General features: G+C 42.8%; 40 protein-coding genes (1 of these 40 running past the window's edge). 17 read left to right on the top strand and 23 right to left on the bottom strand.

From position 1 onward, the window contains the following. From ACZW67_RS06705 to ACZW67_RS06715, 3 genes are all read right to left on the bottom strand, one after another. On the bottom strand, positions 1-529 hold a 529-nt coding region (locus ACZW67_RS06705), incomplete at its 3' end, for a hypothetical protein (protein ID WP_465182638.1). Then, positions 526-1869, bottom strand: coding sequence for a restriction endonuclease subunit S (locus ACZW67_RS06710; RefSeq protein WP_465182639.1), 1344 nt, complete (start codon positions 1867-1869; stop codon positions 526-528). The genes ACZW67_RS06710 and ACZW67_RS06705, both read right to left, overlap by 4 nt. Continuing rightward, on the bottom strand, positions 1869-4259 hold the full coding sequence (locus tag ACZW67_RS06715) for a type I restriction-modification system subunit M (protein WP_465182640.1): 2391 nt from the start codon (positions 4257-4259) through the stop codon (positions 1869-1871). Before ACZW67_RS06715 ends, ACZW67_RS06710 begins: the two co-directional genes overlap by 1 nt. A gap of 425 nt (positions 4260-4684) precedes the next feature. Here ACZW67_RS06715 and ACZW67_RS06720 point away from each other — a divergent pair, with 425 nt between their 5' ends. After that, positions 4685-5857 (top strand): Fic family protein, encoded by a 1173-nt coding sequence (locus tag ACZW67_RS06720; protein ID WP_465182641.1) that lies wholly within the window; start codon positions 4685-4687, stop codon positions 5855-5857. 519 nt (positions 5858-6376) lie between these two features. On the opposite strand, the gene ACZW67_RS06725 is transcribed toward ACZW67_RS06720, so the two are convergent. Then, on the bottom strand, positions 6377-6757 hold the full coding sequence (locus ACZW67_RS06725; protein ID WP_465182642.1) for a hypothetical protein: 381 nt from the start codon (positions 6755-6757) through the stop codon (positions 6377-6379). Positions 6758-6792: 35 nt separating this feature from the next. On the opposite strand from ACZW67_RS06725, the gene ACZW67_RS06730 reads away from it, so the two are divergent. Beyond that, positions 6793-7593 carry an NAD-dependent deacylase gene (locus tag ACZW67_RS06730; protein WP_465182643.1) on the top strand — a complete coding sequence of 267 codons (801 nt, stop codon included), beginning with the start codon at positions 6793-6795 and terminating at the stop codon, positions 7591-7593. A 164-nt stretch (positions 7594-7757) separates the two neighbouring features. On the opposite strand, the gene ACZW67_RS06735 is transcribed toward ACZW67_RS06730, so the two are convergent. From ACZW67_RS06735 to ACZW67_RS06750, 4 genes are all read right to left on the bottom strand, one after another. Further along, entirely contained in the window at positions 7758-8756 is a 999-nt protein-coding gene (locus tag ACZW67_RS06735) for an adenosine deaminase (RefSeq protein WP_465182644.1), read from the bottom strand. A 192-nt stretch (positions 8757-8948) separates the two neighbouring features. After that, a complete protein-coding gene (locus ACZW67_RS06740) occupies positions 8949-9473 on the bottom strand; it encodes a TPM domain-containing protein (RefSeq protein WP_197217931.1) in 525 nt (174 codons plus the stop codon). 92 nt (positions 9474-9565) lie between these two features. Beyond that, positions 9566-10738, bottom strand: coding sequence for a TPM domain-containing protein (locus ACZW67_RS06745; RefSeq protein ID WP_465182645.1), 1173 nt, complete (start codon positions 10736-10738; stop codon positions 9566-9568). Positions 10739-10987: 249 nt separating this feature from the next. Then, entirely contained in the window at positions 10988-11620 is a 633-nt protein-coding gene (locus ACZW67_RS06750) for a LemA family protein (protein WP_197102369.1), read from the bottom strand. Positions 11621-12709: 1089 nt separating this feature from the next. Here ACZW67_RS06750 and ACZW67_RS06755 point away from each other — a divergent pair. After that, positions 12710-14269, top strand: coding sequence for an alanine/glycine:cation symporter family protein (locus ACZW67_RS06755; protein WP_465182646.1), 1560 nt, complete (start codon positions 12710-12712; stop codon positions 14267-14269). 554 nt (positions 14270-14823) lie between these two features. On the opposite strand, the gene ACZW67_RS06760 is transcribed toward ACZW67_RS06755, so the two are convergent. The 3 genes from ACZW67_RS06760 to ACZW67_RS06770 all read right to left on the bottom strand — a co-directional run bounded on the left by ACZW67_RS06760 (position 14824) and on the right by ACZW67_RS06770 (position 16442). After that, positions 14824-15447, bottom strand: coding sequence for a fasciclin domain-containing protein (locus tag ACZW67_RS06760; RefSeq protein WP_110923896.1), 624 nt, complete (start codon positions 15445-15447; stop codon positions 14824-14826). A 183-nt stretch (positions 15448-15630) separates the two neighbouring features. Beyond that, complete coding sequence (locus ACZW67_RS06765; RefSeq protein WP_110923990.1) at positions 15631-15762, bottom strand: fasciclin domain-containing protein; 132 nt, start codon at positions 15760-15762, stop codon at positions 15631-15633. A gap of 119 nt (positions 15763-15881) precedes the next feature. Continuing rightward, positions 15882-16442, bottom strand: coding sequence for a fasciclin domain-containing protein (locus ACZW67_RS06770; protein ID WP_197135124.1), 561 nt, complete (start codon positions 16440-16442; stop codon positions 15882-15884). 760 nt (positions 16443-17202) lie between these two features. Between ACZW67_RS06770 and metH the strand changes: the two genes are divergently transcribed. The 3 genes from metH to ACZW67_RS06785 all read left to right on the top strand — a co-directional run bounded on the left by metH (position 17203) and on the right by ACZW67_RS06785 (position 24227). Further along, on the top strand, positions 17203-20997 hold the full coding sequence (gene metH / locus ACZW67_RS06775) for a methionine synthase (protein WP_465182647.1): 3795 nt from the start codon (positions 17203-17205) through the stop codon (positions 20995-20997). Positions 20998-21204: 207 nt separating this feature from the next. Further along, positions 21205-22134, top strand: coding sequence for a bile acid:sodium symporter family protein (locus ACZW67_RS06780; RefSeq protein WP_465182648.1), 930 nt, complete (start codon positions 21205-21207; stop codon positions 22132-22134). A gap of 80 nt (positions 22135-22214) precedes the next feature. After that, positions 22215-24227, top strand: a complete 2013-nt coding sequence (locus tag ACZW67_RS06785) for an AAA family ATPase (protein WP_465182649.1) — start codon at positions 22215-22217, stop codon at positions 24225-24227. Positions 24228-24229: 2 nt separating this feature from the next. Here ACZW67_RS06785 and ACZW67_RS06790 read toward each other — a convergent pair whose 3' ends face one another. The 8 genes from ACZW67_RS06790 to ACZW67_RS06825 form a co-directional block, all read right to left on the bottom strand. Continuing rightward, the gene (locus ACZW67_RS06790) at positions 24230-24730 is read right to left on the bottom strand and encodes a hypothetical protein (protein WP_465182650.1); all 501 of its coding nucleotides are present in this window, start codon (positions 24728-24730) and stop codon (positions 24230-24232) included. Positions 24731-24756: 26 nt separating this feature from the next. Further along, the gene (locus tag ACZW67_RS06795) at positions 24757-24903 is read right to left on the bottom strand and encodes a DUF2256 domain-containing protein (protein ID WP_465182651.1); all 147 of its coding nucleotides are present in this window, start codon (positions 24901-24903) and stop codon (positions 24757-24759) included. Positions 24904-24954: 51 nt separating this feature from the next. Then, positions 24955-25125, bottom strand: a complete 171-nt coding sequence (locus tag ACZW67_RS06800; RefSeq protein WP_010196547.1) for a DUF2256 domain-containing protein — start codon at positions 25123-25125, stop codon at positions 24955-24957. 296 nt (positions 25126-25421) lie between these two features. Beyond that, a complete protein-coding gene (locus ACZW67_RS06805; RefSeq protein WP_465182652.1) occupies positions 25422-31565 on the bottom strand; it encodes a DNA repair ATPase in 6144 nt (2047 codons plus the stop codon). A 564-nt stretch (positions 31566-32129) separates the two neighbouring features. Next, positions 32130-34208, bottom strand: coding sequence for a flotillin family protein (locus ACZW67_RS06810; RefSeq protein ID WP_465182653.1), 2079 nt, complete (start codon positions 34206-34208; stop codon positions 32130-32132). Between the two features lie 460 nt (positions 34209-34668). Next, complete coding sequence (locus tag ACZW67_RS06815) at positions 34669-35319, bottom strand: hypothetical protein (protein ID WP_465182654.1); 651 nt, start codon at positions 35317-35319, stop codon at positions 34669-34671. A 199-nt stretch (positions 35320-35518) separates the two neighbouring features. Continuing rightward, complete coding sequence (locus ACZW67_RS06820; protein WP_465182655.1) at positions 35519-36520, bottom strand: Xaa-Pro aminopeptidase; 1002 nt, start codon at positions 36518-36520, stop codon at positions 35519-35521. A 257-nt stretch (positions 36521-36777) separates the two neighbouring features. Next, complete coding sequence (locus tag ACZW67_RS06825; RefSeq protein ID WP_465182656.1) at positions 36778-37263, bottom strand: META domain-containing protein; 486 nt, start codon at positions 37261-37263, stop codon at positions 36778-36780. Between the two features lie 458 nt (positions 37264-37721). On the opposite strand from ACZW67_RS06825, the gene map reads away from it, so the two are divergent. Together map and glnD are read left to right on the top strand one after the other, a co-directional pair. Next, on the top strand, positions 37722-38513 hold the full coding sequence (gene map / locus ACZW67_RS06830) for a type I methionyl aminopeptidase (RefSeq protein ID WP_465182671.1): 792 nt from the start codon (positions 37722-37724) through the stop codon (positions 38511-38513). Between the two features lie 313 nt (positions 38514-38826). Continuing rightward, positions 38827-41571 (top strand): [protein-PII] uridylyltransferase, encoded by a 2745-nt coding sequence (glnD, locus tag ACZW67_RS06835; RefSeq protein WP_465182657.1) that lies wholly within the window; start codon positions 38827-38829, stop codon positions 41569-41571. 162 nt (positions 41572-41733) lie between these two features. On the opposite strand, the gene ACZW67_RS06840 is transcribed toward glnD, so the two are convergent. Beyond that, on the bottom strand, positions 41734-42405 hold the full coding sequence (locus ACZW67_RS06840; protein WP_465182658.1) for a hypothetical protein: 672 nt from the start codon (positions 42403-42405) through the stop codon (positions 41734-41736). A 258-nt stretch (positions 42406-42663) separates the two neighbouring features. Here ACZW67_RS06840 and dapC point away from each other — a divergent pair, with 258 nt between their 5' ends. From dapC to ACZW67_RS06880, 8 genes are all read left to right on the top strand, one after another. Continuing rightward, positions 42664-43896, top strand: coding sequence for a succinyldiaminopimelate transaminase (dapC, locus tag ACZW67_RS06845; protein ID WP_465182659.1), 1233 nt, complete (start codon positions 42664-42666; stop codon positions 43894-43896). A 329-nt stretch (positions 43897-44225) separates the two neighbouring features. Next, complete coding sequence (locus ACZW67_RS06850; protein WP_465182660.1) at positions 44226-46166, top strand: DUF294 nucleotidyltransferase-like domain-containing protein; 1941 nt, start codon at positions 44226-44228, stop codon at positions 46164-46166. 16 nt (positions 46167-46182) lie between these two features. After that, the gene (locus ACZW67_RS06855; protein WP_465182661.1) at positions 46183-46788 is read left to right on the top strand and encodes a 3'-5' exonuclease; all 606 of its coding nucleotides are present in this window, start codon (positions 46183-46185) and stop codon (positions 46786-46788) included. A gap of 108 nt (positions 46789-46896) precedes the next feature. Further along, positions 46897-48894 carry a D-alanyl-D-alanine carboxypeptidase/D-alanyl-D-alanine-endopeptidase gene (locus ACZW67_RS06860; RefSeq protein ID WP_465182662.1) on the top strand — a complete coding sequence of 666 codons (1998 nt, stop codon included), beginning with the start codon at positions 46897-46899 and terminating at the stop codon, positions 48892-48894. 83 nt (positions 48895-48977) lie between these two features. Further along, positions 48978-49493 (top strand): ABZJ_00895 family protein, encoded by a 516-nt coding sequence (locus ACZW67_RS06865; RefSeq protein WP_197217955.1) that lies wholly within the window; start codon positions 48978-48980, stop codon positions 49491-49493. Between the two features lie 155 nt (positions 49494-49648). Further along, positions 49649-50197, top strand: a complete 549-nt coding sequence (locus ACZW67_RS06870; RefSeq protein ID WP_465182663.1) for a DUF421 domain-containing protein — start codon at positions 49649-49651, stop codon at positions 50195-50197. 159 nt (positions 50198-50356) lie between these two features. Continuing rightward, positions 50357-50845 (top strand): 23S rRNA (pseudouridine(1915)-N(3))-methyltransferase RlmH, encoded by a 489-nt coding sequence (rlmH, locus tag ACZW67_RS06875; RefSeq protein WP_465182664.1) that lies wholly within the window; start codon positions 50357-50359, stop codon positions 50843-50845. Between the two features lie 105 nt (positions 50846-50950). Beyond that, on the top strand, positions 50951-51853 hold the full coding sequence (locus ACZW67_RS06880) for a DODA-type extradiol aromatic ring-opening family dioxygenase (protein WP_465182665.1): 903 nt from the start codon (positions 50951-50953) through the stop codon (positions 51851-51853). Between the two features lie 30 nt (positions 51854-51883). Here ACZW67_RS06880 and ACZW67_RS06885 read toward each other — a convergent pair whose 3' ends face one another. The 3 genes from ACZW67_RS06885 to ACZW67_RS06895 all read right to left on the bottom strand — a co-directional run bounded on the left by ACZW67_RS06885 (position 51884) and on the right by ACZW67_RS06895 (position 57057). Continuing rightward, positions 51884-52747: an amidase family protein gene (locus ACZW67_RS06885; protein WP_465182666.1), complete on the bottom strand. Its 864-nt coding sequence runs from the start codon at positions 52745-52747 to the stop codon at positions 51884-51886. After that, a complete protein-coding gene (locus ACZW67_RS06890) occupies positions 52744-53379 on the bottom strand; it encodes an amidase family protein (RefSeq protein ID WP_465182667.1) in 636 nt (211 codons plus the stop codon). Before ACZW67_RS06890 ends, ACZW67_RS06885 begins: the two co-directional genes overlap by 4 nt. A 315-nt stretch (positions 53380-53694) precedes the next feature. Next, positions 53695-57057, bottom strand: a complete 3363-nt coding sequence (locus tag ACZW67_RS06895; protein WP_465182668.1) for a DNA translocase FtsK — start codon at positions 57055-57057, stop codon at positions 53695-53697. Positions 57058-57625: 568 nt separating this feature from the next. On the opposite strand from ACZW67_RS06895, the gene trxB reads away from it, so the two are divergent. Continuing rightward, positions 57626-57671 carry the beginning of a thioredoxin-disulfide reductase gene (gene trxB, locus ACZW67_RS06900; RefSeq protein ID WP_465182669.1) on the top strand. Its footprint extends 977 nt past the window's final position, so 46 of the gene's 1023 nt are visible here — the first part of the coding sequence; the start codon lies at positions 57626-57628; its stop codon lies off the right edge, out of view.

Raw genomic sequence — 57671 nt, forward strand, 5'->3', positions numbered from 1 at the left:
CATCAAAGTTATAGATAGCTAAAACTTCAGAAACTAATGTATATATTAAAGCACCAAAAAACAGCAGATAATTGAATGGAGATGAGTTCAATACAACAAAAAGGGCGAATGCACTGCATAAGAAATTGATAATTAAAAAATAGCTTACTGGATTTTTAAGATGCTTAACAATAACATAAGAGCTTTCTGGCAAGATGATATTGTCATCGTCTAGAGCCATAAACTGCCGCTTACTAAGCACCCTTAAATTTTTAAGTGTCACAATTCCTATGTCTTTTTTGAGGATTGATTCTATTTCTAACCAGTTAAAGCCTTTCAGATATCTAACGTTACTAACTTCTAAGTCTTGATGAAACCTATTGTATTTTCTGATATCACCACGTCTATCTATCAGACTCTTGAACTCTTCGAGTCTGTTTTTTCTTGATGTATGACCCTCTTTAATCGCTTTGTAAGCTGTACCTAAAATACCTAGTATGGATAATAATACTGGGAAAATAATTTCTTTTAAATCGATTAGCCAACTCACTGATCTTTCTCCCAGCCCCGCACATCAATCTTACCCGTGACAGCGGCAGAAATTAAAGCCGTGCGGCGTTCTTGCATGAGTTGAATGCCTTTTTTAGCATTTAGCTCAATATCGTCAAAGCTTAATTTCAACTTCTCTATATGATTATGAATTTGCGCAATCTCATCTAAGGGAGGAACTAGCACAGGAATATTTTGAACTTGTTCAACTCTCAAATGGCTTACAGTACTTCCATGTGAGACGCTGTTAATATACCTATCAAGACAATCTGAAATTAAATAATCGAAAAGGTAGTTTGTATAGCTTTCATCATGAGCAATGAAGTTCATCATTCTCTGACCCATACAAAACTTCAAATCTTCTGGTACTAGACAAACTTCACCCGTAGGCGCTTCACGAGTGAAAAGGATAGAGCCAGCTGGCGGTACTCCTCTTTGTGTCCATATATCAAAATTCTTTTTATCTGTGTACAAAGCGCCATTAAAGTTTAACTTTTGATGCCTCACATTAGTTGTTCTAACTACAAAGTACTCACCATTTTCAAAATACTCAGGAGTCTTATTACGGCAGTCAATAATCTCACTTTCAAATTTAAGCTTTGAAACTTCCCAATGCTCAGGCACACTCCCCAACCACTCAACGCCCGAATCTTTCATTGGCGCGTCAGAATTTAAGCCTTTGGTCACCGCATGACTGATGACCGCTTGGCGCTTTTCTTTTAACAGTTGGATAAGGGTTTGCTGCTTTTCGATTAGCGTATCGATTTGGGCGGTTTCGTGGTCGAGGAAGTTGGCGATTTTGGCTTGTTCAGCTTTTGAAGGAAGTGGTACTTCAAAACTATTTAAATTTGAAGAAGTTAATTGGTTAATAGTAGCTGTAAGAAACGTCCCAGACTGATATTCAAATATTGCTGAATTAAAAACATAGGATAGATATCTATTATGTTCGCTACGAAAAATCATCATAAATGCACCAAAGGTGAGTCCTACTGCTGACTCATCAATTTCTGCATTTTTACCAATCAAAGCTCTACTACCGTTTCGTGCACAAATTAAGATATCTCCTAACTGATTCCGAAGCTTTTCAGGTATTTCTTTTTTAACATACACATTATCATCAAATGCTAGTTTCTTATTCTGAACGTTTGATGAACGAAGAACTAGAGTCCCTTTATCTTCAAATTGCACCACATCGTCAGGTGAATAAGTGAGACCAATTATCGAATCGCCTAAGTATTTTAGTTTTTTGACCTGCCAATGTGAAGGCAGACTATCAAGCCACCCCAAAGTTACCTTTTTATACTCATCATATTGCTGATACTTCGCTACTGATTCAGCCATTACGAATGCACCTCACCCAATAACTGCATAATCTCAGTGCTAACCGCATCCAAGTCCGCATCAATCTCAGCTAGCGGACGCGGTGGCTCATACACATAGAAATGACGGTTAAACGGTATCTCAAAGCCGACGATGCCAATCTCTTCATCAATGGCATCTGTCTTGTCGCTATTGATCCATGCATCAGGCACATGCGGCTGTACTTCACGGGCGAAGTAACTTTCAATCAGCTCAGTCGTCGTCAACTCAGGATTCAGCGGTACGTTTTCATAATCGCGCAAGTCGCTGTCTGTTTGGAACTCTACTATTTTGCTCTTGCTGGCAGGGTCAGTGTAGCTAAACGCTCCATAGAGCGAATTGGCAACCTTGACTGCTTTTTTGATGACGGGTTCTGCTTCAGGGTTTTTCCACGTGATGGCGTCTAGCAGCTGTTTCTTCTCTTTAGTGTCCAAGCTGACATCAGTATCTTTTAACGCCTGTTTAAACACTTTATCAAACTCATTGAAGTCATCAAATTGGCTGTCACCGATCACCGTTTGTAATGCCTTAGCTTTATTCATCAGGGCAAGCTGCGACTGCCATAGCTTAGCCGCCAGTACGTCTTTAATTTGGCTTTCTTTTAGCTCGCTAAAGTCGGCCTTAATCATTGCACGCGCTTCTAAAGTGACTGCTGATAGATCACCATAGCTATTATTATTGCTGTCAGTTGTCCAATTAGTACCAAATGCCTCATACAGTGCTGGCATGACCATATCAAAAGGCTTAGGCGCATAACGCAAGCTATCAATGGCGCTATCAGACAGCTGAGCAGACAGACGAAGTGGACGCTCAATGGTGAGACGGCGATAGCCAAACTCATGAGTGGCAAATATCTTACTGGCAAAGGTTTTGGCAGCCTCAGTCTTAGGGTTTGCCGATTGACGACCACGGTTGGATTTTACTTCCTCTGGCTTATCGAGTACGCGCGCATCGACCACCTCAAAGTTACCGAAGCTTTTGGTAATGGTTTTGATATCGTCTTCACTCATCTCATTACGCTTAGAGCCCAGTGATTTACGCATCTTGCTGTATAGATTACTACCGTCGATTAATTGCACCTTGCCACGGCGCTCATCTGCTTTCTTATTGCTGAGCACCCATACATAGGTGGCAATGCCCGTGTTATAGAACATATCGGTCGGTAGAGCGATAATAGCTTCAAGTAAATCGGCCTCTAGGATGTAGCGGCGAATCTCACTCTCACCACTACCTGCGCCGCCTGTAAATAACGGTGAGCCATTTAAGATAATACCGATACGGCTGCCTTGAGTGCTGTTTGCGCTGCTTTGATTGCTGCTATCAGTCGCTTCATTCTCACCTTGTCCCTGACTGACAATCGGACGCATCTTGCTAATCAGATGCATCAAGAACAATAGCGAACCATCAGACACGCGCGGCAAGCCCGCCCCAAAGCGACCATCAAAGCCTTTTTGTGTATGCTCGTCATTGATCTCACCTGATATCTTTTTCCAATCTACCCCAAACGGTGGGTTCGATAGCATGTAGTCAAACTTCTCAGCGACCAGTTGATCACTAGATAACGTATTGCCCAGCTTAATGTTATTCACCTCTTGCCCTTTGATCAGCATATCGGCTTTACAGATGGCATAAGACTCAGGGTTAAGCTCTTGCCCATAGGTACGCATGACCGCATCAGGGTTCAGCTCTAACACGTATTCCATACCAGAGGATAGAAAACCGCCCGTACCTGCCGTCGGGTCATAAATGGTTCGAATGATGCCGTCTTTGGTCAGCGCGTCATCATCTTCCATAAACACCAGTGAGGTGGTCAGGCGCACGATATCACGCGGAGTAAAATGCTCCCCAGCGGTTTCGTTCGAGCTCTCAGCAAAGCGGCGAATCAGCTCCTCAAACACAAAGCCCATTTCATGGTTAGAGATAGCGTCAGGGCTAAGATCCGTATTGGCGAACTTCTGCACCACTTTATACAGCAAGTTGGCATCGGCCAGTTGCCCGACAAACTCTTCAAACTTAAAATGCTCGAATATCTCACGCGCGTCTTTAGAGAAAGATTGCACGTAGGTATTAAGGTTGTCCTTAATATCGCTCTGACCCATCTTGCTCAAATCCATGGGCGAGGTATTATAAAATGCATGCTTGCTGGCACGAATGATGAACTTCTCTTGTGCTTCCTCTGGCAGACCCTTTTCAGCGATACGCTCACTCTCGGCCACTACAGCAGCTTTGGTGTCTGCTAATACGCACTCTAAGCGGCGCAGTAGTGTGAATGGCAGGATGATGCGGCCGTATTGAGATTGCTTAAAGTCACCACGTAATAGGTCAGCGACAGACCAAATGAAAGCCGCTGTTTGAGAGAAGTTTTTGGTCATGGGTTCGTCTTATTATTTGTTGGGCAGGGATATAGGATATAGATCGTGTGTCAACGATGAGGTACTACCCCATTCTAGACAAAATATAACCATCATAAGGGTATTCGACATTACTCGGCAAGTCTGAATATGAGATTTGTAGCAGTAAGTAAGAAGATCAACTTTTCATTGACCTTTATTCAATTCAATCAATAGACTAGGAGCCACAGTAAAAGCCACTAGCACAATGCAAAAGAGATGTAAAGAAAACGTGCACTATTTGCGCCTATTTTGTATGCCTGTAGGTGCTTTTCATCTTAATGAGTCAAAACGTTTGACATTTTCTTTGACATTTTTAGTATATATTTTACTACATCCCTTGTCATATAATAATCTTAGACAATAATTATTTTGACATTTTCTTTGACAAATTAGGGTTATCTATTATGGCAGAGCAGTCTAAAGAGTGGATTGATGATGGCACACTTAGAGTCATGACTTATCGGTCTGGATCATTTACGTTTACGTTGGGCAGCTTACCCGATGAAGCCCTATTAAATCGTATTGATGATGCCCAACTACGTTTCAATAAAACACCAAAAGCCGCAAAAATTATAGACCAAATTCAAGAAAAGGTTTTGGTGAGTAGTGTTTACAGCACAAATACCATTGAAGGTGGAGAATTTAGCGAAGAAGAAACGGGTGATATTTTACATGCGAACCCGAAAGAGATTCAGAAATCAGCCGAAAAACGATTGTTTAATCTAAAAGATGCTTTGCTATGGGTCAATAAACAACGTAATCCAAAGTTTGAGCCTACACAAGGTAGAGCATTTTCATTAGCAGATATCACACACCTGCATGCTTTAGTATCGCAAGGCTTAGATGAGGGACATAACCCAGTCGGACAATTTAGAGATAATGAAAAATGGCAAAAAACCTATGTCGGTAATGCAGAACATGGAGGGCGTTATCAGCCTCCTAAATGCCTTGAAGATATTGAGTACCTATTACAAGCTTGGATTGAATGGCTAAATAGCCCTGCTATTATTAACCAGCATGTCATTATTCGAGCCAGTCTGGCTCATTACTATTTTGAGCTTATCCATCCCTTTTGGGATGGCAATGGTAGAACGGGTCGATTGATTGAGATGTTGATATACGAGCAATCAGGATATAGGCTGTCATCATCGGCCATATGGCATTACTATCAAAAAAACATTCATGAATACTTCGCTTTATTTAACCATTGTCGTAAGCAAGCCAAAGCTAAAAAAGAGAGGCCAAACCAACCTTTTATTGATTTTGTAATGGCTGGCATGCTACAAACTATTAATGATCTACATGATCAATGTAATCAGCTGATTGGTTTTTTACTGTATCAAGGTAGTTTAAATAATGCCAAGTTTAATAAGAATATCTCTGAAAGACAGTTTAATACTATTATGGTCATGATGGGGCTTAATGATATATATACCCCTGCTGCATTATTGCGTAATCCACAAATCAAAGCGCTGTATAGTAACCGTACAGAAAGAACCTTTTATAGAGACATAGCGTCTTTAATAGACGAAGGCTTTCTGTTTGAGCAAGATGGAAAACTGCTTTTAGCGATTTAAGAGAGCTTTTGAACGTATAGGTGCTTCTAAGCGCAATACAAAGCTTATACTTTCAATTCAAATGATTAAACGCGCAGCTTTCTGTGAATATGCGTGTAAAGTGTGCAATGTTGGCTAATGCTCATTTAACTGGGGTTTTAGCTTGATTGACATTACCATTATCCATTGATATATTTAAGTTGTCTGAGCAAGCCCCTGAATAGTTATCAGGGATTGGTTGCTCAGACATTTTTATGTCTTTAAGTTGTGCCAACCTATACATAAATTCTGATCTTTAGCGATAACGAAATGTTGTTAAATCTGTTGTTAAATTAATTTACAACAATCTCTCAAGCACTGATAACAGAGACTTATAGCTTTATGATTGACTCCCGCCGAGCGCACCAATCATTATGTTCCAGCCTTGCTCCACCCTTCTTTAGTATTACCCCAAATTGCTCATACTTATCAAACATACTTCAATATGTTTGCGGCTTTTCTGTGCCCATATACTTCTCAATCTCTCACCTATATAAAAAATTATTCTGCGTCTTGCAAGTTAGCAGTCAACTGAGCGCGACTAGGCACACGGTGGTAATTAATCACAGGAACATCTCCCAAACGACGTTGACCAACGTCTATTTTTTTATCAATGGTAATCATCGCGATTTTTTTGTCTTGCTTACTGAGCAATAAATGATTCGCTTTACGGTTTACTCGATAATCAGGGAAATACTGCTTCAATAATGCTGAGGTTTTTTGTAGGCTATCATTAATAGGTTTATTCGCCTTTGCATTCATTTTGTGGCTATGTTTGTGGCTATATTTTTCGCCCGCTTTAGCACCACGCGCCTTTGCCAACATCCATAAGACTGCGATAACGGCAAACAGTATGACAAGCCACCAAATTCCATCTATCATAAGAAAAAACATCCATCATTAGCAAGGGTTGGCTCATGTTAGCAGAATTATCACCAGCGTTAATAGTAGAAGTAGAACTTGCTACTAAGTTATTGAAATCGAAACAGCGTATTTGCATTTTGACAGGGGCAGGCATTTCTGCAGAAAGCGGTATCCCAACGTTTCGAGACAAGCAAACAGGATTGTGGGAGAACTATGGCGTAGAAGATTTAGCCACGCCAGATGCGTTCATCCGTGATCCGAAGCTAGTATGGTCATGGTATCAATGGCGCCGGCAAGTGGTCTCCGATAAAACGCCAAATCCAGCACATGATGCCTTAGCACAGTGGCAGTATCATGCTCAGTCCTCCGAGCAGCAAGTGACACTTATCACCCAAAATGTTGATGACTTGCACGAGCAAGCTGGTAGTACCGTGACCCATTTACATGGCAATCTGTGGTGCAATCGTTGTAGTCAATGCGAGATGCCCTATCCAAATCAAGCAAGGAACTCATATAGCGGCGAAAATACGCTTAGCTTTGATGAAACACTGATGACCTGTAGGTATTGCGATGGATATATCAGGCCAGACATCGTATGGTTTGGTGAAGCGTTACCTATAGATGAGTGGCAAACAGCTGAAACTGCTGCGACTAACTGCGAGGTATTTATTAGTATTGGCACATCAAGTCTCGTCTACCCCGCTGCTGGACTATCGCAGTTAGCCAAACAGAATGCCGCCAAAATTATCGAGATAAACCCAGACCCGACGCCGAATACACTCGTTGATATAACGTTAGCAGAAAAAGCGGGCATCATTCTGCCACTATTAATACAAGAGATTACTGCGCTATAGCCGTAACGATATGACTGATACTGACATCCGATATGAAATAGAGCTAAGTATTATGTCGTATGATGATTCCATTGAATAAAAGTGTCCTAGTAGCATAATAAAAAAGGCTTAACGATTTATATAAACCATTAAGCCTTGGATAATAAAAACTAATCATAGTTGATTTACTGTAGTGCCAGATCCACTTTCGCTAGATATGCTGCTTTTAACTCATCATCTATAAATGACGATCTAAACGAATTCTTTACTAAAGTAACGATATCATCTTCTGTTAACGGTAAGTTTTCACAGATATTTATAAAGTTTTGATTGATATAGCCTTTGAAATACGCTGGATCATCAGAATTGACACTGATATTCAGACCATAATCTAGCAGCTCTTTTATATTGTGTTCTTTATAATTCCCGAAGACCTTGAGTTCAATATTAGAGTTCGGGCAAACGGTCAGCGGCATTTGCTCATCTTTAAGTCTTTGCATCAGCTCTGGGCTTTTTATAGACTGCACGCCATGATCTATTCTATTAATGTTCAATAAATCCAATGCTTCGTAGATATAAGAAAAATCGGCCTCTTCGCCAGCATGTGCGACCAATTTAAAGCCCGCTTCTTCTGCCATTTTAAAGACATCTTTGAACTTTGAAGGAGGGTTTCCCAATTCTGAAGAATCAAGACCGACACCGATAATGTCATCTTTAAATGCCATTGCTTCTTCTAGCGTTTTAGAAGCTTCTTCTTGTGATAAATGTCTCAAAAAGCACATGATAATGCAAGAAGTGATGCCGTATTTTTCCTTAGCATCCGCGAGTGCTTCTTTGATACCCGTAATTACCGCTTCAAAAGGCACGCCTCTTTCGGTATGGGTTTGTGGATCAAAGAATATCTCTGTGTGAATGACATTGTCTTCAACACACTTCAGAATGTATTCCCATGTTAAATCATAGAAGTCATCTTTGGTGATAAGGACGTTTGCGCCTGCATAGTAGATATCCAAAAACGTTTGCAGATTAGTGAAGTTATAGGCATTACGCACGTCTTCTATGTCTTTATACGGAATTTCTATCTGGTTTTTTTTTGCCAATCTAAACATCAGCTCAGGCTCTAATGAGCCCTCGATATGTAAGTGCAGTTCAGCTTTCGGTAGTTTCTGTATTAAATCAATCATAGTGTTCCAGTAGTGACTTTTTATATTAGGGTGTTATCAAGAAAGGCTTTTATAAATGCGGTATTTGTATATATGCTTAAGTTATATCTCAATCGCTCTCTTTCTAGAAACGCTATTATATTTCAATTGAGGCTGAAACCATAGAGAAGCGATAAAATCTAAAAAAACGGCTATCAGATACGATGATAAACATTACTTTAAAAACACCACAGTATCAGACAACTCATTACCCGCTGGATCATGCTCAAGATGATAATACTGACGCATTACTTGTCCCACTTCATCCAATAATTCAGCCAAACTTTCTTCTGTTTTTTGATTGGCAATACCTGATACGGCTTTGTCGCACATCGCGCGCCAAACAGTTGGGCTAACGTGAGCACTGATACCACGATCCGCCACGATCTCTAGCTGATGCTCGCAAACATTGACATAGATTAAAACACCTGTATTTTCTTCAGTATCCCAAACGCGATATTCACTAAACAAATCAATCGCACGTGCGCGGCAGCCAACATGGTAAGCGTCCTGAATAGGCAGATGGTTTTCTACAATCAAAAACACCTCACCGCGATGCCCACGCTCTGCTTGTGTTACCTTTTCTGTAAGACGAGCTTTGGCATCTTCTGTTAGCCACTTACTATGCAAGAGAGGGACAAACAAAACTTGACGCCACCAGCGGGCAAAACTGGGATTTGAAGTGTTGTTTTCTGCCATTGTATTATTTCCTCAAGTACGTCATTGCTAATGGGGATTTAGTATCTGTTCTTATCAAGAGCTCTAGTTTTATCAAGAGTTCTAGCCAGCGTCTACCATGATCCGCCAGCACCACCGCCGCCAAATCCACCACCGCCACCGCCAAAGCCGCCGCCACCGAATCCACCACCGCCAAAGCCGCTACTACCACCGCCCATACCAGGCAGGAATATCATGCCACCGCGTTTACGACCACCGCCAGAGCCACCTTTACCGCCACCGCCGCCACGTGAAATCAAAAATAGCCATAAAAATATTGCCATAATCACAGTCATGAAAAAGCCACCACCCAATGCGAGTGAGCCAGCAAAGAAGCCACCTGTCGTCAGGATAGAGCCAAACACACGACCAAAGATATTGGTAATAAAGCTACCGAATATCATCGCCATGATAAATAAGAAAATAGGCGACGGCACTTCGTCAGATCCCTGCTGTGTACTACGTTCGGCTGCTTGCGCATCAGCACGAGCCAATACCTCAGGATCAGCAGTCAAGCGCGCCTTTAACGCTCCAACACCTGCCAGTATCCCAGCACCATAGTCATTTTGCTTAAACAACGGCGTGATATCTTCACGAATAATCCGGCTGACCGCAGCGTCTGGTAACACACCCTCTAATCCGTAACCTGTCAAAACATACATATCACGGTCATTAACAGCGACCACCATCAGTAATCCATCATCGATATCTTCATTACCTAACTGCCACTTTTCAGCCACTTCTAATGCGTAATCAAATATGGGTACACCATTCGTGGTAGGAACAATCACCACTGCGGCTTGGGCAAAACCTTGCTGATAAATACTTCTAAGCTGTGCCTCTAATCGCTGTTTTTCTTGCGGGTTTAAGATATTGGCTTGGTCAACCACGGGCGAGTTCAGTATCAGCTTATCAGCATCGACACTCTCTGCATTTGACTGTATTGGTGCTTGAGCGGTTGGCTGCGAGCTTGATGTCGCTTCATCATTAGCCACATTAGGATTAATCGCCTCGTTGCCAAGGACGGCATCATTGATAGCGTCATTACCCAACACGGCATCGTTGATAGCTTCATTGGACTCACCTGCCTTGGCAAGTGCCACCAAATCCTCGACACTACGATCTTGCAAGCTCGACGTACTATTGGTCGCGGCAACTGTATCGTTAGGCGCAGCGTGTAGCATAGGCGCACCACTGACGCTGAGTGTGAGCAGTAATACTGATAAGATTGCTTTTGAATGATTCATCTAATCTATACCACCTCAAATGACATCTGTACTATAGTCAGTTTCATATAAATTGGTTATGGCATCAGGCGCGCTCAGTCTACCATCTGTAGTACTATTACTCGCCTGCTCTATATCCAAATTACCTTTAACTAACTGTAAATTGATAGGTATTCATACTTATCAATACCTTTAAAATAAATCTGGCCGACTACTCTACACGAATAGAGCCGCTAACACGTTTCTATCGATAGCTTCATTCAATGTGCTTTACTGAGCACTCGCTGCATCGTCATCACCAAAATCAACAGTCGGCGCCGTTGAGATAGCTTCTTCATTCGCCACGCTAAAGTTTGGCTTGGTATCCATACCAAATACTTTGGCCGTAATATTGGTTGGGAACTGGCGCACCGTCGTATTATACGATTGTACTTCTTGAATATAACGGTTACGCGCGACCGTAATACGGTTTTCAGTCCCTTCTAATTGAGCTTGCAAATCTTGGAACAATGCATCTGATTTTAGCTCAGGATATCGCTCAGACACGGCCATTAGACGTGATAGCGCACCAGTCATCTGTTCTTGCGCAGCAGCATAACGCTCCATCGCTTCTGGGTCATTGAGCACTTCTGCCGTTACCGTGATACCACCAGCACGTGAGCGAGCTTCTGCCACCTGAGTGAATACTTCTTGCTCTTGCTCTGCATACTGCTGTACCACTTTGACTAGGTTTGGCACCAAATCAGCACGGCGCTGGTATTGGTTGACCACTTCTGACCACGATGCTGTCACTTGCTCATCTTGCGCCTGCAGGTTGTTATAGCCACAGCCGCTTAGACCAACGGTAGAAGTCGCTAATACGGCTGCCAACATAATGGGTTTTACAATTGATTGACGCTTCATCGTTGTTTCTCCTGATAATGGTAAATAACAAAATACTTAGTAACACGTTTTTTAATAATTTTTGAGTACTTTTTAATAATTTTTGGATACTGACTTTGAATGCTTACACAGCTCTATATTGCTTATATAACCTTACAAAGACTGATAAAGGCATTGCTAGCGTAGTCGTTATCATACCCCTGTTTATGTACCTCTATCTATAAAATGTCATATCGTCTTCTGCAAGGTATTCTAGCAATGATGATGCCATCACGGCATATTTACAATTCATGATTACCAAAACACAACCGCTATATGTTTTCGCTCGTTTGCTTCTATTACTGATTATCGAACGATAACATCCCTCAAACACCCCGTAAACCCCGCCAAAAATATGACATTTCTACGAGTTTACCCTTTGCTTTCCTGTGGATTTTACAGCCAATCACAGAGACTATTTATTTACAATTCGTCAATATGTCTTTATTCCAAAATTCGAAACTTACAGAATGACGAAACATATGATGTTTTATGCTTGTTTATGACCCTATTCAACTCATCAAATATACATACATATAGTTATATAAAAAGAAAATTCTAGTAATTGGTACAAAAATATGGCAAATTGCAGTTACGTAGCCGTACGGTTTGAATACATTTGGTAGTGGACTTATAGTATGATTAGTATTAGTGAACTTCTGATTTCTATATAAATATCAGTTAACTACTAGATAGTTATAGTAAGTAGTTATAGATAGTCACTCGCTAAACTTAATCAGCCATGCCAATAGTGTAGTCAATCGGAACGGCTCATAGCAAATTGAATACTATCACTACGATAAGTATTTAATTATATAACTGCCTGTTTTATCCGTTGATACTAATATTGTCAATAGCAAGCACTATATAAACGGTCAATATTGCTATTAATATACGCGGATAAACACAGAAAACTACAGTCCATTCTTAGTGGCCAAGCACGTATGAGACTCAAGTAATATACATGAGTCGATGTAGCTAATTTAACTGCTTAACTTAAATAAGTAAGTTAACCAGTTAGCTTACTCCTAGCATACAGAGCTACTTTGAGACAGTACTAGGAATATAAATATGGAAAGTTTAGTTAACTTAGTAAACGGAATTATCTGGAGCCCTGCGCTGATCTATCTGTGCTTAGGTGCGGGTCTATTTTATTCCATCTTAACGCGTTTTGTACAAGTCCGCCTATTCGGTGAAATGATTAGATTGCTGTTTAAGGGCAAACCTGATAATGATGGTATCTCATCATTTCAGGCATTAGCCGTTTCTCTAGCCGGTCGTGTAGGTATGGGTAATATCGCTGGTGTTGCTGCTGCCATTGGTTTTGGTGGTCCAGGTGCCGTATTCTGGATGTGGGTTGTGGCCTTCTTAGGTGCTTCAACCGCTTATGTTGAATCTACCTTGGGTCAGATTTATAAAGAGCGTGATGTTGTCACGGGTGAATACCGCGGTGGCCCTGCTTACTACTTCGAGCGTGCGCTTGGTCAAAAGTGGTATGGTATTTTATTCGCCATTGCTTCTATCGTTTCTTGTGGTATCTTCTTACCTGGTGTACAGGCGAACGGTGTTATCAATGCTGTGGCTCAGGTCGCCGGTGAAGGTTCAGTCATGAACTTCATGGGTATCGAAACTGGCACAACTCGTATTATCGCCCTTGGTATTATCTTAGTGGTATTAGGATTCATCATCTTTGGTGGTATCAAACGTATTGCGACCTTTACTGAATACGCTGTACCATTTATGGCAGTAGGTTATATTATCTTAGCCCTACTTATCATGTTCTCTAACTTCAGCATGATCCCTCACGTATTTGGTTCAATCATTGGTGATGCATTTACTGCTCAAGCGGGCTTTGGTGCTGCTATTGGTTGGGGTGTGAAGCGAGGTATTTACTCAAACGAAGCTGGTCAGGGCACAGGTCCTCACGCTGCCGCAGCTGCTGCGGTTGATCATCCAGCACAGCAGGGTTTGGTACAAGCATTCTCAGTTTATGTTGATACCTTACTTGTTTGTTCTGCGACTGCCTTCATGATTTTGTCTACAGGCATGTACAACATTCAAGGCACGTTACCTGATGGCCAGTTCTTGGTTCAAAACGTAGCAGCGACTACTGAAATCAACGCACCTGCATTCACCCAAATGGCGATGGAATCAGTTTACGGTACTTTTGGTAATACGTTCATTGCCATCGCTGTATTCTTCTTTGCCTTTACAACTATCTTGGCGTACTACTACATCGCCGAAGTCAACATCTCGTACCTTACCCGCTCTATGGGCAAAGGCGCTAGTAAAGCGGGTCAGTTCGTTGTTAAGCTTATCATCATGTTTATGGTTGCTTATGGCGCACTAAACAGCTCTGGATATATCTGGGGACTTGGCGACGTTGGTGTTGGCCTGATGGCTTGGTTGAACATCGTTGGTATCATCGTGATCTTCTTTGTCGCACGCCCTGCTATCGATATCCTAAGAGATTACGAAGCACAGCTCAAAGCTGGTGGCGGCACCACTGCCAAACGATTCGTGTTTGATCCTAAGAAATTTGGTATCAAGAATGCGACTTATTGGGAAGAGCGTCATGCAGAAGAGCAACAAAGATTGGCTGCAAATCCACTCAACAAAGAAGCTAAGTAATACGTTTACTAAAACTCTTTAAAGTAGTGGTTCTTTAAGCCTCTAAAAAAAGCCCAAGACAAGTGTCTTGGGCTTTTTTATTTGTGTAGTCTCAATGAATAAATATAAAACAGGCACTGCTAAAATATAGTTAGATGCAATATAGCTATACACAATAGAGCTATACACAATAGAGCTAGTCATAGGATACGTACCTACTCTCTTATGTACTTATACAGATGTGGTGTGCCTCTGTATTTGCCTCTATCTCTATGCACTCATGAGACATCCACTCTACTACGCTAACCGCAAGTCTTAATGAGTAAAGACTATGGTCAAAATAGTGATATCAAAAAGTACTAACGTTGGTCTCGCTGAAAAATTCAATATCTATGCCCTTGTCATCAGCTATCTAGACTCACAGTTGCATTGAATCAGCTGTTGGTTTCACACGGTAGACTTATAGCAGTGCTACGATGAATTAACGACAGATAACCTTTGAGCACAAAAAAGCCCAGCTAAAAGCTAGGCCTTTTCGATATCATTGATAAAGTATAAATAAACAGATTAAAAACTTACTCAGGCATCAATACTGCATCGATAGTGTGTACTACACCATTCGTTGCCATGATATCTGTACCAGTGATATTAGCAGTGTTACCAGTAGCATCAGTGATTACATTGTCTTCGCTGATAGAAATAGTTGCACCGTTCGCTGTTTTGATATCAGTACCATAAGGGATATCAGCAGCCAATACTTCTGACGCTAGCACATGGTAAGGAAGTACTTTTTTGAGCAAATCAGTGTTAGCCAATAGCTCTTCTTTAGTTACGCCTAGCTTCTCTAGTACAGGAGCAAACGCATCATCAGTTGGTGCAAATACTGTATGCTTGGTTTCTTCCATTAGCATAGTATCAAGACCAGCCGCTTGTAGTGCAGCGGTTAGAATCGTTAGGTTTTCGTTGCCTGCTGCGATTTCAGCGATGGTTTGTGTAGCCATCGTGTCTTCCATGCCATCAGTTTCAGCCATAGGATCAGTTTCACCCATTGCGTCAGTTTCAGCCATTGGCTCTGCTACAACTTCTTCAGTAGTCGCTTCTGGTTCTACTGGATCAGTAGTGGCTTCTTTGTCAGCACAAGCAGCGAGTGACATGGCAGCGGTAACAACAGCGATAGATAGTAGGTTCTTCTTCAACATAGGTATTTCCTTATCAATGAATGTTCAATTAAGTTATTTGATGAACAAATAAGTTCTCTCAGTTAATGAATATAACAGTTAACAACTTATTTATTGCAAGCGATACCAATTGGTTGGAGTCGATCACATCAAATCTGCTATACCAATAACTACGATTCTAACTGATTAATTTTGAATTAATGCTTACTTAGGTAGCAACACTGTATCAATCACGTGTACGACACCATTATTAACTTGTATATCGGTCACCGTGATATTAGAGATACGGATGCCTTTAATAAAACGAATGCTTTTAATAAAATGAACGCTTGTAATAAAATAGCCATCTTATGACAGATAAAAGCTGGTATTCATACCAGCTTCATCATATATAGGTATACAATTATAGGTATACAGTCGTCACATCTTAACTAAAGCTATTTTACAGTCGTACTTTATTTAGGTAATAGTACTTTGTCGATTACGTGTACAACACCATTGGTAGCAGCAATATCAGTTTTTAGGATGTTAGCTGTACGGCCGTTTTCATCTTGCAGCTGACCTTTCGCTGTCACCATTAGCGTGTCTTTGCTAAGCATGGCGATGTTTCCTGGCTTCACATCTGCTGCATATACTGGCGCTGCGCCATTAATTACATGGTAGCCCAAGATTTTGGTTAGCAATGGCTTGTTGGCAAACAGTTGCGCTTTTGTCATACCTGTTTCTTGTAATACTTGTGCAAACGCTTCATTGGTTGGTGCAAATATCGTGAAGTTGGCATCAGGATTAGATAATGGTTCAGCGATACCGGCAGCTTGTACGGCTTCAACTAGCAATGAAAAATCAGCGTTGCTCTGTGCAATTTGTACTACATTCATGTCTGACATTGCTTGGCTGCTAGTAGGCGTTTGCGTCGCTGCATTTTCGCCATCACTTGGCATCATATTATTACATGCGCTCAGGCCTGCGACTGAAAGGGCTAGTGTACCGATGGCAGCAATTTTAGTAAGCTTCATAATTATATCCTTGATGATTAAATAGTAGTAACTGAAGTATTAGTGACTTAAATATTAGTGACTTAAATATTAGTGACTTAAATATTAGTGACTTAAATATTAGTGACTTAAATATTAGTGACTAGAAATTTTTGGATGATAGTAATGTTATCTGATTAACTAACTTACATTTCGTAGGCGATCATTACATCGATATAAATACTCATATCTTATAAAAACAATAAACACTTATTAGTAAGTATTGCTTACGAAATGCCAGTTCTTCTGAAATCAAATTAACATCTCAAAAAAGTTTATCAAGGTACCTTTACGCTGTTTTTGTAGCGGCGCTGTAAACTCTGTCTTACTTTTAAGAGTAATGTCTGACTTTTGAGAGTAATGTCTAACTTTAATTTACAAAAGCAAAGCTTTATGTAATCAGTGAGTGCACAGATATTCATTTGTGCCTATCTGTTTTATGCAATAAACTCTAATATTCATATTAAACAAACAGACAATATAGTCACTCCTCTATAAAAGAATGACAGCGTTAACCTCGCTTGAAGTATCACATATACGTCTGCACTCGGTTGCCTTGTTCTTCTTTTAAACTGAATCAACTATATGTTGATGATATTGCCAAAGAGGAATAAGTACTGTCCCTCGTGCTGTGTGATTTTCATGCTAAAATAATGCGACTTTTTCGACGCCTTTTATATACATTTATACCCTATTTGTTATTCCCTCCTTTTATAATATTGACGATATAAGCAGCGCTCCTATGACCCAAACAATGACTTCAAACACTGATGCCACCTCGCACTCATCACAATCTGCTGATGACTTTATACTGACGCCACCTGCCGTGTTTCCATACAAAGAGCAGCAGCTAACAGCACGTGCCCGTATCACTGAGCAAATGGCCTCAAGAATTTTGATGTTAGACGGGGCGATGGGTACGCAGATTCAAACCTATAAATTAGAAGAAGCGGATTATCGTGGTGAGCGTTTTGCGGATATAGACCAAGACGTGCGCGGCAATAATGATTTGCTCGTACTCTCGCAACCACAAATGATTATAGATATCCATAACGATCATTTGACTGCTGGTGCGGATATCATCGAGACCAATAGCTTCAACGGTACGCGTCTATCCATGGCCGACTACGATATGCAGTATTTGGTACCTGAGCTAAATAAAACGGCAGCTGAACTTGCCCGCAGTGCAGCAGATGCGTTCACTGCCAAGACACCTGATAAGCCTCGTTTCGTCGCTGGTGTCGTGGGCCCTACCTCACGCACGTGCTCGCTATCACCTGATGTCAATGATCCAGCCTTTCGTAATATCACCTTTGATGAGTTGGTACTCAACTACCGTGAAGCAACCTTGTGCTTGATAGAAGGCGGTGTCGACCTTATTTTAATCGAGACAATCTTTGATACACTCAATGCCAAAGCGGCGATATTTGCCATTACGGGCGTGTTTGATGACATTGGTTTTGAATTACCGATTATGATTTCGGGTACGATTACTGACGCGTCAGGTCGTACCTTATCAGGGCAAACCGCTGAAGCCTTTTATAACTCAATTCGCCATGCTAAACCGTTATCGGTTGGCTTCAACTGTGCGCTTGGTGCCGATGCGCTACGTCCACACATTCAAACGTTATCTAATATCGCTGATACTTTTGTCTCTGCGCATCCAAACGCAGGTCTGCCTAATGAGTTTGGTGAATATGATGAAACGGCTGATGAGACGACAGCATTGCTTGAAGGCTTTGCGAAAGCAGGCATCTTAAACATCGTCGGTGGCTGCTGTGGTACGACACCAGAACATATCCGCCAAATCGCGAATATGGTAAAAAACTATGCGCCGCGCGTGATTCCTGAAATCGCCCCTGCATGCCGCTTGTCTGGACTTGAGCCATTTACCATCACAGCAGACAGCTTGTTCGTCAACGTCGGTGAACGTACCAACGTGACAGGCTCTAAAAAATTCTTACGCTTGATCAAAACCGAAGCCTATACCGAAGCACTCGATGTCGCTCGTGATCAAGTAGAGGGCGGCGCGCAAATCGTCGATATCAACATGGATGAGGGCATGCTCGACTCCAAGCAGGCGATGATTCACTTCATCAACTTGGTCTCTGGTGAGCCAGATATCAGCCGCGTACCGCTCATGATTGACTCCTCTAAATGGGACATCATCGAAGAAGGCCTAAAGCGCACTCAGGGCAAATCTGTCGTCAACTCTATATCACTAAAAGAAGGTCATGCTGAATTCGTCGAGCGCGCCAAACTGTGTATGCGCTACGGTGCCGCCGTTATCGTTATGGCATTTGATGAAGATGGTCAAGCCGATACTTACGAGCGTAAAATTCAAATCTGTCAGCGTAGCTATGATGTGTTGGTTAATGAAGTCGGTTTCCCTTCTGAAGACATCATTTTTGACCCGAACATTTTTGCCGTTGCCACTGGTATCACTGAGCATAACAACTACGGTGCTGATTTCATCAACGCCACTAAATGGATTACGGATAACTTGCCAAACGCCATGGTATCGGGCGGTGTGTCTAACGTGTCGTTTAGTTTCCGTGGTAACCCGATTCGTGAAGCCATCAACTCGGTATTCTTATATCACGCGATTACCAATGGCCTGACAATGGGTATCGTCAACCCAGCCATGCTTGAGTTATACGATGATATTCCAAAGGAAGCGCGTGACGCTATCGAAGATGTCATGCTCAACCGCAACCAAGGCGAAACAGGTCAAGACGCAACTGAACGCCTGATGACAGCTGCCGAAAACTACCAAGACGGTGGCAAGAAAAAAGAAAGCACGATCGACATGAGCTGGCGTGAAGGCACCGTCGAAGCCCGTATTGCCCATGCACTGGTAAAAGGTATTACCACCTTTATCGAAGCCGATACCAAAGAAGCGTGGGAGAAATATCCCAAACCGCTAGAAGTCATCGAAGGCCCACTCATGAACGGTATGAATATCGTCGGTGATTTATTCGGTGCCGGTAAAATGTTCTTACCGCAAGTCGTGAAATCAGCGCGCGTGATGAAGCAGTCAGTCGCTTGGTTGAACCCGTATATCGAAGCCGAAAAAGTCGAAGGCGAAGTCAAAGGTAAAATCCTGATGGCGACCGTCAAAGGTGACGTGCATGATATCGGCAAAAACATCGTCGGCGTGGTGCTCGGCTGTAATGGTTATGACATTGTCGATTTGGGTGTGATGGTACCTTGTGAAAAAATCCTCGATACCGCCATTGCAGAAAAAGTCGATATCATCGGCCTGTCTGGTTTGATTACCCCAAGCCTCGATGAAATGGTCTATGTCGCCAAACAAATGCAAGAGCGCGGCATGACGCTACCATTGATGATTGGTGGTGCCACTACCTCTAAAGCGCATACCGCCGTCAAGGTTGAGCCGCAGTATCAAAATGATGGTGTCATCTACGTCACTGATGCCTCACGCTCTGTTGGTGTAGTCACCAAGCTGCTATCAAAAGAGCATCGTCAAGCGCTGATCGATGAGACACGTGAAGAGTACGTCAAAGTACGTGAGCGTCTGGCCAAGCGTCAGCCAAAAGCGGCCAAGATCTCTTATGCGAACTCTGTCAAGATTGGCTTTCAGTACGATTGGGAAAACTATGTGCCACCAGTGCCTAATAAGTTAGGCCAAGTGATATTGGATGATTACCCTATCACCAACCTACTGCCATATATCGATTGGACGCCGTTCTTTATCTCTTGGGGACTGGTCGGTAAGTATCCGAAAATCTTGCAAGACGATGTGGTTGGCGAAGCGGCACGTGATTTATTTGATAATGCCAATGAGCTGATGCAAAAGATGATCGATGAGAAATCACTCGTGGCCAAAGGCGTGTTCAAAATCATGCCTGCTCGCCGTACTGATGCCGATACGGTCACAGTCTATGACGATGCACCTACTGATGGTGGCAAACCGACCTATCAGTTTGAGCACTTACGTCAGCAAAGCGACAAAGCCAGTGGTAAGCCAAACTTTAGCTTGGCAGACTTTGTCTCACCATCAGAGACGCATACCGATCACTTGGGCGGCTTTACCGTCTCAATCGTCGGTACAGAAGCACTCGCTGAAAAGTATAAAGCAGCAGGCGATGACTATAATGCCATTATGGTACAGGCACTGTCTGACCGATTAGCTGAAGCATTCGCTGAGCATCTGCATGAACTCATCCGTAAAGAATATTGGGGCTATCAGCCGACTGAGTCACTCACTAATGATGAGATGATTAAAGAAAAATACGTCGGTATCCGCCCTGCGCCTGGCTACCCTGCCTGTCCTGAGCATACCGAAAAAGGCAAATTGTTTGATTGGCTCGGTACGGTAGAGGCGATCGGTACGACCTTGACCGAAAGCTATGCGATGTGGCCTGCGTCATCGGTCAGCGGATTCTATTACTCGCATCCTGACAGTGAGTACTTCAATGTTGGAAAAATCAGCCGTGATCAGTTAGAGAGTTATGCTGAGCGTAAAGGCTGGGATATGAAGACTGCTGAGAAGTGGTTAAATCCGAACTTGTAGTGGATTGGCTAATCAAGTTATAGAAACCTAATAGTTCTTTTTTGGCTTACTTATTTAATATGGGTAAGCCATTTTTTATGGCATTCTATTTTGCCTACATCAGCAAACTTATCGCTACGTTCATAGCAAAATACTTTCATCATTTGCTAACAATAACCATGCTAGATTATTGTCTATTCTATTATTTTTATCTTTGTGAGATAGGCTATGAATCAGATTGCATTACTTTCTAGTTGGATTGGCAAAACCTTTGCAATCTGGGCATTGGTCAGTGCTGTTTTGGGATTTATTTTTCCTGAATTTTTTGCATCATTGGCTTTTTTAATCGTTCCCATACTTGGCATCATTATGTTTGGGATGGGCATGACGCTCAAAACAGAAGATTTCCTAGAGATTGTCAAACGTCCCAAGCCTGTACTGGTAGGCCTATTAGCACAGTTCACGCTAATGCCTCTTATCGCTTACTTATTAACGGTCATTTTCAACCTTGATCCTCTAATCGCGGTCGGCGTTATTTTGGTTGGCTGTTGCCCTGGCGGTACCTCTAGTAACGTGATTACGTTCTTAGCCAAAGGTGATGTGGCATTGAGTGTGGCGATTACCTCTATCTCTACCCTACTTGCGCCTTTTCTGACTCCTATCCTACTCAGCATTTTTGCGGGACAGCTGATTGATATCGATTTGGCCAGTATGATGATAACCATTACGAAAATCGTAATCTTGCCCATATTGCTAGGTGTTATCTTTCATAAATTTTTGGGTAAAAAGATCGAGTTCGTCACCGAGGTATTACCGATGGTGTCGGTATTGGGTATTTCCATCATTATAGCGGCGGTGGTTGCTGTGTCTAAAGCGACTATTCTAGACAGCGGTGCTATCGTCTTTATCGTGGTTGCCTTGCATAATATGACGGGTTATACCTTGGGATATGTCATCGCTCGTTTGTCAGGATTTACGGAGAAACAACGCCGCGCGATTATGATAGAAGTGGGCATGCAAAACTCTGGTCTGGGCGCAGCCCTTGCAGCAACTTATTTCAACCCTGTCGCTGCATTACCTAGTGCAATATTTAGTGTATGGCATAATTTTAGTGGTGCATTGGTTGCGAATATTTTTGCTAAAAGAGATGCTAGGTAGGGAGTTTATTGGTTGCAGCTTGATGGTGAATGCTCTAATGTTGATGGAATTTAGATTTGTGAATAATTAAGGTTATATCAATGGAAGATACTATAGAGCTTTGGTTCAAGAAAGGATATACAAATTTCGATTCAAGCGAAGGTTTGAATCGAGACCACCCTTTTGAACTGAAACGCTTGAATGTTATTGTAGGAGCTAATAATTCTGGCAAAAGCCGTTTTATGCGAGAATTAGCTATTCAATGTTATAAGAATGAAATAGAGGTACGCCCTTCTTATTCTCGTTTTGATGCAATAAGAAATATTTTAGTTAAATTTAATAAATCTAGTAATATTTTAAAATGGAATGAATTAACTGGCTTTGAAACGATGTTATCTAACTTTGACCCAATTATCAAAGATATCTTTTCAATAAGTAACTTTGTTCAAGGCTTTTCAATGGCTGGAAGCCATGATTATGAAAGTTATAAGCATGTTGACTTTGATAAAGAGAAAATAATTGCTGCCTCTAGCGATTTTATAGATGATCCATCGGTAGTCTACAAAATTTATCAAAACATGGATATCACTAAATTTAATATCTTTTATATTAGCAACCTACGGAGTCTAAAGAAGCTACCTAAAAACTCGAAGTTAGATGAAACTAGCTCATCAGATATAACTTCTATAGCTGAAAAAATAAAAAACTCTGCAAGGAATCATCCCACGCGGAATACTGACCAAGTAAAAGAAGTTTTAATATCTAATCCTTTACTTCAAAGAGCTTATCAGGACTATGATTTTATAGATCATCAAATCATTTCAGGTGAAGAGTTTTTTGACTTATTAACAGACTCACTCCTAGGAAAACCTAATGAAAGGCAAAGAATTCAAGACTATCAGGAAAAGCTATCTCACTATTTTTTTAACAACGAAAGTATCACCATCATTCCATACTTAAAAACTGACACTATAGAAATTAAAATTGGCGATGAAGAGCAATTTCCTATCTCTAGACTCGGTGATGGTTTACAGCAAATCATTATTCTTACCTATAGAGCATTTCTAACTACCGAACCCTCTTTCTTCTTTATCGAAGAGCCAGAAATGCATTTACATGCTGGCTACGTTAAGCAGTTAATGAAGTTTTTATTGAATGAAACTAACCATTACTACATGGCAACTAGCCATTCAAACTATTTGCTTGATATGATTAACGAAGACAAACGTATTGCTTTATATCGTGTAGACAAAAAGCAAATGGATGACGGAGAGGAAAGATACGAGACGGTAATCAAGCGTTGTGACAATGACCGTACTATATTACGCACCCTAGGTGTCTCACCATCTTCTGTGTTTTTAGCAAACTGCACCATTTGGGTAGAGGGTATTACTGATCGTCTCTACTTTGTTCAATACTTAAAGAAATATTTGGAAGAACTAAAGACAAGTAATGAAGATAAATGGCAAGATTATTCACGTTTCATCGATGGTTATCATTATGCATTTGTAGAGTATCAAGGTTCTAATCTTGATCATTGGGATTTTGCAATAGACTGTCCTAATGACGTTGATAGTAACATTGATAAAGGACTCCCTGCTCTATTAACCACTTCGCACGCTCTCGTAGTTGCTGATGCAGACTTGAGAGACAAGCCTAGATTTACAGAGCTTCAAAGCCAACTGAACGATAATATGGTCGTTACTCAAGGTAAAGAGACAGAAAATACGTTACCTGCTCACCTTTTAAGAAAGAAGTTCTTTTCTATGTGTCCTCATAGCGGACTATCTAATAAAGGTAATCAAAGTAAGCTGGCATATAACGATGAGTATGATAAATATTTCGATGATAGTTATGAGAGCTCAAATTTGGGTATTGGTGAGTATTTAGATAATATACTTGAAGCAATGCGCTCAGACGGAATAGTACCGGTTGTAGCTGAAGAAGAGACGTCTTTTACCTTCTCAGAAGGTGGTCAAAAAACGATCAAGAACAAATCAAATTTTTGTCGAGATGTCATAACCTTAATGGAAAATGAGGACTGGAATCTCACAGACTCTGCAAAACAGATATGTGAAAAAATATTCGAGCATATCAAAAGGAATAATGACTAACCTTAGCTTTTTGGAACAAACAAAATATCATATAAAGCCTCAATACTATCGTAATGATCAAATTGACCTTTATTAATAGTGCGGATATTAGGTCTTTCGGCCTTTATACCATCCGCATTAGCTTTAGTATGTTTTGCAATTTTAGCATTCTCTAGCCCAGTTAGTGGTTTCCCAGCCTCAGCACCAAAGAAATAAAACGAACACAGCTCTAAAGTATCTTCATCAAATACTATCCAAACAATACATCCCGAAGGCTTATTTGCTAAACGAACATTAACCTTTTGACCTGACGCTTTAGCACCTAATTTCGAAGTTTTGAGTTGAATATGACGAATAATATTATTGTCTTCAAGGACAACATCACAACCTGCATTATCAACTTCAGGTTTCATGACCTCTAGTTGGCAATCATCTTTTAGCCACGATAGCTTTAGCATCTCACCAATAAATAAGTGTTCAATAAGCTTTTCCCGAAAGCTTGAGTGCTCAAAATGCTTACTCATAATTTACCTTACTATTTTGAATTAACTTAATCTGCTTTACCTTTCTCCCTACGACAACGCTCAGAACAATAAATTACTTGCTCCCAGTCCTTTTCCCACTTTTTACGCCACGTAAACGAGCGCTGGCAAATAGGGCAGGTTTTTTGCGGTAGGTTTACCTTTTTATGTGCCATCATCTGCCCCTTTGTGCCGTATATCTAACATCTATGGTTAATGTTTACTGCCTATTTATCTTCTTTTTGATGATCCAGCCCTTCATACTTTTTCACCCGTCGGCATTGGTCTGAGCAATAGACCATGCTCTCCCAGTTTTTATCAAGCTTCTTAGTCCAGCTAAACTCGCGCTCGCAGACAGGGCAAAGTTTTTTGCGGACATTCTTCTTTTTGTGCGCCATAATTTTCTCATTGGTTTGTTTAATATATAGTCGATTCACTACCATCAGATACGATGTCAGGCTTGCTTAACCTACTGTTTGTAGCACGCTTACTCGCTGTCATTGTATCCAAAGTAGCTGTTGCCGACTATATTACCACTGTCTCTTAATCATAAGCCCTATTTATAGTGCTATTCATAAGTGCTATTCATAAGTGCTATTCATAAGTGCTATTCATAAGTGCTATTCATAAGTGCTAAGCATCAGGGTTGCTCATAAACTTTAATAATTAATCATTAGTTGTTAATCGTCAGCTATTAATCATAATCATCAAAGATCTTGTTTAGTCTGTTGAGACTATTGACGATTAACTTACCAGATTGATCTGTGCTGGTATCAATCGCCAGCTTCTCATCCATCCGCATCGTCAATGGCTCTAATGCTTGCTTGAGGGCAGTTGCCATCAATGCGGTCTGCTGATGAATATCAGGGATATCACTATCTGCCGCTTGATTATCATCACTCTTAGCTAGGGTCTCAGTTAAACTACTAGACAAGCTATCCGCCATTTTTTGCGCCAGTTGTTCAACGGCATTGACCAGCTGCACCATGAGCTGTTTTTGTGCATATTGGTTTTGCTTGAGATACTCGCCTTCTGACTTATGATCGTGCTTATATATTTGCAGCAATTGGCTCACGCTTTTTTCAAAGCCATTATCGATGCTATCGCTGACGACTTTGGCATTATTAACGACGCTATCGGCAAGTATTTTTTGTGCTTCTAATTGGGCGTTTAGCTGGGCATCGAGTTGCGCTTGCTGTCCTGCTTCTCGTAAGCGAGCGATTTGCTCTGGGTCGTTTTTCGTTAAATATGTCTCAAACTGGCTACTGATGGCATTGAAGCCACTGGCCAAATCAACTAATTGGGCGACTATACGCGCGCCCGTATCGCCATCTTCACCGCCCATGGCTTTGTTACGTAAGAAGTCAGCTTTGATTTGCGCCCAACGCTCTGTTTCTGCTTCGGTCAAGACACCGCGCATCTCGCCAAGCTTGAGCAAGTTGCTCTCTGCGCCTTGGGTCAATAGCTGCGACTCGCCCAGATAGTGATCATCTATTAGCTGGTTCAGCTCTTCTTCATTCATGACCGCCGATAGCTTTTCGGTCATCTTATTCATATTACGATAACTGCCTTGCAGCTTAAATATCGGCTCAACACGATACTTATCATCTTGCGAGGCGGAGGCAATATAGGCTTGGTTGACGTCCAGAATGACTTCTTGCACCCTAAACATATGACGCAATATGGCGATAATTTCGTTAACTTCTGAAGTGCTATACGGATACGTCAAATCGCTGCTTTGTGCTTGAGCGAGGTTGGCATTATCCGTTTTCGCCATTTTAATCAAACGATGTACATCGCTTAAGTCACGGTTGGCCATTGGTGCGAGGACGGTATTAGAGGTCAGCGAGTTTTCGATATAACTGAGTGCAAACACCTCTTCCATGCCGCTCATGATATCGCCTAGGTTATAGATATCGGCACGGTTGGCGAGCATGTCCGGCACTTTAAAGGCTTCGCCGCTTTCGGTGTATGGGTTACCTGCCATGACCACGCAGAACTTTTTGCCACGCATGTCATAGGTCTTGGTCTTACCTTGCCAAACGCCATCGATACGGCGTGTACCATCACCCAATGAGATAAACTTCTGTAAAAATTCCGCATGGGTATGCTGAATATCATCGAGATAAAGCATGACGTTACTGCCCATCTCAAAGGCTAAGTTGATTTTATTCAGCTCTTCTCGGGCGGTAGCATTGGGGGCTTTTTCGGGATCTAATGAGGTGACGTCATGACCGAGTGACGGACAGTTAATCTTCATAAAGATAAGGCCAAGACGATTTGCCACGTATTCCATCAAGGTGGTTTTACCATACCCTGGTGGCGATATCATCATGAGAATACCCATCAAATCGGTACGCTTATCCTCGCCGACCGTGCCCATCTGTTTGGCAAGATTGTCACCGATGAGTGGCAGATAGCTCTCGTTAATCAGACGGTTACGTACAAATGAGGACAGTGGACGCGGCATAAACTCGTCCAGTCGCAGCGTCTCTTTTGAATCATGCAATATCTCTGAGCGCATGGCCAGATAACGTCTGTAGGCAGGGATGACTTGGGTATCATGATGATGCAAACGATTTAAGAAATCATCGACGGCAAAGGTTAAGGTCTGCTGATGAATACGTATATGTTCACCCAGCAAATTATTGACTTGTATCTCAAGCGACACCTTACCCGTACTACGCTCAAAGCTTTGCACTTGATTGAGCGGATTATTAATACTGGTCAATGATGTAGTCGATGACGTAGCCGACGAGGTGATTGAGGAAAATGACAAGGCTGATGGTGTGCCACTTGCGCCTGTACTGTTTAAACCTTGATTGCCCAATCCTTTAGCACTTAGCCCTTTATTAAAAGTAGCACCTGAATCAATGAGTCGTTGCACCAAAGCTTCACGCTGGGCATCATTTAATTGGGTAAGCAAGACGGCAATGGCTTCAGGCACATAATGACGGCCACTTTCTAATTGCTGCTTGCGTAGCGCGTTTTGTGTTTCAATCTCAGCAAGCTGATCTTCACTGAGTGCCTCGCCTGCCTCATCCGTGCCATCAGCTAATACGTTAGCCGACTCAGTACTACCGTAGGTTTTATCAAGTAGTGCATGAAACCATGTGGCTAGTAGCTCATAGGCTGATTTGGGTTGGAATCCAAGCTTACTGATAGAAGACTGTAGTTGGTCAAAACTGGCCGTCGCTTGCGTGCTGCCTGAGGCACTATTTAGCGTTTGGCTTAGTTGATCACATAACTGCTGCGCTTGTTGACTGGTTTGCCATTTTATTGTGTTATATGCACCTGCATTCGATTCAGCTGACTGCCCCATGACGCTCACCAAGTATTCACAAGCAAGCTGAACGTAGCTTGGCTTGAAGATGTTGGCGCCTTTATCAACGCTACCCTCTTTATCAGCGCTAAGACTGTCATCATTATGAGCCATAACAAAATGACGCATCACTTGGCTCATGTCCTCGACCAATAGAGACTTCGCAGTATCGCTGCCCAATGCACGGCGCAGTTGCTCGGCGGTCGCGGCTCTATCTGTCCAGTTATTTGCGCGTGTCAGCACTGATTCATTTAACCAAGCGTCATAACCAAATTGACGCAAGCTGTCTAAACCAAGCGCTTGTACGATATTTAACTGCCAATAGAATAATTGCGCCAGGGCACGTACTTGCGGGGTATAAATCAGTAGCCCTGCCTCACGCAACGTTGGCAATATTTGCATCAATAATAGCGTGGCATCATGGTCATGAATGCCTTTGTCATAGCCAAGCTGATAGCGAGGGGTGGCGTAAGCTTTGACCAGTTTGGACAATGGACTGTCATTATCAATATCACCATTAATATCGAGGGTAATGACAGTCGCATCGTATGCTTGATATAGACGTTCTTCGGTTAGGCCATCTTGACTGCTCTTGGCACTTTCGATAATGCTATAGGCTAAGTACTCGGCGCGATACACCTTGTCAGACTCGGAGGCGATATTCATGTCCCAATACGGGCGCAAGGCGTTCAGCTCAGTATTATTAAGCACTTCATAATAATCTGTACCCGTTAGATGTAGGTTCAGCACGCGCTTGCCATCTGACTGTTGACGACTCAATAATGTCAAATCAAGCGGCTGAGTATTGACTGAAAAACGATGCTTACCCAGTTTGATGATTTGACCACCATCTTCAAACAAGTCCGACTTGTCTTTTAGACTCTTATAGCTCTCGATTTGAATGGCTTTTAGACGGGCATCGATGTCATCGGCTTTAACACTAAAGCCCATCGCTTGCAGCTCTTTTGCGATGTTGCGCACTTTTTGTACCAGACCATCAGCCGCAAAGTAAGTATTGAGCGCTTCCTCTTCTGTAAAGCCTGTGACACCTGTGCTTTGCGTGCGTTTTTTAATACTTTCAAGCATCCGTAGCGCACCATCACCTAAGTTTTGCGCTTTACGATTACGAGCATCAAGCAATTGCTGCTTATGGTTTTCAAAAGTCTCGTAAATTTCTTCACGCTTACTGATGATATCGGCTAAAAACTGATCGCCACTATTGGTCTCTGGATCAGCGAATTGGCTTTCTAACTCTTCTAGCTGTACCAATAACTTTGCCATTTGCTCATCTGATTTCTCAGGGGTATTGGCAATGGATAAGGCATTGGCAATGGATTGACCAAACAGCTTAAACTGCGCACCAAATTGCGCGACGGCCTCGGCAGAGCCTAGATTTTTGCGTTTATGATTGAGCTTGGCTTTGCTCTGGTTCAGGCTGGCATAAATGGTCGATATGTCATCGATGATTTGCGTACGCACGGTGGCATCGGCCACATCTAATGTTCCTAGCAACTCGGTTAATAAATCTAACCCTTGCGCGGTCTCATCAATTTTTTCCAGTACAGGTTTTAGCTCAGCATTGGTTTCTGCGGTGTTTAAGCGCTCACTGACATCGACCAATATGCCTTCGTAGCTTGATAGTGCCTCTTCACCACTTAAAAACAATACCGTTTTTTCAGCCAGCTCGCTCTCTGCTTCTTCTAACTGTGCCTGTAATGCTTGTAGCTTATCGGCATCTATATAGCGCAAATCTTCCAAGCTGACCAAACGGCCTTTTTGGCGTCTTAACGCTGACAACTGATCGACATAATCACTGGCCGACTCAAAGCTAGTGACCCGTATCTGCCGCAAAATCTCACTTTGCTGCGTATCGGCATCGGCTAACGCAGTTTGGGTTTGCTTCTGGATACTTTGTACTTTGGCAAACTCGTCAATCACTAGCTCAGCCGTGGCCGTCACTTCTTTAATACTACTGGCGACTTCGCTCAGCTCAGGCTCAGACAACCAATAATAGCTGTCAAAGAGTCGGCTGGTATTATTGGTCAGCTCTTCATAGAGTTTTTGTGACACGCTTTGATTGTCAATCAGGCGGGTAATGCTATAAAGATCTGAGATACCGCGTACCAACTCTTTATTACCAATTTTGCCATAAAAACTCGTGCTCTCTGGCAGTTCACTCACATACTCGTGTGAAGCATAAGGCGTGTGCCATATTTGCATCGGGTGAATACGAGATGGCTCACTTTGGTCACTGAACAGTACCAAGCGGCCATTCTCAGCCAAAGCCATACCGTTGCAATAGATAGGATTTGCCAATTGCTTTTTAATCAAGTTATAAGGAAACAGCCCCGTGACGCCCAAGTCTCTGTCATAAAATAAGAATAGAACGTCTTCCCCATTCGGCGATACAATTTTACGCTTAAACCGTAAGTCAGTAGCGCCAACGTTATTGGCCTCGAACAGCTTATACTCACCCGTCTGTAAATAATAACCACCCGGAAACATGATGCCATGGTCTTCTGGTAGCTGGACACATGACTGGCCAATCGCATCCAATCGCAGCACCGCTTCGGTCAAGGTGTTATAAACGAAATAACGGTAGTCCTCTTCACGATAGGGCAATATCTTAAGCAGTATTAGACTGCCCACTTTGGCATACGCAATCTCAGCATCCGTCAGCGACTGGGTACGGTCATTGACCGGTTCGCTATAAATACCTTGCCCTGACTGCGTATTGTCCTCAATCTTAATGGTCAAATCGCCACCGACGGTTTCTACAAATATCGTGTCTAAGATATTCATATGGGGGTATTTGCCATTCACCATTTGATCGCGTGTGGTCTCAATCCAGTCAAAATCATAAGCAGGCGGCAGTTCAATGTCACGCTCGCCTCGATTGTCCACATAAGCGACTTGCGCCGACTCTGGTGTGCCTTGGCTAAAATCTAACGCAAAACGGAACACTCGAATATCAGTGATGCGCTCACCAATCTGAAACGCCAACAGCAATTTGCTGTCTTTCACCGTTATTTGAATCAGGCGCGTTTGTTTGTAATATCGATACAGCTCATTGAAGTCTTGGACAAAAGCGTCTTGAGCCAAAAACGTCCCTTTTAAATCAACCTCTTCGAGCTGATACTCTTCTTCATTACCAGCTGGCTCGTTCAGGCGATATAACGACAACACATCCTTAATATTGCTCGCGCGTTTGAGCCCCATAAAAACGTTGTAGCCAAATAGCAAATAATCGCCGACCTGCACCATGTCTTGTGCCACACAGTTGTACTCGGTACGAATACGCGTACGGGCGATGACTTGCATTTGGGTGCTGCCAAACTCTTCGAGACGCGCATTATTTAGCGTCTGCGTTTGCGTCTCTAAACGGCCGCCTTGTTCCGTCAGACGTTTTTTGATGAGCTCATAAGCATTGCCTGAAGCAACTGCCTGATCGGTTTGGTTGGCTTGATTAGCATTATCGTTGCTGTCTGAATTTGTTGAGTTTTGCGTGTCCGCCATCGTTGCTCGTCCGTTTCTGTTTTTACATAATATAGTCAATCCTTTATAAAAGAGCTACAGCGTTAACCTCGCTTGAAGTATCACAGTTACATCTGCACTCGGTTGCCTTGTATCTCTTTTAAACTGAATCCACTATAAGAGAATTTTGGGCAATAAAGAATCATTGAAAGTAAGAAGCACTTGGCTAATCTAAAAAAACGAGTGGTCACTGCTATTTTTTTAGATTAGCCAATCTCATCATGATTCGTCATTCTGAATCACCCTGAGTTAGCCAAAAAAATCTGCCGCCTACACGACAGATTTTGTATTTTAGAGAATATTACTTATTCATACTAAATGATAAAAACTTGCTCACTAATACTTGCACATTAAGACTAGGGCGTGTCCTCATTTTAAAAATGGTGATAAAAATGAGATAAATCGCAGTCAAACAAGGAAAATAGCGCAGATAATATCGAGATATTAGTCAGCTATTTGACGCCATTTGACAAGATTTAGCCATTTTTAACCCATTTAGATAACTATCGATTGAATTGAAGACACGCCCTAGGCCTTTAGACCCTATTAATAAGTCGTTTTATCATCATTTTTCTGGTTTGATTTCATGGCTTGACTGGCCATCACACCATTGATGATACCGCTCAATGTGTCTGACTTACCCGCTAGGCCATCGATGGCTTTACCGATAGACAGTGATTTAGCAAAGTTGTCAAAGAAATGTGCTTCGCCGCCAACAATATCGATTTTGGCTTTCTGTAGCGCCACTGCCAATACTTCAGCATTTTCTTTCGCAATTTCTTTACCAGCGTCAATAGAAGCAAGCGCTTCTTGCAAGGCTGCCTCAAGACTCATGCGGAACTCTTCGTGCTCACGTGCTTCTTTGCTCATGCTACCCATGGCATTGAATTTCTCGACCAGACCATCTGCTTCGGCTTGGAAATGTGCGCGAGTAACTTCGGCTTTTGCCAATCCAACTTCACGTTCTGCTTTGGCATTTGACTCACCGCGAGCCGCGATGACTTGAGCATCTGCCATACCTTTTTCACGCTCAGCTCTGGCGGTAGATTCACCGCGAGCGGCGATGATTTCTGCATCGACCATACCGATATCACGCTCAGCTTTTGCCTTAGACTCGCCACGAGCCGCGATAACCTCAGCATCTGCCATACCTTTTTCACGATCTGATTGCGCTTCAGCTTGTCCAGTCGCTTTGATAACATTGGCTTTCGCAATGCCTTCTTTTTCTAAAGAAGCGGCTTTGACTTCTTGGATAGCCGCTTCAGCGAAGCCATGTGCTGACTCTTCTGCTTTGGTACCTTCGGCCATTTTAATTTTGGCTTCTGAATCTTTGGCAGATGCTTCAAGATTAGCAGCGGCAAGCGTGGTGATTTCGACGGCTTTGTGCTTGGCTGACAGCTCTTCTGCTTCGGCTTTTTTCACCTGACGTACTTTGATTTCTTCTGCATCGGCTTCTGCTGCTAGGACGCGTGTCTGCTTAGAACGCTCCGCTTCGCTAATTTCGCGGACTTCTTTGATACGCTCTTCTTCTTGCGCGACCGTTTTATCCACTGCGATACGTTCACGAATGACGTTGGCAATTTCTTTTTTCTCAAGCTCAATCGCACGTTCGGCTTCGATACGTTGCAAGTCAACTTCACGCTCACGAGAGACAATTTCTAAATCACGAGCACGCGTCACTTTTTCTTCTTCGATGACGACTGCACGTAGACGATTTTGACCTGCTACTTCGATTTCACGCTGCTGATTCTCACGTTGAATGGCCAAATCCTGCTCAACCGAAATAACAGCAGTTTCAGACTTTTTACGCTCTTCTTCTTCAATCTTGCGAGTTTCAGCCGTTTCGCGTGCAATTACTGACGAGATTTCACGTTGCTGTTTGGCTTCGGCATCGGCTTGCTGACGCTCTAGCTCTAGCATCGCCTCTCTGGTTTCAACATTCTTTTTCTTAACAGCCAGCTCTTCATCACGCTCAAGCTCGTTGGTGATGACGTTTTGGAAAGCCGTTAGCTGAGTAATCTTTTTGATACCTTCAGCATCTAAAATATTACTTGAATCTAATGACGCTTTTGGGGTTTGCTCTAAGTAATCAATCGCCACATCTTCTAAGACATAGCCATTCAGATCGTTACCAATTTCTTGAACGATACTGTCACGAAACTCGCTGCGGTTTTCAAACAGTTTGACGAAATCAATCTGCTTACCAACCGTTTTTAGCGCTTCAGAGAACTTAGCATTAAACAGCTCGTTGACAGCGACTTTATCTGACGCACGCTCTACCCCAACCGATTTGGCGACTTTTAGCACATCCTCTTCGGTTTCATTAACGCGTAAATAAAATGCCACGGTGATATCAGCACGCATGTTGTCTGCGCAAATCAAACCTTCTTTACCGCGTCTGTCCACTTCTAAGGTGATAAGCGAGATTCTCATCAACTCTTTTTTGTTGATGACCGGCCAAACAAAACCACCATCAAAACGTACGGCAATTTTACTCACACCGTTGATAATGAGTGCTTTGCCCTGCTCGACCTTAAAATAAAAGGCCTTGAGCATCAGTAGTGCGACCATCATAAAAACAAACGCCAGCACTACAACCACGCCGACGATAATGAGTGTGTCCATATCCATTCCTTTAATTAAAACATTCCATAATCAATTCTATATAAATCAGATATGCTATCAGGCCTGTTAAACTTACTGTTTATAGCACCTTTTATAGCACGTGTGCCTTAATAGCCCTATCACGCACCATTCTTATATCTGCATTATTCTGAATCGACTATAACCAAATTTAAAACCGTTTAAATCATTGCTAAAACTATTATGCCTAAACCAGAGATGCTTCTAAAACCTCTGACTAAATCGCTGTTTATTCTATGAGTTATTCTGTGCTAAAAGCGATAATGATGTGCTGAAAATAATGATGGAGAACCATCGTGACTAAATTACTTACTAGTGGCTAAATTATTTATATAGTCGATTCAATTTAAAAGTAGTACAAGGCAACCGAGTGTAGATGTATATCAAATACTTCAAGCGAGGTTAACGCAGTAACACTTTTATAGTGGAGTGACTATAGTGGTTATTTATCTTTTACAGGGGCGACGCGATAGGTATTGGCTGCCTCTAAATACTCCACCAACATCACTCGATCGCCTTGTTTCAGCGAGCCATCATTGATGTCTGAGCGAATTTTGAGTATCAATCCTGCACCGCCATCATTCAATTCCACTTCGCCGTGTTTGTCCGTGACACTAAGGGTACGTACAACCGCGATTTTGCCGATATTGCTAGCAGCATTGCGTCTAGGTATTTTGGCTATTTTGTTGCGGATGGGAGAAATAATGATACCTGTCAGCCACATGGAGATGACCAATACAAAGATTAGCGCTCCGGTGCCAAATAGGTAATATAAAATGCCTGAATCAAAATTTTGATGTAAAAAACTGGTATAGAAGTAACTTAACAACCAACCAATTAAGCTGATTAGGCTAAGGATAACGATAAGTGGTATGCCATACAGACCGAACTTGAGCAGCAGCCCCGACACAAAACCTGATGAGGTCAAATTGCTACCCCCGCCACTTGCATCGCCAATATCTACCGTATCCATATCTGCCATACCAAGTAGAGAAACCATCCAATACAAGGTCACAAACATCACCAATCCTGTAAAGACTATCGTCGGGTACAAGCTGATTTTGGTGATGAATATCAAAAACGACTCTTGCATTACGTACTTTCTCCTTTTGCTCACCTAATCCAGTATCTCTATATAGAGTATGTTTATATATAGTATATTGATACGCAGAATCCGGATGAGCCGTTTATAAAATTTATGTGGTGACCATAAAAACTTAAGCCATAGAATCAACTTATGTTTCTTTATTAATTATATAGACATCTCACCCTATAATACATAGATTTCGCCATTAGCGTCCCCAAATCGGTGAACGCACCATCCCGCCAGCATCACTATTAATACTGTAGCTTGTGTTGCCAGATAACGAGCGGATAACGAGGCTGCCTATATTTCTAGTGCCTTGGCTGCTCACTTGCGAGCTGCGCATTGGATAAACTGCATACTGTCCAGACGGTGATAACCGTGCAGGCTCATCGAGTCCTGTTTCTGCGAGATCGATGGTTTGACGGGTAGCCAATGTCATAACCGCAGCCTTGCGACCGTTGAGATACGCTAACTGCTGACCGTCTGCACTGAGCTGAGGACTCGCGACATAGCCATTAGTCGGCATAGGCGTCGCATTGCCAGTGGCAAAGTCATAGCGATAGATACTTGGGCGTCCAGCACGGACTTTATCACTGGTATACACAAAGCTTTTGCCATCAAACGCATAGCTTGGCTGTACCTCAGTACTTGATAGTGTAGTCAACTGTTTGGTATTACCATCGTTCAGACGCATCTCATAAATATCTGCGTTGCCACCGACGGTTGAGCTATAGAGGAGTTTTTGACCATCAGGTGAGAATGACGCGGACATATTACTGCCTTCAGCATTAACGATCAGACTTTGGGTTTTACTTTTTCGGTCATAGATATAAATTTTTGGGTTTTGACGTGGTGCTTGTTTACTATAGGCAAGCCGTTGACCGTCCGCAGACCATGCAGGCGCATAGATATAGCCATTTATCTGATCAATCAACTGACGATCACTACCATCAGGACGGATGCTATACAGTGTCGATATTTTTGCGGCACCTGTACCCTGCTCATCCACATAGGCTATGCGCCCTTGACGGTCCATCACAGGCATACGCGCAGTTAATGGATTACTATCGACGGTACTGGTAGACATATTGGCTGGTTTGCTAGGCAGCGTCTGACAGCCAGCTAAAGCGCTGAGAGCTGCTATAGCGACCGTGCTGCTTATTATACGCATGCTGATCGTTGGTTTTAACACGGAGGTTTTTAGCATAAGGTAAAGTCCAATAGGTACGCTATGAAAGGTACGTCGCAAAGTGTTGGTTAGACGCAGTGTGGGCTAGATGCAATGTTTATAAAATACAACTTGTTACACTAGTGTAACGTAAATTGGACTTTAGTTTTGAACAAAAAAAGCCCCACTATAAAGTGAGGCTTAATCAAAATACTACTTTGCTTTGAAATCTTACATTGCAACACAGCTTGCAGAGAGACTCAATTGCTTAAAGATTGGATTAGTTATAAACAGCTTTATTTAGCAACGGCTTTGAAATGTGCGATTTGACTGTCATTCTTGATGGTCAAAATAGGAACATTATTGGCATTTTTATTGAGGCTATACTTACCTTCTACCGTTGCCAAAGTCGCTTTATCAAAGCTTGCTTGCGGTTCTGGGCAGGCCATCATAGTACTAATGCCATTTTTAATTTGTACATCGCCATTAACAACGCTATAGCCCGCACTCATACTGTTGCAGGTGTTCATAAATGCTACGTAATCGCTGCCGTTATTATTCATAAAATTTAGCGTTAACGGTTTGGTAGGATCAAAGAACAGTTGGCTAACTTTATCACCGCTAGTGAGCTTAGCATCGACCAACTGCCAGTTATATGCTTGTAAAGCAGCAGAAGTTACTGGTTGAGTGACAGGTGCCGTAATATTGGTGGTTTGGCAACCAGCAGCAAGCGTACCTATAGCCAGCGTTGCGGCCATCATTATTTTAGTTGTGTTCTTCATATAAACTCCTGTATCGATTCAATTCAAAATTTTAATTACGAGTAAACGAGATGTCTCGCATTTTCCATCAATGATTTTTATTATTAATAAATTATCAAACTTATCAATCTGCATAGCGCGTTCTATTGTGCATAGTTAATGCCGGATTGTCATCATAGCTTCAGTATAGTCATTCTCTTATAAAAATATTACTGCGTTAACCTCGTTTGAAGTATTTGATATCCATCTACACTCGCTTGTGAACCATGCTGATAGCACCTGATATGTAGGTAGCTATTAGATAATCCGAACACAATACTCATCAGTACAAAAATCTTGAAATTTTTGAGAACAGGACTATTAATACCAGTGTACGGATAATATAGCGCCAGACTTGTTCGCCACTCTCTCAAAACCGTCGCGCCTGCATTTATGCTATAATCCCCCCTATTAATTCCATAACTATAAGTACGATTATGATGACTAAAAAATCCTTGATCCAATCTCCAGAAGCCATAGAAAAAATGCGTATCGCCGGTAAACTGGCCAGCGATTTGTTGGTTATGCTGGACGAACACGTTAAAGTGGGTGTCAGCACCGAAGCATTGAACCGTCTTGCTCATGACTATATCGTTAATGTACAAGACGCTATCCCTGCGCCACTCAACTATAATGGCTTCCCTAAATCAATCTGCACCTCGGTCAACCATGTGGTTTGTCACGGTATTCCGAGTGAAAACAAACTACTAAAAGATGGCGACATTATCAATATTGATGTGACCGTCATTAAAGATGGCTATTACGGCGATACGTCAAAAATGTGGATTGTCGGCAACGGCTCTATTATGGCCAAGCGCATCTGTAAAGTGGCACAGGATGCACTCTATGCAGGTATGAGTGTTGTCAAAAATGGCGCACGTTTGGGCGATGTAGGTGCCGCGATTCAAGAAGTGGTCGAGCCTGAGCGTTTCAGTATCGTACGTGAGTTCTGTGGACACGGCATCAGTAATGAATTCCATCACGAGCCACAAGTCATGCATTATGGCAAAAAAGGCACAGGCTTTGAGCTAAAAACTGGCATGACGTTCACTATTGAGCCAATGATTAATGAAGGCAAGTGGCAGACCAAAATCCTGCCAGATGAATGGACGGCGATTACCAAAGACCGTAAGCTGTCTGCTCAATGGGAGCATACGATGGTCGTGACAGACAATGGTTGCGAGGTGTTTACCACCCGCCCTGAAGAAGATTTAAGCTTTTTGACTCAGTAATATAATAAAAGATCGCCTAGGCGGTCTTTTTTTTGGACTATAATCAGGGTGAATTGAGTATTATGCTTATTGATCTTTTATCCTTATACTTTTCATACCCATACAGTTTTAGCACATTCTGATTTTTATAGTACGCTACATATAGTCGGTTCAATATAATTTGATACAAGAAAGCCGAGTGAAAGTACTACAGATAGTAGACTAAGCGAGACTGACACCATATCGAATTTATAGTGGATTGACTATAGCACCATAGTTGTCATAGGCTTTCATCTTAACGAGCTATCTCTAAACTCTTAATTGGATAACACTCATGTTTAATTGTGATATCACCTCTATTGACCTAACGCCATTACCGTTGCTGTCAGCTGACATAGCGACCAACACATCACTATCAGATAGCGATAACGCCGAAAAACCACTACTGGGTATTCCTAAGTGGTTGACTCAAATCAATGAAGACATCAGTCGCGCACTTGAGCGTGGTGTGAATATTCGTCAGTTGGTGACCGTTCGTGCCTGTGCGATAGATGAGTTACTGATTGCTTTGTTTAAGTGGTTTGAGCTGGATAAGACCGACTTGGCATTCTTCGCCACGGGTGGTTATGGTCGCGGCGAGCTGTCGCTCTATTCAGATATCGATATTTTATTATTATCTCCTGATGAGATTGACGCTGAGACCAGTGGGAAAATTGATCGCTTAGTTGCATTGTTATGGGATATCGGACTGGAGCCTGCGCTTTCGGTACGTACCGTCAATGATGCGCTCGAAGCTGCGCTTGATCACACGATTGCTAGCGCACAGCTCGAAGCTCGGCTATTGATTGGCAATGAAGCACTGCAAGAGATGCCTGTCAAAATTGTCAATGAACAGTGGTCACCGCGTAGATTCTTTGAGGTAAAAATCGAAGAAGCCAAAGCGCGCCATCTACAGCACAATGCTACCGAATACAACCTTGAGCCAAATATCAAGACCGCTCCTGGTGGCTTGCGTGATATTCATATTATCGGCTGGGTGACTAAGCGTTACTTCCGAGTGGGCAAGTTATATGACTTGGTACAGCAGAACTTTTTGACTGAAAAAGAATTTGATGAGCTGAGTTTTGCAGAAGGTTATTTATGGCAAATACGTCACTACCTACATGTATTGACAGGTCGGAACGAAAACAAGCTACTGTTTGATTATCAGCGTGAGATTGCCCAATTAATGGGCTATGAGACTCAGCCAGATGACGAGCCTAATGCCGCTGTTGAACGATTTATGCGGGACTATTATCGCTGTGCCATGCAGATATCGACTCTGTCTGAAATGCTCACCAATCATTATTACGAAACGATTATAGAACCAAAGCTATCAGATGATGAACGCCCTAAAAAGCATCCGATTAATGCGCGCTTTAATAAAGTTGGCGATCAAATCTCTATGGCGCATCATCGAGTCTTTGCTCAACATCCAGAAGCCATTCTGGAGATGTTTTTATTGATGGGTCAACACAATATCAAAAACGTCCGTACGCATACCCTTCGCGCACTAAAAATCGCCGCACGTGGTATCGATCAGGTCTATCGTGATAATCCTGTTCACCAAGCACTGTTTTTGGCCAATTTAAAAGAACAGAATTATCTGTTTCACCGTCTACGTACCATGAACCGCTATGGCGTATTAGGGAATTATATCCCTGCTTTTGCCCAAGTGACTGGGCTCATGCAATACGATTTATTCCATCGTTATACGGTTGATGCGCATACGTTATTTTTGATTCGCATATTGCACCGTTTTACGGATTCGCGTTTTTATGAAGATTTCCCACTGGTCAGCTCTATCTTTCAGCGTATCGAACGCAAAGAGATATTGGTACTGGCAGCGATGTTCCATGATATCGCCAAAGGTCGCGGCGGCAATCATAGCGAGCTGGGCCAAACTGAATCGATTGAGTTTTGCTTAGCGCATGGCATGAGTTTGGCAGATGCCAACTTGGTCGGCTGGCTAACCCGTTATCATCTATTGATGTCGATGACCGCTCAGAAAAAAGATATCTCAGATCCTGAGGTTGTCACGCTGTTCTCAGATCTCGTTGGTAATGTCACACATCTCAACCATCTATATGTGCTCACCGTGGCAGATATGAACGCCACCAATCCACAGTTGTGGAATAGCTGGCGCGCCACACTCATGAAACAGCTATACTCACAAACTCGTCGTATTTTGCGCGCTGATATTGATGCCCCAACCAATCGCCAAGATATGATTAGTGCGACACGCACGCAAGCCTTAAATATGCTGGCCAATGTGAATAACCAGCACATGAATCGCGAAGAAGTACTGAGACTATGGGATGACTTGGGCGACGAGTACTTCTTACGAGAAATCGCTGAGGATATTTTATGGCATACCGAAGCTATCTTGAATCATCCACCGATTGGTCTTGCTTCTAATGCTGACAGCCCGCCATTGGTCGTACTGCGTGAGCATAGAGAGCTGGCACTGGATGCCGTGCAAGTCTTTGTTTATACCCAAGATCAGATGAATCTATTTGCCGTCACTATGGCAGTATTCGATCAAATGAATCTAGATGTCTTAGATGCACGCATTATTACTGCCACGCGTGACTTTGCTTTGGATTCTTATGTGCTGCTTGACCCTACTGGTACATTATTAATCGATGAAGAGAGTCAGCAAGAGCTCAAGCAGCGGTTGATCAGCGCCTTTAAAGACCCAACAGTGCTAAAGATTACAAACAAGCGTATTCCGCGTCAGCTCAGAAACTTTGAAGTGACCACGGTCATCAAATTTGAGTTTAATGAGGCCTCAGATCAGCACATAATGAGCTTAGAAACGCTCGATCAGCCAGGGTTACTCGCACGAGTTGGACAAGTATTCTTGCAAGAGAAAATTGAGGTTCATGCAGCTCGTATTACTACTTTGGGTGAGCGCGCAGAAGATATGTTTTATATCAGTGATCAGAACGATGAGCCACTCTCTGCTGACAGACTTGAAACTTTGAAGTCAGCGTTGATTGCGAGCCTTAGCGTACAGAAAGACTGCCCTCTTTATTAAATCAAATGCAATGAAGTAAGCACGTCAAAAAAGCCCTGTTTAAAAAGTACAAAGCATGCCATTGATAACGCTATCGATGGCATGCTTTTTTATATCTAATTGCTTTTATATCTACTTGCCTTGATACCCCATTACATTAATACCTAATAGCAAAGCTGTTTTTTATAAAGTGCTTTTGTATATCATCTCGCTAGCGTGCTCATTGAGCTCATCATCAGCAAGATCTGGCGGCAAAATCTCTGCTTCGATATGCTTTTGCGTCAGTATTAAACGCCCAGCATCGACCTCTCTTTTTAGCAAACAATGCAAACTTGCTAAATGGAAGCTTTTGTCAAAATATTCATACATCTCTCTTAGGGAAAGAGGGGCATGGGCATGCACATCTGGATAGAGACTGTCCTCTGCTAGAATAATCATTTCATTCATAGCTTCTTCACGTAGCAACTCATCTTTGTCAATTTTGCGTTGCAAAGTATTCGCCATTTGACCTTTGGCTGCCAACATGACCAAAAATATGATTGTCTGTAAGGTAAACAGAGCAACATATTGCCATAAAGGCAGCATGATACCCAGCAATTTGCTGAGTAACATCAGCAGCATTGCCACGATGACATAGCTGACCAATTGCCATAAGAACCACATCATCAGGCTGTTTTCACCGTACCAAAACATTTTTCTTTCTTTACGGTTAATCAGTTGCTGACGCGATTGCCACCAGCTGTGCTCGCGTTGCTTGAGTCGCTCGTACAATTTGGTACGCGGCAGGCTACTATTAGAGTTTTCATTATTGATATCTTTAGCGTCAAGACTATCGGGTTTTGCAACACTAGGCATATCAAATTATCCTTACCATGATCTATCATTAAGACTGATAGAGATTTTTGTATTGTTATAAGTTATCAATTGATAAGATTTTCTGAGCATTTTTCAGTACATTACTTCTGTGTCTGTTTCATCATTTATGCTCCAATAGTTTGGCAGTCTGAGCATAAAAAGAAGAAAAAGACAAAAAACAAGAGAAGTGCTACACTGCTTAAATGTAAATTTTCTTTATAACTTTATTATTAATTGTCTATTATAGTTACCCTACCTATGAATCACAACTTAACGTATCTGCATCCTTACCCTTTCGCAAAAATGGCTACCCTACTGGCCGATAGCACCCCAGCCCATAACTACAGTGAAATCAAACTGGGTATTGGTGAACCAAAGCATGAGCCACCCGCTTTTGTACTGGACGTACTACGCGAAAATTTGGACAAAATAAGCCGTTATCCAACGACCAATGGCCTGTTTGAACTACGCCAAACCATTGCACACTGGTTAGAGAAGCGGTTTTTCTTAAATCATGTCGATGCTAATACGCAAGTATTGCCAGTGATGGGAACACGCGAGGCTATTTTTAGTTTGGTACAAGCGGTTGTCGATCACAAAGTCATCGATACTGGCAATCATTCGCTGTCTGTATCTGGTCAACCTCCTACCGTGGTCATGCCCAACCCGTTTTATCAAATATATGAGGGTGCGGCCATATTGGCACAGGCAACGCCTTACTTTGTACCTTGCACACTAGATAATGACTTTAAAGGGGATTATCGCGCAGTACCAAAAGAAGTTTGGGCACGCACGCAGCTTTTGTTTGTCTGTAGTCCGAACAATCCGACAGGCTCAGTCATGACGATAGATGATTGGGAATACCTCATTCGCCTATCTGATCAGTACGATTTTATCATTGCTAGTGACGAATGCTATAGCGAGCTGTATTTTGATACAGCGCCGATTGGACTGTTGCAAGCTTGCGCGACACTCGGTCGTCATAAATTTAAAAACTGTATCGTCTTTCACTCTTTGTCCAAACGCTCAAACCTGCCTGGTTTACGCTCAGGATTTGTGGCGGGTGATGCCAATATTTTGCAGGCGTATCTGCAATATCGCACCTATCAAGGCTGTGCCATGCCCATACCGCACCAGCTCGCCTCTATCGCTGCTTGGCAAGATGAAAAGCATGTAGCGCATAATCGCGCACTCTATCAAGAAAAATTTTCCTTATGGATGTCGGAGCTTGGCGATCTATTAGAGTTGCGGATGCCTGAGGCTGGATTTTACTTTTGGATAAAAGCGCCTAAGCAGTTCAATGGTAATGACGAGCTGTTTGTCAAAGCGCTGTATGAGCAAGCCAATATTCATGCTTTAGCAGGTCGCTATCTATCACGTGAGGTGAATGGTAAAAACCCTGGGCAAGGTTATGTGCGTATTGCTCTGGTCGCTAGTGTCGATGAAAGCCGTGAAGCGATAAGCCGTATTCGAAAATTACTTGGTGCGTAAGGTGCACAATTCATAGAATGTATAAGCAGTCGCTTTACATGCATTAATCTTCAAGAAAAATACCAACCTCTAATAGCCACAATATAAATGTGGTTATTAGAGGTTTTTTGCTGCAATAGTGCTATAGTAAAGTATCTTTTACCTAGGGCGTGTCCTCACTCTGAACAATAAACTTTAAATGGACTAAAAATGGTTAAATCTTTGCCAAACTGCGTCAAGTAGCTTGCTAATATCTCGACATTATCTGCACTACTTTCCTCGTTTAGCTGCCATTTTTATCACCATTTTTAAAATGAAGACACGCCCAATATGCCATCAAGGATGATGCCATGGCCCATCTTGATTTTACCCAGCCTCCCTTTGATGTATTAAGTATGGCTGAACGTCAAAGCATTAGAAAAAACACCCAAATCCGCTATCTTGCCAAAAGCGAAAGCCTGCTAGCAGAAGAGCTACAATGTCTGTATGTGGTCATCAAAGGACAAATTGAGCAGTCACTTGACGGTGAGTTTGTCGGCTCCTATCTAGGTAGCAATCATTCTGACCATCTCAATAATAACGACTGGTTCGATAGTCGTCGTCTGCCCGAGTCATCGGCAAACGGCAATCCTAATACCGAAGCCGTACAGACCTATCAATTTACAGCTGCCGAAGACACTTTGCTACTACAAGTCGCTGGTAGCGCAGTCGATAAAATCAGCGCACAAAATCATCTAGTACGCCAAATGCTATCTGACAAACTCCCTGAACGATTAAAAGCCTTACAGCAGCGACGTAATCACAAAGTAACCAACCCTAACGCCTATAACGATCAACAAGAAGTTCAGCAAATCATGCTGCAACCAGTGATAGATGTCAGTTTATTGCCCGTACATATTGTTGACGCCAGTAACAGCTTGTATGACGCCGCTTGCATCATGACCCAAGTAGGGCTGAAGCACGTACTGGTACGACCATCAAATCCTTTAGACAACACTGAAAACGAACATCATGGCACAGGACATCTATTGGGAATTTTAACCGATACCGATATTTGCCGCGCGGTGAGTGAGCAGCAGAATCCTGCCACGACTACCTGCCAGCGTTATGCTAACTTTAACCTGCGTACCATCAACGCCACTGATGAAATTGGTGACGCACTATTGACCATGACTCGCTATCGTATCCATAGATTGCCAGTGATTGATCATAATGGTGACGTGGCAGGAGTACTTGGACAGAGCGATATGCTCGCTCATATTGGTCATCATTCACAACTCATTAGTATTCAAATCGAACAGGCAAAGGATCTCTCAAGCCTAAATACTGCTGTCGAGCTTATTGGTCGTTATATTCGTGTGCAACATCAAAATGGCGTCAAAATCGGTAACATCAGTCGCATGGTACAGACGCTCAACGCACAGGTATTTACCAAGCTCTGGCAACTCATAGTACCTGATGAAGTCATGAAAAACACCTGCCTCATCGTCATGGGGTCAGAGGGTCGCGGTGAGCAAATCATGCGTACTGACCAAGATAATGCGCTCATCATGCGTGATGGTTACACCCATGATAATCTGGCACAGTTTGCTGATACTTTTAATAGCCATTTGGCGACGTTAGGTTATCCCTTGTGCGACGGCAATATCATGATGACTAATCCCATGTGGCGACAGCCGCTGAAAGCATTTAATGCGCAAATCAGTTTATGGTTTAAAAACACCGATCCGATGCATGGTATTTATTTGTCTGCCATCCTCGATGGTGAATATGTTTGCGGTGACGAGTCGTTATTGACTCAAGTACGTCAACATCTAAAAGTGGCTCATAGACAGTCAGACCCTATGTTTGTACGCCAGTTTGCACGCGCCGCGCTACAGTTCGGTGATGTGAATCAGTGGTGGCAAAAATTTGTTCCACTACTAGGTGGCAAGTCAGATTCGCAAGATATCGACCTAAAAAAAGCCGGTATTTTTCCACTGGTTCATGGTATTCGTACCTTGGCGCTAGAAAATGACATTTTAGAAGTCCCTAGTACCAAGAATCGCCTAAAGGCTTTGGTAAAAAACCAAGCATTAACCCAAGAGCGTGCAGACAACTTGTTAGAGGCTTTGGAATTCTTTATGGCACAGCGTTTATCAGTTGCTCTGTCTACCGATGACAGACACGCACGCCAAGTAAATCCAACGACGCTGACGGCGCTTGAGCGTGACTTGTTAAAAGAGTGTCTGTCCGTGGTCAAAAGCTTTAAGACACAGCTACGCCAGCACTATCAATTAGAAATAGCATAAACAAATGAGCACGCATATGAGTTGGCTAAAACAGTTGTCTTGCACTTGGCAAAAGACGCAATTACAGCGTCCAGAGTTGGCCTCGATGTTTACCCAACCGATGGCTGAGCAGTGGGTGGCGATTGACTGTGAGATGACAGGACTCAATCCCAAAAAGCATCATGTACTGTCTGTCGCAGCCATTCATATCAATGGCAATACTATTGATACAGGCAATGGCATGTATTTAGTCTGTAGACCACCGGTGATGCCTGACCGAGATACCATTGTCATTCACGGCTTGCGTACCACTGATGTCGAGCATGGTATGAGCTATGATGAAATGCTGGCGCTGTTGCTACCATTTATAGATAACAGGCCTATTATTGGGTTTTGTACGCAATTAGATACGGGATTTTTGAATCCTTTGGTCAAGCGCTATATGGGTACCACGCTGCCCAATGAAATCATCGATGTGCGCCATTTATACAGTCGTCGTATGAGTGGTCACACCCAAGGCCTCTCTGGCCAATCGCAGCATTTGACCAATATATTAGCGCATTATAATATTCCTAATCTGGGCGCTCACGATGCTTATAACGATGCCATTATGACGGCGATGGCCTTTTTGCACGTGCGTTAATATCATTTATAAATAACAAAATCGAGCTTTTAACAAGCCTCTCAACCTACGCGAAAACAGCAACTCATGTTAGTATAGTCGGCTTTTACCACCGACTAAAAGATGCTCATGCGACCTACTTCCAAACGCTCTCGTTCTCCTGCCCTTGTTGCCAAACTTTCACCAATTTTTCACCATCTACGACTGTTTAGTCAGGTGAGTAAACGCTTGGCTGTATTAGCATTAATCGCAACGCCGCTATATGCACAGGCAGCATTACCAGCAGCCATTCAAGCGGCATTATCACGAGCTGATTTAACGGAAGCTGACATTAGCATCATCATCACGCCAGTCGGTGATAAAAATGCCAGTCACCTGCCTGCGCCCATTCAAGTCATTGACAGCCAACCGGATAGCTCTTCTCATTCAGAGCTAATGACTAATGCGACGTCTGACACCAATAACAGTGGCCAGAAAACAACGCAGGACGATACTCGCGATGAAAAAAATCATTCGGTGCAACCAAGCACATTAGCTACGATTGAACAGCGCACGATTAAAAATCGTGAGCAAGCACTGCATGCCTATACAGATGACCCTTACACTTACCAAAGTTTAGACAGTATCCCAACAGTATCGGGTGACCCATCAAAAACAACAGTCATTGACGATCATAATAGTCAAGAAAATGGCAGTACTGATAGCAAAACGGGTACACCTGCTATCAAGATGTCATTTTCACCACTGTTGAGTCATCAACCCGACGTCGCTCGTACGCCTGCTAGCACCATGAAACTCGTTCCTAGTTTTATCGCTTTAGATACCTTAGGGAGTGGCTTTATCTGGCATACACGCGTCTACCATACTGGGCTTGTCATCGGTGATCGTCTACACGGCGACTTAGTTATACAAGGCAGTGGCGACCCAAAAATGACCCATGAGCGTCTGGCACAACTGCTCTATAAAGTACAGTCAGCCGGTATTCATCACATCGATGGAGATATTGTTATCGACAGCGCTGTCTTTAAAAATATCACTAAAGACCCCGCCGCCTTTGATAACTCGCCGCTACGTCCTTATAACGCCAGTCCCGATGGGTTTTTGGTTAACTTCAGTACTATCGGTATCAAAAGCTACCCGTTAGACAATGGTCAAGCCAGTCTGACTTACACGCCGCAATTAGCAAACTATCAATTACCCACTACCATCAATACCCGCTCAGCGAGCTGTGGACAGGCAAGCTATAGTCTCTCGCCGCAGTGGCAAACCAAACAACTGGTGTTAAATGCCGACTTGCCAAGCAGCTGTGGCGAGCATGTCTTTTATGTTGCGTATCCTGATGCCAAAGACTTTGCCGCACGTATCATCGCCGAAAAATGGCAGGCGCTAGGCAATACACTCAGTGGTGATGTCATCACACAAGAAGTCCCTTATGCGGGGATAAAGTCTCCAAAATCAACACGCGGTCTCACAGCATTGTCTATGTCGCCTCTGCCTATTGTCAGCTATCCCTCCTTGAACCTCACTCAGCAAATTTATGATATTAACCACTTCTCCAATAATGTGATGGCTGAACAAGTGGCTCTATCGATAGGGGCTTATGGCAATGCCAAGGGCGTTAAAACTCATGACGAAACGCCTGTAAATACACATAATAACGCAAGTAGCTTATACCAATTTGGTAAACCTGCTACTACTGACTATCCAGCAGCCCTACAGAGCATCAATCAATGGTGGCAAACCAATCTAAGCACACCACCACCTCATCTAACCAACGGCTCAGGACTGTGCCGCGAATGCACCATCAGCGCGGCCAATCTAAGCGAACTATTAACATACGCTTATGATAGTCCAAGCTTCAATGCTTACGTCAATTCATTAGGTGTGGCAGGTGTCAGCGGCACCATCACCGCGCATGGCGAACGTTTGCCCGAATCAGAAGCCATTGGCCGTGCATGGATAAAAACGGGTACTCTAAACAACGTGACCTCGATGGCAGGTTATGTCAAAGGACTGTCAGGGCAGGATTATGTCGTCGTGGGACTTATCAATAGTGAGCAATCTCTGAATGCTTATAATGCCAGACCAGTATTGGATGCGATGCTTGATTGGACCGCTAAGCATTGATTACTTTTATCAAAAATACTTTTTAATGAATAATTGATAATATATCAATTACCTTATGTTTTTACCCTTATAAAGGTCAGATTATGCCACGCAAGATAACCAATCTCAGCAAGCCTAGCCCTCAGTCGAATCGTGATGGGCTAACAAAAAATAATGGATTGGCTCAACCCAAACTGGCGCAGTATATTGGTTTTTTTGCAGTTGGTTATACACTTGCCAGCGCAGTGTTTATGATGATTCAAACCCAGCTTACCTTGAACTCACAACTGGTCACGGTGCTGTCTATCATTATTGGTGCTTACATCGCCGTCAGTAAATTCGTCAAGCATCAGCAGCGAGCATTGAATAGAAGTGAGATTAATCGCATCATGTTGAGCGGGGTTGCTGTTATCTGGCTAGTAACTGCGCTTTACTTCGTAGCCATATGGTTTTGGTTATTTGATACAGTAAGCCGTGAAGTCTTAGTCGATATGGCGATGCAAAAACCCTTACCATTACTCTCAGCACTCGTCATGATATTGGTACTGACGTTGGTCAGTGCTCGAATCAGTCTTTGGGTGCTCAATAGCCTACTTGACCCCAAACGCAAAACTCGATAAACAACTACAAGTGTAGAAAAACTATAAATAGCGAAAAACTGGCTTGGTTATTGAGCTGTATCGCCTATAAACTCTATTGCGTTAACGTTAATGGGTAAAATTTTGGACAATGACCTACTTTGGACAATAACCTACTTTGAATAGGAGCGAGCATCATGGAAATGTTCTTTTTTGACAACATAGACAAGCTTGGACGTATCGTCTTAACGACCGTTATGATTTACGTATTCATCGTACTGATTACCAAAATCTCTGGCAAGCGCTCGACGTCACAGCTCAATAACTTTGATTGGGTCGTCACCGTGATGATCGGCTCATTAGGTGCCAGTACTATCTTGCTAAAAGACATTCCTTTTGTCGAAGGGGCTTCATCGATTTTAGTACTTTATATGTTGCAGTTTTTGGTCACCAAATATGCGTCTATTTCAACGCCCTTTAGCAGTTTTATTTTATCTGAGCCGCGTATCGTCTTTTATCAAGGACAGTTTTTGCCAGATGCAATGCGAGATGAAAGGCTGACCCGTCAAGAAATCGAATGTGCGATGCGCTCTGAAGGTATGAACAGTTTTGATGATATTGAAGCCATTGTTTTTGAGTCTGATGCCCAACTCACTATTATTCCAAAGCCCAACACGACTGATGCGAGTAAGGATAACCCAAACACAGAAGCGACTGTCTCAGATACTATTGCACCGCTAATGTAAAATATATAGTCGGTGAACTACTAAACCGCTACGGCGTTACCCTCCTTAGATGTACTACTTGTACAATCTGCAGTCGGCTGCCTTGTACCTATTTTAGAGTTCTTTGACTATAGGGCATCGCATTTTTTCGTTTTATCAATTATTGAAATGGTAACTACTATGAAGGTAAGAATTTTAACCGTCGGTAATAAAATGCCCAAATGGGTACAGACGGGTTTTGATGAATATTTTAAACGTATCCAACCCATGCTCAGCACAGAGATTGTAGAGCTGGCTGCTGCAAAACGTGCAAAAAACCCTTCGGATGCCAATTTGGCACAGTACCGTGAGCAAGAAGGTCAGGCGATATTGTCCGCTCATAACGCATCAGGCCGTGAGCAATTATGGGTACTGGATGTCAAAGGTAAGATGATCTCGACAGAAGGACTGGCTGAAAAATTGGCTGATGGCATGCAGCAAGGTGATGATATTGCTCTAGTCATCGGCGGTGCAGATGGTGTCTCGCCAGAAGTATTAGCCAAAGCCGATGTAAAACTGTCACTATCAGCGCTGACATTACCACACCCGTTGGTACGTGTTGTGCTAATGGAACAGTTATATCGAGCGATGAGTATCAATAATAATCATCCTTACCACCGTGGAAACTAAGGCGTGTCAAACCTTCAAAAATGACCACGATGTTTTAATAAGACCACTCAAAACATCAATCATAGAACGGATTGAAAAACTGGTGCACGCCCTAATACATAGAACATGAAATATCCAAAAACTGCGACACCTGACGCCTCTCGTCCAAGCCATCAACACGATGAGTCTCATCCTAATTCGCCAACGCCTATCACTGCGGCTGGCGTTTGGGCAGATGCACCTGCAGTAGCGGCTGATGCTACCAAATTTGCGAAGCTACCAGCGGTGTTTATCTCGCATGGTGCTCCGACGCTTGCTATCGAGCAATCGTCTACGACCAGCGCGCTAGCACGTATCGGACAAAACTTACCAAAGCCACGTGCCATCCTTATTATGTCTGCGCATTGGCAGTCATCCAAGCTTGAAATCAGCAGCAATCCACAACCAAAGACTTGGCATGATTTTTCAGGATTTTCTCCTGAGTTGTACGAACTACAATATCCAGCAGCTGGTCATCCCACGCTCGCAGAATCACTCGCACAGCAGCTCACCGCACATGGTATTACTTGTAGTGTCAATCCTGTACGTGCATCTGACCATGGCGTATGGGCACCTCTCAGACATCTGTACCCAGAGGCAGACATACCTATCGTACAAATATCTTTACCGCGGCATTATGACAGTGTCGCCTGTTACCAATTGGGCGCACAGCTAGCACGACTGCGCAATGAGCAAATACTTGTTATTGGATCAGGTAACATCACACATAACCTGAGTGCCATGCGTTGGCAATCTGACAGTATCGATCAAGCCGCCAAAGACTTTAAGCTATGGCTAATACAGCAGCTTAAGACAGACATACCCACTGCTCTAGACTGGCAGCAATACCCTAATTATAAAAACATTCATCCGAGTGACGAGCATTTGCTACCGCTGTTCTTTGCACTAGGTACTGGTCAGCGCGTCTCAGTCGTCCATCAAAGCATGGCACATCATAGTTTGGGTATGGATATTTATCGCTTTGATTAACATGTACTAGGCCGTGTCCTCATCATAGCGCTACTGTTCAAAAGCAGCTTTCGTAAATAATCCAGCACGCTCAAACTCACCTGCCACACTAAACAGCGTGGCTTCATCGTTCATACGCCCAATCAACTGCATACCAATCGGTAAGCCTTTTTTGCTCATGCCGAGTGGTAACGACATTGCTGGTAGGCCTGTGACATTGCCTAATAACGTAAAGGCCATTTTGCCTAGTATCGGTTGGCTCAGTTTTTCAATCATGCCAGAGCGAAAAGCATACTTACCCATATCAAAGCCTTTATTTAGAAACTCTGCACTACGCATCAGCATTTCATCCGTGCGGCTGGGTGGCAATATCCCATGCTTGACCGCAGGGGTGGGTACGGTCGGGCACAAAATCATATCGTAGGTTTCAAGTAATAAGCCAGTCTGATATTGGCTATGATGCCAGCCATGCTTGGCATGAGCCAAATCAACCGCTGATAGCGAGCAACCTAGCAGTGCCATATTATAAGTTTGCGGCTCTAGATTCTGGATATGTTCGATACCAAAGTCACGCTCGAGATTATCAATGGTAAATGCGGTATGAGCACAAACCACCACCATAAAATCATGCCAAAATTGTTCAATATCAACATTAGGTTCGGCAGGTACTACTCGGTGCCCCATGGCTTCTAGTTGCTTGGCAGTTTGCTCAAGGACCGCCAGTACTTCTTTGTCCACCACAGTATTGGCAATCAATGGCTTCTGATGCAAAGCAATGGTTAATTGTCTTGGCGCTCGCATGGCGGCTTGTAAAAAAGTACCCTGTGGTGGCGCGATGACATATGGAGCACCGATTTCTACACCGCTTGTCGCATCGAGCATAGCAGCACTATCACGCACGCTACGTGTAATCACATGGTCAGCGACTGCTCCCTCCCAACCCTCTCTCCAAATGATGGGCCCATTGGGTTACGACCACGGCTAGGTTTGAGTCCAAACGCGCCGCACCATGCAGCGGGGAAACGTATCGATCCACCGCCATCTCCTGCGCCTGCCATCGGTACGATACCACTTGCCACGGCTGCTGCACTGCCGCCAGATGATCCACCAGAACTATAGCCTTTCTTAAATGGATTGTGAGTCGCACCATAAGCCTTGGGTTCAGTCGTGATAATCAAACCAAACTCAGGCGTATTCGTTTTGCCAAAGGTATTGACGCCAGTGGCTTTCATCCGTTTGACGATTTCGCTGTCTTTTTCTGAGATGATATTGACACTACGACTGCCCATCGTGATGGGTTCATCCGCGAAGCTAAACGATAAGTCTTTTAATAGATAAGGCACGCCATTGAATACGCCAGATGGCAATCCTGCCTGCGCCGCACGATACGCACGTTCATCAAAACGGTGGATAATGGCATTCAATTTAGGATTTAATTTGTTTGCCTGACTGACTGCTGCATCTAACAATTCTTTGGCGCTGACCTCACCTGCATTGACCAATGCCGCTAATGCGAGACCATCGTACTGGGTATACTCTTTGAACATAACTGACCTTCCTTGGAGAGTAATTGAATGGAGAATTCTTAAAATTAACAAATATTTATCGATAAATAACTGTCAGTTTAGTATAAAAATCCACTACTTATGATTGATAAATGGACTCATTAGTCACTTAGGTACTGAATTGCCTGTTATCCATGCATGAATTTAATCTTAGATAATTACAGTGTGTTTAATGACAATATTTCAGTATTATATTCCTAAGCACTTAATTCCTCACTAAAAACATCATTATGTTTACTCAATAAAAAAAGCGAGCCACTTTCGTGACCCGCCTTCTTATATCATCAAATCTAAACGCTACATTAACAGCTCACGCTTGCCGCTTTTACCCATCGAGCTGACCAGTCCAGCTTCTTCCATCGAGTCGACAATACGTGCTGCACGGTTATAGCCAATACTAAATTTGCGCTGGATGCTAGAAGCTGACACTTTGCGTGTTTCCATAATAAAGGCAACTGCATCATTATATAAGTCATCATCTTCACCAGAGGCGTTGCTTGAACTACCACCACCGCCTGGGCTAGATAATTCAAAATTTCCTGCCATATTATCAATATAGTCGGGTGCACCGCGCTCACGCCAAGCGTCACAAACACGGTTGACTTCTTCATCACTGACATACGCACCATGCACACGATCAGGCTCAATTTGCCCAGGCCCTAAGAACAACATATCACCATTGCCTAGCATATCCTCAGCACCACCACTATCCAAGATAGTCCGCGAATCGACTTTTGAGTTAACACGCAATGCCGCACGTACTGGGATGTTGGCTTTGATCAGACCTGTAATGACATCTACCGATGGACGCTGAGTGGCTAACATTAAGTGAATACCGGCTGCCCGCGATTTTTGCGCCAAACGCGTGATTAGTTCTTCGGCTTGTTTTCCAACCTGCATAATCATATCGGCAAACTCATCCGCGACGATGACAATCATTGGCAACGTTTTAAGCTTCGGCGCTTGGCTAATACTCACGCTATCATTAGGTCGCCACAATGGATCAAGCATAGGATTGCCTGACTGTTCGGCAGCCCGCACTTTTTTATTGAATTCATCAAGCTTGCGAACTTTCAGTAAGCTCATCAGCTGATAGCGGCGTTCCATCTCTGCCACACACCATGACAAGGCACTGGCAGCTTCCGTCATATCAGTCACAACAGGCGTTAACAGATGCGGAATATCATTATAGTTGGCAAGCTCAAGCTGCTTGGGATCAATAAGAATCAGACGCAGCTCATTGGGCGTGTATTTGAGTAGCATCGACAGTAGCATTGAGTTAACTAGAACTGATTTACCAGAACCTGTCGTACCAGCAACCAGCATATGCGGCGCACGCGCAAGGTCAGTAATGATAGCTTTACCGCCAATATCTTTGCCCATTGCCATGCTGATTTGCGCTTTTGGGTCTTTGAATTTTTCAGTATTTAGCAGCTCTATCAAACGTACCATTTCACGTTTTGGGTTGGGTACTTCAATACCAATATAAGGCTTACCCGGTATTACCTCAACCACACGCAGAGATGCCATAGACAGCGAGCGTGCTAAATCACGCGAAATTCCCGTTACCTTGCTAGCCTTTACCCCTGCCGCCAGCTCGACCTCAAAACGTGTCACGACTGGCCCCGGAATCGCATTGACGACCGATGCTTTTACATTGAATTCTTGTAGTTTGATTTCCAACAATTCTGATAGCTCAACCAGTTTTTCGTCGGTATAACTCGGTTGGCGATTTGGGTCTGGATTGTCTAAAATCGACATCTCAGGAATGGGCGACAAACTACTACGATAAGCCGCCGTTTGCATTGAGCGTGACTTGGTACTAAACGCTGCATCATCGCTAATATGAGGCATAACAGGAGCAGCGGCATCAGCGCCCGTATCATCTGGTACCATATCGGCAATATGGTTACTAGAATCTCCTTCAGGTATATCAAAACTCACATTGGATTTAGGAGCAACAACTGATTCAGCGACAGCAGTTGGTGGTAATGTTGGATTAGCAGGCGGTGTATTGGTCGGCGTCATATCAGCCATTTCTGACATTGGCTCAATAGCTTCTGCTGCAAGTAACGCAGCTGATTTTGCAATCGTAGCCGCCGACGCAGCATTGTTCAATATTTCAGTTTGATTACTAGTTGGTTTATCGACAGATGGACTCGTATCGCTAGCAGCTGAAGCAACAGGTATATTCGAAGGCTGCTTATTAATAGCATCGCTACTGGTTAAATCGGACACAGGCTCTACGACTGCTTCTCGTACTGGCTGCTCCGCGACACTATCAGACTTAAGTGTTTCTACAGACTCTTCAGTAGTAGGTACTGAAATATCTGCATGCTCTGCTAGCCAAGCATCTGCCAATATATCAATATTATCCACTGGTACATCAAGCCCAGAATCTGCCGTATTTTGAAGATCCGTCTCACCGTATACGACATCCTCAATTGGCGACTTAACGTCAGCTATTTTTGCGCTTGATATAGCCGGAGCTGATGGCACAGCTGATTCTAGCGACTCAGTATTGGTATGACTAAATTCAGTATTATTAGGTACTGGCGCAGCAGAATCTGAACCATGACCGTTCATAGTATTGGTGTTATAAGCTAATTGCTCACTGGCCAATAAATCATCAACGGTATTTGCATCATTCCAAGCAAAGCTCGGTTCTACTTTACGGATAGGTGTCATTACAGAGCTTGACGTCGGCGATGTATTAGCATGATTGGCTGTATTATCAATTGTACCGCTAGGTGTCGCTGTTGCCGTCTGTAGCTGTTGGCTATTTTCATTATTAGACATGGCACTTGAATTAGACATAGCCGCTTGCGTTGCTGCTGCCATCGATGCTTTTACGCTATCAGCAAGCCCTGACGTTGATAAAAAGTCTGACAAAACATTGCTGAAACGACCACTATTCTCTACTGCTTTTACACTATCTTCAGAGTGTAGCTCCAGCGGTAACTGCTGCTGTTCTGAGGTTTCTTTAGCTGTTTTATTCGTTGCTATACTTTCGTTATTTTGCTCTGAGGTAGTGCCTTCTTGAGCAGAGGCATCATCATGCGCCATGCCTTTGTGTTTGACCCCTGAACCAAGCCATGACAACGCTGTCACTTTCTGATAAATCGCAAGCCAATGAATATTAAAGGCAAAAGTCGCCGTGATAATAACGAAAACCGTTAAGAAGAGCACACTCCCCCACTGCGATAAAAGCTGAGCCAGTCGAGACTGTAGCTCCAACCCTATGATACCACCAGCAACCCCTTCGAGCCTTGTCGCTGTTGGATCCGTTACGTGCTGAACCAACGCAACCAATTGTGCAAATAAAGCACTGGCACTCAATAATAAAAACACATAAGCAATCAAACGCATCAACCAAAATGTTGGCTTATTGTCCCACCAGATAAGGATAGACTCATAAACCAAAAATGCTAGCAGCCACCATGCGCCAAAACCAAAAAAGCTATAGAGCAAGTCCGATAACCAAGCACCTGATGCGCCACCCACATTATTAATCGTGGTCATATCACTACTGATATGCGACCAGCTAGGGTCATTACCTGTATACGTCATCAAGATGACAAAGAGATAAACGGCCAGTATTAACCCAAGGAGGGTAAATATTCCCTTTTTTAAATACTCAATAAGCGGTGCTGATATCACGTAAGATCTGCCTTGTTATTAATACTAAATGGTCGTCAACGCATGACTAAGCTTAATCATGCTGACATAAAGTGCTGACATAGAGATACTGATATAGAAGTGCGAATATAAATATCTCTGGCAAAGCATTTAGAACGCATTGTCTGTCATAAAGATGAGTCATGACAGCCTTCTTTCTGCGCCCCAATACACTTGGCATAACTTCTTATAATAACAAATACATAGGTATAGTGGCGACAGTCTTCTAAAGAAAGAGTGCAAGAAAGTTAGCTAATATGCGATTTAGATAAAAAACCCTACTTTTAGCAATATAGCTCATAGAATAAGGCTAACAATCTTATATAGACCTTATAAAATAGTCGTCATTTATGGCAACAATACTTCAAGGTTTATATGCTTTAATTCTAATGATATCCATGTTGATTTTAGCAAACTTGCACTTTGTCCGCCGTGCCCTTATGTTATTATCACACAGCAATGAGAAAAACCATATTAGTCGTTATTTTGAAAAAATTTACTATATTAATCACTCCTATTTTTAACTTTTATATTTAGCAAGGAATTACCCATGGCAACTGAAAATACAGCGCCACGTCACGAAAAACTCATCATCC

This window comes from Psychrobacter sp. TPE 89C (assembly GCF_055522395.1).

What these genes read in the sequence shown, in the direction of transcription:
- rlmH (WP_465182664.1), top strand. Translation starts at nt 50,357, where the DNA reads ATGAAGGTAAGAATTTTAACCGTCGGTAATAAAATGCCCAAATGGGTA.
- ACZW67_RS06850 (WP_465182660.1), top strand. Translation starts at nt 44,226, where the DNA reads ATGGCCCATCTTGATTTTACCCAGCCTCCCTTTGATGTATTAAGTATG.
- metH (WP_465182647.1), top strand. Translation starts at nt 17,203, where the DNA reads ATGACCCAAACAATGACTTCAAACACTGATGCCACCTCGCACTCATCA.
- ACZW67_RS06745 (WP_465182645.1), bottom strand. Translation starts at nt 10,738, where the DNA reads ATGAATCATTCAAAAGCAATCTTATCAGTATTACTGCTCACACTCAGC.
- ACZW67_RS06880 (WP_465182665.1), top strand. Translation starts at nt 50,951, where the DNA reads ATGAAATATCCAAAAACTGCGACACCTGACGCCTCTCGTCCAAGCCAT.
- ACZW67_RS06755 (WP_465182646.1), top strand. Translation starts at nt 12,710, where the DNA reads ATGGAAAGTTTAGTTAACTTAGTAAACGGAATTATCTGGAGCCCTGCG.
- ACZW67_RS06720 (WP_465182641.1), top strand. Translation starts at nt 4,685, where the DNA reads ATGGCAGAGCAGTCTAAAGAGTGGATTGATGATGGCACACTTAGAGTC.
- ACZW67_RS06735 (WP_465182644.1), bottom strand. Translation starts at nt 8,756, where the DNA reads ATGATTGATTTAATACAGAAACTACCGAAAGCTGAACTGCACTTACAT.
- ACZW67_RS06805 (WP_465182652.1), bottom strand. Translation starts at nt 31,565, where the DNA reads ATGGCGGACACGCAAAACTCAACAAATTCAGACAGCAACGATAATGCT.
- ACZW67_RS06870 (WP_465182663.1), top strand. Translation starts at nt 49,649, where the DNA reads ATGGAAATGTTCTTTTTTGACAACATAGACAAGCTTGGACGTATCGTC.
- ACZW67_RS06840 (WP_465182658.1), bottom strand. Translation starts at nt 42,405, where the DNA reads ATGCCTAGTGTTGCAAAACCCGATAGTCTTGACGCTAAAGATATCAAT.
- ACZW67_RS06725 (WP_465182642.1), bottom strand. Translation starts at nt 6,757, where the DNA reads ATGATAGATGGAATTTGGTGGCTTGTCATACTGTTTGCCGTTATCGCA.
- ACZW67_RS06865 (WP_197217955.1), top strand. Translation starts at nt 48,978, where the DNA reads ATGCCACGCAAGATAACCAATCTCAGCAAGCCTAGCCCTCAGTCGAAT.
- ACZW67_RS06760 (WP_110923896.1), bottom strand. Translation starts at nt 15,447, where the DNA reads ATGTTGAAGAAGAACCTACTATCTATCGCTGTTGTTACCGCTGCCATG.
- ACZW67_RS06800 (WP_010196547.1), bottom strand. Translation starts at nt 25,125, where the DNA reads ATGGCGCACAAAAAGAAGAATGTCCGCAAAAAACTTTGCCCTGTCTGC.
- ACZW67_RS06740 (WP_197217931.1), bottom strand. Translation starts at nt 9,473, where the DNA reads ATGGCAGAAAACAACACTTCAAATCCCAGTTTTGCCCGCTGGTGGCGT.
- ACZW67_RS06785 (WP_465182649.1), top strand. Translation starts at nt 22,215, where the DNA reads ATGGAAGATACTATAGAGCTTTGGTTCAAGAAAGGATATACAAATTTC.
- ACZW67_RS06855 (WP_465182661.1), top strand. Translation starts at nt 46,183, where the DNA reads ATGAGTTGGCTAAAACAGTTGTCTTGCACTTGGCAAAAGACGCAATTA.
- ACZW67_RS06820 (WP_465182655.1), bottom strand. Translation starts at nt 36,520, where the DNA reads ATGCTAAAAACCTCCGTGTTAAAACCAACGATCAGCATGCGTATAATA.
- ACZW67_RS06790 (WP_465182650.1), bottom strand. Translation starts at nt 24,730, where the DNA reads ATGAGTAAGCATTTTGAGCACTCAAGCTTTCGGGAAAAGCTTATTGAA.
- ACZW67_RS06770 (WP_197135124.1), bottom strand. Translation starts at nt 16,442, where the DNA reads ATGAAGCTTACTAAAATTGCTGCCATCGGTACACTAGCCCTTTCAGTC.
- ACZW67_RS06890 (WP_465182667.1), bottom strand. Translation starts at nt 53,379, where the DNA reads ATGTTCAAAGAGTATACCCAGTACGATGGTCTCGCATTAGCGGCATTG.
- ACZW67_RS06795 (WP_465182651.1), bottom strand. Translation starts at nt 24,903, where the DNA reads ATGGCACATAAAAAGGTAAACCTACCGCAAAAAACCTGCCCTATTTGC.
- ACZW67_RS06715 (WP_465182640.1), bottom strand. Translation starts at nt 4,259, where the DNA reads ATGACCAAAAACTTCTCTCAAACAGCGGCTTTCATTTGGTCTGTCGCT.
- ACZW67_RS06780 (WP_465182648.1), top strand. Translation starts at nt 21,205, where the DNA reads ATGAATCAGATTGCATTACTTTCTAGTTGGATTGGCAAAACCTTTGCA.
- dapC (WP_465182659.1), top strand. Translation starts at nt 42,664, where the DNA reads ATGAATCACAACTTAACGTATCTGCATCCTTACCCTTTCGCAAAAATG.
- ACZW67_RS06825 (WP_465182656.1), bottom strand. Translation starts at nt 37,263, where the DNA reads ATGAAGAACACAACTAAAATAATGATGGCCGCAACGCTGGCTATAGGT.
- ACZW67_RS06710 (WP_465182639.1), bottom strand. Translation starts at nt 1,869, where the DNA reads ATGGCTGAATCAGTAGCGAAGTATCAGCAATATGATGAGTATAAAAAG.
- glnD (WP_465182657.1), top strand. Translation starts at nt 38,827, where the DNA reads ATGTTTAATTGTGATATCACCTCTATTGACCTAACGCCATTACCGTTG.
- ACZW67_RS06750 (WP_197102369.1), bottom strand. Translation starts at nt 11,620, where the DNA reads ATGAAGCGTCAATCAATTGTAAAACCCATTATGTTGGCAGCCGTATTA.
- ACZW67_RS06860 (WP_465182662.1), top strand. Translation starts at nt 46,897, where the DNA reads ATGCGACCTACTTCCAAACGCTCTCGTTCTCCTGCCCTTGTTGCCAAA.
- ACZW67_RS06730 (WP_465182643.1), top strand. Translation starts at nt 6,793, where the DNA reads ATGTTAGCAGAATTATCACCAGCGTTAATAGTAGAAGTAGAACTTGCT.
- map (WP_465182671.1), top strand. Translation starts at nt 37,722, where the DNA reads ATGACTAAAAAATCCTTGATCCAATCTCCAGAAGCCATAGAAAAAATG.
- ACZW67_RS06815 (WP_465182654.1), bottom strand. Translation starts at nt 35,319, where the DNA reads ATGCAAGAGTCGTTTTTGATATTCATCACCAAAATCAGCTTGTACCCG.
- ACZW67_RS06810 (WP_465182653.1), bottom strand. Translation starts at nt 34,208, where the DNA reads ATGGACACACTCATTATCGTCGGCGTGGTTGTAGTGCTGGCGTTTGTT.